The following is a 55976-nucleotide window of genomic DNA, read 5'->3' on the forward strand; positions in this document are numbered from 1 at the left end:
AGGTCGTTTAGCTCAGCTGGGAGAGCACCTCCCTTACAAGGAGGGGGTCACTGGTTCGATCCCAGTAACGACCACCATATTCGCAAGCGAGCCTGAGATATCAGCTGCGGTTGCAGAGAAAGTCCCCACTAAGATGGGGTTTTTTTTTGCCCTCAATTCAGTACTCCAGCTTCTTCTGTTGCCGTTGTGGCGAGCCGAACGCCACCTCTTATTGTGCCACTCTGCCACTCCGATCCTTCTTCATCCTGCTCTTCCGAGATTGTTCGACGGCCACTGACTTCACTCCTGTCCATCGTGATGCTGCTCATATGAACGCCTGTAATAAAGCAAACGCCAGCAATAAAAAGGGCAGGCCAAGGCCTGCCCGCACGGATTCGCAAAGCGTTACATGATCCCGCGGATCAGGATCCCGCTGATCAGCAGCGGCGCCACCACGCGCCAGCACCAGAGCAGCGCCAGACGCAGGGTGGGTGACAGGCCCGCAGGCAATATGGCATCACCCAGTCGCCAGCCCAGCAGCAGGGTCAGCACCAGACCAAACAGCGGCATCATCAGGTTGGAGGTGAGATAGTCGAGCAGCTCGAAGATGGTCTTGCCAAACAGGGTCAGATCACTCCAGGGGCCGAACGACAGACTCACCGGAATGCCGGAGGCCATGATGAGCAGGGTCAACACCCGGCAGGCGCCACGACGCGACCAGCCCCACTCCTCGGTGGTAAAGCGCACCAGATGCTCAAGCATGGAGATAGAGGAGGAGAGGGCAGCGACCAGCAGCAATAGGAAGAAGACCACCCCCAGCCCCTGACCGAACGGCAGATGACTGAACACGGCAGGCATGGTCATAAAGGTGAGCCCGGGCCCTGCGGTAGGGTCGATACCGGTGGAGGCCAGCGCCGGGAAGATCATCAGCCCTGCCAGTACCGAGATCAGGCTTGCCAGGGTGACGACCCAGACCCCGGAGCGCAGTACCCCTTCGCTATTGGGCAGGTAGGCGCCATAGGTCGTGTGTACCCCTAGCCCGATGGAGAGGGAGAAGAAGGCCAGTCCCAGCGCGTCCAGCACGCTCTGGCCGGTCAGCATGGAGAAGTCCGGCAGCAGCAGCTGGCGTACACCCGCCATGGAGCCCGGCATGGAGAGACCGACCCCAACCAGCAGCAACATCATGATGAAGAGCGCGGGCATCATCCAGCGCAGTGCCCGCTCAACCCCTTTCTGAATACCCCCCTGCACGAACCACCAGGTCAGGCCTGCGAAAATCAGATGGGTCAGCACCGGCCACCAGGGGTTGCTGACATAGCCGTTGAACAGGGCGGTGAGGGCACTCCCCTCGCTCAGGTTGAGCTTGCCAGCCATCGCCAGCGCGGCGTAACCCACGGTCCAGCCGCCCACCACGCTGTAGAAGCTGTAGATAAAGAAGCCGCAGGCGATCCCCATATACCCCATCCAGCGCCAGTTCGGCCCCACCAGTTTGCGAAAAGCGCCGAGCACCCCGCGCTGGCTATGGCTGCCGAGCAGGGTTTCGCCGACCTGTACCGCTACCCCCAGGGTGAAGCTAAACAGCAGAAACACCAGCAGGAAGGCGCCACCGCCATTGGTGGCGGTCACATAGGGAAACTTCCAGATGGCACCAAGGCCAATCGCTGTGCCTGCTGCGGCCAGCACATGACCGAGACGGGAAGACCACTGAACCTGGCTCATACAACCTCCGGGTAACACGACATCGAAGCAATACTCCTCTGTAGCAATAAACGACAGACCATAAAAAAGGCCGCCTGAGGCGACCTTTGCAATGAACATTCAGAAAAACTGTGCGTGCAAGGTCACCTCTCTTGCGAGCTAAAAAATCGACCAAACAGCACGAGGATGGCAGACATGAGGTGGCAACCTGGCTAATGAATGAGGGAACAGCCTAAACCATGGAAAGAATAATTGACACATAAAATCAAAAATTTTTTATGTGTGCCGCTGTCACCACTCTGACTGTACGTACAACTCAATGTGGGGAACCTCGCAGGGCAGCATCTTTTCTACCTTGTGGCTATTTACTGGGCGATAATCGACGTAGCTTCTTCTGGAACTAGTGACCGCGACATGGCACTGACGGGGACAACGATGATACAGGATGTCGTATGAGATGGATGATGCTGCCCTGGTTACTGATCAGCCTGAGTGTGTCGGCGCAGTCCGGATTAACCCTGCTGAGTCACGACTTACCCCCCTTTACCGAATACCGCGATGGCAAGCTTGATGGCTTCGCCATTCGTTTGATTGATGAGGTGCAGGAGGAGCTTGGCACCCGCTATCCGGTGCGGATTTACCCGCTCAAGCGGGCGCTGGCGCTGGCACGGGTCGAGCCCGGCTATGGACTGTTCGTGGTACAGCGGCTCCCGGAGCGGGAGTCCCATTTCAAATGGGTTGGCCCGCTCTTTATCAATCGGGTCTTTATCTATCAGGCGCCGGATAGTCGCCACCCGCTGACCTCGCTGGCACAGCTGCGGGATCTGCCCAGAGTGGGGGTCGTGCTGGGTAATGCCGATGACGTGCGGCTGACCCATGAGGGCTACACCAATCTGGTGCGCTACAAGACAGTCGGGGAGGCGATAGAGCGGCTGATGCTGGGCAAGATCGATGCCTTGCCGATGGCGGAGCTGGTGATGGAGGCCACCCTCGACAAGATGGGGTTATCCCGGCGCAGCATCGTCAGCAGTGGCGTGCTGCTCCATCAGGCCGGTCTCTATATCGTCTTTTCCAAGGGAACGGATGATGCCGAGATCACCCGCTGGCAGCATGCCCTGGATGCCGTCAGAGCCGCCCAGGGGCGGGCCGATGAGCCCACCCGCGAAGAGTAACCGTCACACCAGACCGCGAATCAAGATCCCGCCGATCAGCAAGGGGGCAATCCAGCGCCAGCAGTTCATCAGCAAGTGATGCCAGTGGCTGGCAATCCCCTGCGGCAGCGCCTTGCGTCCCAGCTTCCAACCCAGCAGCAGCGTCAGCATCAGGCCGAACAGCGGCATCATCAGGTTGGAGGTAACAAAGTCCAGCAACTCGAAGATGGTTTTGCCAAACAGGGTGGCGTGTTGCAGCGAACCAAACGACAGGCTGACCGGAACACTGCTAACCATGACGAATCCAGTGATGGCGCTGCAGGCCGTGCGGCGTGACCAGCCCCAGGTCTCGCACAGGAAGCACTGCAAATGCTCCAGCAGGGAGATGGCCGAGGAGAGCGCCGCAAAGACCAGCAGGGCGAAGAAGATCACCTCAAGCACCTGACCGAAGGGCAGCAGCTGAAACACAGCCGGCATGGTCATAAAGGTGAGACCGGGGCCGGAGGCCGGGTCGATACCGGTCGAGGCCAGCACCGGGAAAATCATCAGCCCCGCCAGTACCGCCACCATGCTGGCCAGCAGCACCACCCAGAGGCTGGAGCGACCAACCCCTTCGCTGGTCGGCAGATAGGCGCCGTAGGTGGTGTGAATGCCCAGACCGATGGAGAGGGAGAAGAAGGCCAGCCCCATGGCATCGAGCACGCCGGACATCCCCAGCTTGCTGAAGTCGGGCATCAGGAAGTGACGTACTCCCGCCATCGCATTGGGCAGGGTGAGGCCAAAGGCGACCAGCATCAGGATCATCAGGAACAGGGCCGGCATCATCCATCGCAGGGTGCGCTCCACCCCTTTCTGAATGCCGCCTTGCACCACCATCCAGGTGAGGGCGGCAAACAGCAGGTGAGTGAGGATTGGCCAGACGTCGCCGCTGACATAGTCATTGAAGCGGGCGGTGAGGGCCGCCGCATCCCCATGGTTGAGCTGACCTGAGATGGCCATACCGGTATAGCCCAGGGTCCAGCCGCCCACCACGCTGTAGAAGCAGTAGATGAGCAGGGTAGAGATCACCCCCATTACCCCAACCCAGCGCCACTGTTTGCCGAGCAGATCGGAGAAGGCTCCGACTACCCCGCGGCGACTCATGCTGCCGAGCAGGGTTTCCCCCATCAGTACCGCCACCCCCAGGGTGAAGCTGAACAGCAGAAAGACCAGCAGGAAGGCGCCGCCGCCGTTGACGGCGGTGACATAGGGGAATTTCCAGATTGCGCCGATACCGACCGCGGAACCCGCTGCGGCGAGGATGTAGCCGAGTCGGGATGACCATTGGGACTGCTTCATAAGAACTCCAATCGAGCGCCCCTGGGCAGGGGCAGAATGGCGCTCATGTTACGGAGGTCACGGCGCAATCACTACGACGGTTATCAGGTGTAAATGCGATTTATTGGCACGATTGACTAATTTAATTCTGTTTTTTGCCCAATCCTGCCACCAAATAAAAACCGGAGCGAGATTGCTCCGGTTTGGTCTCTGACAACGGCTCGTCGGTGGATTAGAGCACCCCGAGCTCCCGCAGCCGCTCCATCAGATAACTGTGAGCGGTATGGCGCTCGGAGAGCACCACATCCGGGCGCGGGTGGAGGAACAGCGGCAGGGAGATACGCGACTTGGCGGCACTGCCACCGGTCGGGTTGATGACGCGGTGAGTGGTGGAGGGGTAGTAGCCGCGAGAGGCTTCCTGCAGCATGTCGCCGATGTTGATGATGAGGGTGCCAAAGTCGCACGGCACATCCATCCATTCGCCATCGGAGCCCTTCACCTGCAGCCCCGGTTCGTTGGCGGCGGGGAGAATGGTGAGCAGGTTGATATCCTCGTGGGCGGCGGCGCGGATGGCGCCCGGCTCCTCGGTACCATTGAACGGCGGATAGTGCAGCACCCGCAGCAGGGTCTTCTGGCTCTCTTCGATCATCGAGGAGAGGGGGCAGCTGTAGTGAGCGGCGATATCGGCCGGGGTGTACTGCTCCACCCAGCCCAGCAGCTCGGCGGCCAGACCGTTGGCGAGGCGGTAGTACTCCATCGCCTGCACCTTCAGTTCTTGTGGCATCTGGCCCCAGGGGTAGATGTGGAAGTACTCCTTGATGTCTTTCTGGCTATGGCCCTTGGCCACCTCGGAGACCGAGGGGGGGAAGTAGCCATCTTGGGTCTCGCGGTTGAACAGGAAATCCTGCTTCTGCTCGCTCATGAAGAAGCGATACCAGTTGTCGTAGATGGACTGCACCAGCTCTTTCGGAATGGGGTGGTTGGTCAGCACGCCAAAGCCGGTGGTTCGCAGGGATTCGGTGAAGCGTTGGGCCGCATCGGGTGAGCGGTAATCGACGGTCAGGACTTTCATTGTTTTTGTTGCGCGCCAGTTAAAAGATGGCGCAGTTTACCTTGCACCTGATAACAAGGAAAGCGGGTTGGCCGCCCCCTCTGACGTGGTCGCGAATAGTGACAAAAACATCAAATAAACCGCACCAGACCGCACGGGAGCGCATCCCTTGTTATGGCCTTTTATCCTCTCTAGAATGCCGCTCACTATCTTTTCCGGAGTCTGTTCATGTCCCCCAAAATCCTGTTGCTGACCCTGCCGGTATTGCTGGCGGGATGCAGTGCCCTGTCAGAAGATGAGTGCCGCACCATGAGTTGGTACAACCTGGGTTATCAGGATGGATCGGAAGGCAAAACCCGTCAGGCGACCCGCGATTACGTTTCGTCTTGCAGCGAATATGGCCTCAAAGTGGATGAAGCCGAGTGGAAACGGGGCTACGACAAGGGGCTGGAGCTCTACTGCATTCCCGAGCTGGCTTACAGCAAGGGCAAGGAGGGGCAGGCTTATCTGGGGGTATGCCCCAATGACGCCAGCTTCCTCAAGCAGTATCAGCGTGGCTACGAAGAGTACAAACTGGCTGCCCGCCTGCGGGAGATCAGCGACGAGCTGGAGCGTACCGAGAGGGATATCGATACGCTGGAGCGCAGCATCCGCAACGAAACCAACACGGAACAGCGCGACTACTACCGCGCCAAGCGCGATCGGGCCATTCGCCACTACGAATCCCTGCGCCGGGAGTACAACCGTCTGCGTTATCCGGATCGGGTGATCCAGTTCTCCTTCGGCGGTTAATCCCTCTCTTCATGGCCAGCCCGCGTGCTGGCCGTGTTGCACCTTGTCAGATCAGGGCAGCACCCAGCGCTGTAGCGCCAGTGCGATACCATCTTCGTTGTGGTCGGCCGTGACCCGATGGGCATGGCTCTGGATCTGCGGGGCCGCATTGCCCATGGCCACCGCCAGCCCTACCTGCTCGAACATGCTGATGTCGTTGTTGTTGTCACCAAACGCCACCACCTGATCCATCGCAATCCCTTCGCTGGCGGCCCACTGGGCAAGCCGGTTGCCCTTGCTGCAACCGGGCTGTACCAGCTCCACCGCATAGGGGGCCGCCCAGTCGCGGGTAAAGGGCATCTGCTCGACCACCTCGCCCATAAAGGTGTGCAGGCGCGCCGGATCCTGATTGAACAGCTCCAGTTTCCAGACCGGGTTGTCGAGCCAGCCTGCCAGCTCCTCAACCGGATGGATGGCGATCTTGAGGTGATCCGGCTGATTGGCCGACCAGTGGCGGATGCGGGTGACATGCTCTTCACAGCCGATGTAGCCGATCCCCTCGCTCAGATGGAACAGGGCGCCCATCTGCTGTGCCTCGACCGCGGCCAGCAGCTCGGTAAGCGGGGCAGCCGCCAGCGGGTCGCCGCTGATGATCCGGTTCTGCACCGGATCATAGAGATAGGCGCCGTTGCTGCAGATGAGGGGGGTGTCGAGGGCCAGCTCGTGGTGGAAGGGACGCGCCGTCATGTAGTGGCGCCCCGTGACCAGCAGCACCTTGATGCCGTGGGCGCGGGCTTGCGCCAGGGCTGCCCGGGTGGCCGACGAGATCTTGTGATCCCGGGTCAGCAGGGTGCCATCCATATCGAGCGCGATGGCCTTGTACTCACTCATAGCTCCTCCAGCATCGAACAAATCCGCAAAGAGCCTTACCGTCCCAGACCCGGCGCCCCGATGCAAGTCTTGCCCGCAGCCGAAGCGCCGAACTGTGATCCCTTCGTGGCTCAGGTGCAGCTGGCCAGCTGTTGACGACGGTCGGCACGGCGGCGCAGCAGATAGAAACCGGCGGCACTGGCAAGGGAGCAGAGGGTGGCGAGATAGAAGGGCCACTCGGTACCGGCCAGCAGCACCAGACTGCCGAGCAGCACCGCCAGGATCTCGCTGCCTACGGCGAGGGCGCGGTAGAGCCCCATCGCCTGCCCCTGTTGCTCCGGGTGACTGCGGTTGGAGATCGCCACCGAGGTGGCCAGCTCCCCCAGACTCATGCCGATACCAGCGGGAACGAAGGTGAGTGCCAGCCCCCACCAGTGCACAGGCAGGATAAAGAGCAGCATGCCGCTCGCCATCACCAGATGGCCGACAATCCCGAGGGAGCTGCCGCGCCAGTGGCGGGCGATGCGGGAGCCGAGCCAGGAGCCCGCCATCATGGGCAGGCTCACCAGCACCGCCGCCTGCGCCAGCTGGGCCGGATCCCAGGCCAGCCGCTCTACCAGCCAGATGTTGAAGTAGGTGAAATAGAGCTGCACGGCGCCATAGCTGATCAGGGTGAGTGCGAAGTAGGGGAGCAGGGCCGGTTGCAGCAACAGCTGGCGGCTGGAGAGAGTCGCGGCCTGAAGGGTGGCCGCCACCGGCGGACGATAGGGGATCAGCCAGTAGACCAGTAGCAGGTTGAGCAGGGTCATCGCGACGGCCAGCCAGGCGGCCAGACTGTAATCCCCCGAGATCACCGCGGCGTAGCCCCCGATCATCGGCCCCACTACCCAGCCCAGATTCATGCCGATGTTGATCCAGGCGAAGCTGCGGGCCTTGTGCTCCTTGCCGGCGAGATCCGCTGCCATCGCTTGCACGATGGCGATGTTGCCGTTGCACAGCCCCTCTACAATCCGGCTGAGCAGCAGCAGGGGGAGGGAGCGCCAGGCGATACCGAGTGCCATCAGGGCATAGCCTGCCAGTACCCCCGCCAGCGAGAGCAACAGCAGTGGCTTGCGGCCATAGCGGTCGGAGAGGCGACCGAGCCAGGGGCTGCCCACCAGCTGGAACAGCGGATAGAGCCCCATGATGACCCCCAGCCACACCTTGCGGCTCCAGTCGGAGGCTTCCGGCGTCAGCATCCCCTGCGCCGGATCCAGCAGCAAAGGTGCCAACACCGGGGAGGGAAGACTGAAGCCTGCAACTGCCAGCGTGACCGTCATGACCAGCACCCAGAGGGGATTTTTGTGCTCGTGTTTCTCCATGCCGCACCCATTAAGTAAAGTTATTGGTTTATTTATGCTGGTTCATAGACGAGATTAAGTAAAGTGAATTATTGATTTAATAAAGGGCGCTCCCCATAATGAGATCATGAACGCAAGCACCGACAAGATCCTGTTTCTGCTCAAGAGCCATGGCCCGCAGAGCGCCGCCGCGCTGGGGGAGCAGTTGCAGATGACCTCCATGGGCGCCCGCCAGCACCTGCTCACGCTGGAGCAGGAGGGGTGGGTCACATTCAGCGACGAGGCGCGCGGGCGCGGTCGTCCCGTGCGGCTGTGGCAGCTCACCGAGCAGGCCTGGCAGCGCTTCCCCGATAGCCATAGCGACCTGACCGTGCAACTGATCGACAACGTGCGCGAGCTGTTTGGCGAGGAGGGGATGGAACGGCTGATCCAGCAGCGGGAGCAGCAGATGCTTGTTCGCTATCAGGAGGCGCTGGGGTCCCATGGCCTCTCTGGCCGGTTGGCGGCGCTCAAGGAGCTGCGTACTCGCGAGGGCTACATGGCGGAGACCCGCCGCGAAGAGGATGGCAGCTGGCTGCTGTGGGAGAGCCACTGTCCCATCTGTGCGGCGGCGCGCGCCTGCCGCGGTTTTTGTCGCAGCGAGCTGGCGCTGTTTCGCCAGCTGCTGGCGCCGGCGACGGTGGAGCGGGAGCAGTATCTGCTGGAGGGGGCGCACCGCTGCCTCTATCGCATCACGCCGCCCGCGTTCTGATTGCGCCAAACGCCCAAAAACAACAAAGCAGGCGCCGGGATGCCTGCTTTGTTGCCTTCGGGGAGGGGGTTCTCTCGTTCCAGCCCGTCATTTCCCGATAAAGTAAGACGGCTGATGGGGCTCTTGACCCGGTAAGGTCCTTCACCGCAGAGACCCGGTCAGGTATCTGCTTTGCCACCGGAAGATGTAACCATAGTATCCCTCCCGTGCCGGTGAGTGGTTGCAAAGTAACCACTTATTTCGGTTGTTTTTGCAATAGTTCACCCTTAATCTAGGAAAAGTGGATTAGTCATTGCAACGAGGAAGGGTAAATGCTGAAACTTGATCGCATAGACAGACATATTCTCGAGCTGATGCAGGAGAATGGCCGCATCAGCAATCTGGAACTGGCCGAGCTGGTCGGGCTCTCGCCGTCCCCCTGCTCCCGCCGGGTCAAGGCGCTGGAGGATGCCGGTCTCATCGACACCCACGTTACTCTGCTCAACGCCCGCCAGCTAGGCCTCACCCTCACCGCCTACATTCACATTTCCATGGACAGACATACGCCGGAGCGGTTCGAGAATTTCGATCGCGCCATCAGCGAACTGCCCGAAGTGCTGGAGTGTGACCTCATCACCGGTAACGATGCCGACTACCAGCTCAAGGTGGTGGTGCGCGACATGGAGCACTATCAGCACTTCCTGCTGGACAAGCTGACCCATATTCCGGGGGTGACCGGAGTGCGCTCCAGCTTCGTGCTGCGCCGCATCAAGCACAAGACGGCGCTGCCGCTCAACCATCTGGGTTGAGCCCGCGCAAACCGCTCAGATAAACAGAAAGAGGAGGCCACTGGCCTCCTCTTTTGCTATTCGCTCTTGGTTGTTCGGTAGTGGTTGTCGGGTCTGGATTCGCTGTCGCGGTGACGGGGCGACTGCCGCTGTCAGACGCTGACCTGGCTGATGTCTTCCACCTGCAGCAGCCAGCCGCTCTGCTCCTGCTGCGGTTCGCCGCTGACTCGCAGCCGCTCGCCGGTCGGCACCCACTGCCCCTCGGGCAGGGAGACCAGCAGGCTCTCGCTGCCGTTGTCGAACAGCCAGCGATCTTCGCCAAGCGATTCAATCAGATAACCTTCCATCTCCACTCTGGACTCGGCTTGCCAGGATGGCGCAACGGAATCACGGCTCTCGATGAAATCCCCCTGAACACCAAAACTGGCTAGCCCCCACAGAATGGAGAGCCCGACGATGGATGTTTGCATCTTGTCTCTCCTCTTTTGGAACTGTAGGGCCAGTATGGGAACAGAAAACTGAGCGCACCATGAACAAGGTGGCAAAGTGCTGGCGAGATCGCGAAAAAATCCGGCCAATTGGCCAGTAGAGTCATTTTATGGTGTCTGGATCACACTATTTGGCGGCTTCTTCTGCCATCCGTTCAGCTCTTGGCTTATTCGTCCACATGGCTACCCCGCGATGATCCCCACAGATCCCCTCTGCCACCACGGCGCGAACCCGGGTGCCATCTTTGCAAATGGCCTGCCAGGCGTCGGCATCATCGATGGCGAGCGAGTTGGGGGGCGGCGTGGTTTGGCAAGCCGTGAGCAGCAGAGCGCACAGGGGGAGCAATTTTTTCATGGCGGACTCCTCGGGGTGATGGGGGACCGAGAGGATTGGGATGACCTCTCCATCCGGGCTTCACTCCCCAGCATCAGTGATAACCGGTTAAGGGGCAAGGGGAGGGGCCACCGACAGGTGCAGGTACCGTGCAGCCGGGGCTTGCCCTGTGCCCTTCTTGGGCCTAAGGTGGGGCCGTTTTACTGCCTTATTGAAGGAGCGTTTTCATGTCCACTCTCTATCCCCGCGTCGGGGTCGGCGTCATCCTGACCAACGCCCAAGGCCAGGTGCTGCTTGGCAAACGCAAAGGGAGCCATGCCCCCTACTGGTCGATCCCGGGTGGTCATCTGGAATTGGGGGAGAGCTTCGAGTCGGCGGCGATCCGCGAGGTAGCCGAGGAGACCGGACTTGAGATCCAAGGGCCCGAGGTCGTGGCGGTGACCAACAATCTGGATACCTGGCGCGAGAGCGGGTTGCACTATATCTCGGTGACACTGTACGCCCGGGCCGATGGCGAACCGCAACTGCTGGAGCCGGAGAAGTGCGAAGGCTGGGTCTGGTGCGATCCGAGCGAGTTGCCCGAGCCCCATTTCGACGCCAGCCGCCAATCCATTGCCTGCTGGCTGGCGGGACGCTGCTATCTGCCGGGTGATGTGCCCATGGTGTCGGCCGAATCAGTCTGATTGTCATAAAACGATCATCGCGCTGTCATAATATCCCCTCTCCATCGGGAGAAGAGGGATGAGGGAGAAGAGCGTGGGACAGGTATTTATTCAGTTTTTATGGCTGGGATGCATCAGTTTTGGCGGCCCGGCCGCTCATATCGGCTATTTCCAGCGCACCTTCGTCCAGCGGCTCGGCTGGCTGACACAGGCCGAATTTGCCCGCCTGCTGGCGCTGTGCCAACTGCTGCCGGGGCCCGCCTCCAGCCAGCTTGGTTTCGCCATCGGTCGTCATCGCGCCGGTCTGGGCGGGGCGCTCTCAGCTTTTGTTGGCTTTACGCTGCCCTCATTTCTGCTGTTACTGGCGGCTGCGATCGGCATCGGCCAGCTGGGCAGCAATCTGTGGCTCGATGCGGCACTGCACGGCCTCAAGCTGCTGGCGCTCATCGTGGTGGCCGATGCGGTGCTCACCATGAGTCGTCAGTTCTGTGCCACGGGAATGACTCAAGGGATCATGGTGGTGACCGCTGCTGCACTCTGGTGGCAGCCCGGTCTGCTGACTCAACTGTTGATGCTGGCGGGAGCTGCGCTGATCTGCGCCCGCAGCCAGAGCGGGGCGGGTAGTGTGCCAGCCTCCGCCGAGCAGCCTTCTGCCGCCAGCAGTCAGCCTCATTGGCCGACCCTGCTGCTGTTTGGCATCCTTTTTATCGGTCTGCCGCTGCTCGGTAGCCCGATTGGCCAGCTGGTTGCCGACTTCTATCGCGCCGGTAGTCTGGTGTTTGGCGGTGGCCATGTGGTGCTGCCGCTGCTGCAAGAGAGCGTGGGCCACACTCTCAACGCGCAGCAGTTTCTGACCGGTTACAGCCTGGCCCAGTTGGTGCCGGGCCCCATGTTTACCCTTGCCACCTATCTTGGCGCCCAGTTGCAGCCCGAGATGCCGATGATCGGGGCCCTGTTGGCGACTCTGGCGCTCTTTGCACCCGGCTTTCTGCTGCTCTGGGCGGTGGGCCCCTGCTGGCAACAGTGGCTGGCCCGGCCCCGTCTGGCGGGGGCTGTCACCGGCATCAATGCTGCCGTAGTGGGCTTGTTGCTGGCGGCCCTCTATCAGCCGGTGTGGCAGAGTGCGGTGCTGGCGCCGACCGATCTGGCGCTGGCGGCCATCGGCTTTTATCTGCTGCGGGTGTTGAAGTTGCCGGTGCCGGCCATCGCGGCCCTGCTGGTGATGGCCGCCATCCTGCTGGCGTGAAGCCGGTGAAATCCCGATAAAAACGGCGCCTCCGTGATGGAGGCGCCGTTTTTATTGCAATGGGTAAGCCGTTCAGACCTCGGGATCGAAATCCAGACTCAGGCTGTTGACGCAGTAGCGCTGGCCTGTCTCGGTCGGTCCGTCGGGGAAGACGTGACCGAGGTGAGAGCCGCACTGGCGGCAGGTGATCTCCACCCGCTTCATGCCGTGGCTGTTGTCTTCGGTGTACTCCACCGTCCCCTCGATGGCCTTGTCGAACGAGGGCCAGCCGCAGCCGGAATCAAACTTGGCTCCTGAGTGAAACAGCACGCTCTTGCAGCAGACACAGAGGTAGTCGCCGCTCTTGCGATTGTGGAGCAGGGCGCCGCTGTAGGGGCGCTCGGTGCCCTTCTCCCAGCAAACGTGAAACTGCTCGGGGGTCAGTTTGCTGCGCCACTGTTCCGGATTGTTACTGCTCATACCGACTCCTTGCCATCCATACCGGAGCCCAGCATAGCGGCTCCGTAAAGCTGACTCCAGCATGCCTCTTATGCTTTGCCTGTATCTGTGATCGAGGTGGCAACCATCTCCTCACCGGATGCAGGGAGAATTTCCTGCTGCGGTGGCTGGGCATCCTCCGCCGTGCTGGCCAGCGCCACCCGCTCCAGCAGTTTGAGGGAGTGGGCCCGGCCGACCGCCACCTGCCGTTTGATGTCATCGGGCAGGAAGGGCAGCCCATCGTTAGTGGCGGTGTCGATGGTCTGGATCCACTCCAGCCCTTCCCCCGGCGGGGGCAGGCGGAACTGGATATCGTAGTCGCTGGCGTTGAACAGCACGTACCAGCGCTCGCCGACACAGTTGATCATGCCGATATCCATGGCGAACGCCTGCCCCATGGGGGCGTGCCAATCCTGATCGGTGAGCTGGTGGCCGTCCGGGTGATACCAGTTGACCTGATGGCAGCTGGACGGGGTGCCATTCCAGCTGTCGTCGCTCAGTTGCAGGTTGGAGAAGACGCACGACTCCGCCCGCAGCGCCATCATCTGCTGGGTGAAGGCGAACAGCCGTTCATCCTCCGGTCGCCACTGCCAGTTGACCCAGCTGATCTGGTTGTCCTGACAGTAGGCGTTGTTGTTGCCAAGCTGGCTGCGGCCCATCTCGTCCCCGGCGAGGAAGTGCGGGGTCCCTTGCGACAGCAGCAGGGTGGCAATCAGATTGCGCTTCTGCTGCTGGCGCAGGCTGTTGACCCGCGGATCCAGGGTTGGCCCCTCTACCCCGTGGTTATAGGAGAGGTTGTTGCCGTGACCATCCCGATTGTCTTCACCGTTGGCCTGATTGTGGCGCTGGTTGTAGGAGACCAGATCCTCCAGGGTGAAACCGTCGTGATAGCAGAGGTAGTTGACGCTGGTGTGGGGGGAGCGCCAGTTCTTCGGGAAAATATCCCGCGAGCCTACCAAGCGGGTGGCAAAGTCCCCCATCTTGCCCGCATCACCGCGCCAGAAGGCGCGCACCGTGTCGCGGTAGCGGTCGTTGATCTCCTGCCACTGGCTCGGGAATTGACCCAGCCGGTAGCCGAAGGGGCCGATATCCCAGGGTTCGGCGATGAGCTTGACCTGTGACAGCACAGGGTCGGCCATCACGGCCTTGAAGAAGGCGCCCATGGGCTCGAACTCCCCCGCTTCCCGCGCCAGCGTCACCGCCAGATCGAAACGGAAGCCATCCACCTGCATCTCGGTAACCCAGTAGCGCAGGGCATCGAGCACCAGTCGCAGGGTATTGGGGTGATCCAGATTGACGCTGTTGCCACAGCCGGTCACGTTGGCGTGACGGGTGTAGTCCGGGCCGTGGGGGCCCGCTTCGAAGGCGTAGTAACCGGCGTTGTCAAAGCCCTTGAACGAGAGGGTAGGGCCGTCGAAGCCCGAGGCGGCAGTGTGGTTGTAGACCACATCCAGGATCACCTCGAGCCCGGCCCGGTGCAGCTCGCGCACCATGGTCTTGAACTCGGTCACCGCCTCGTCTGCTCTGGTGCTGTAACGCGGCTCCGGGGCGAAGAAGGCGATGGGGTTGTAGCCCCAGTAGTTGGTGAGTCCCAGCTGCTCCAGTCGCGGTTCCGACATGAAGGCGGCCACCGGCATCAGCTGCACCGAGGTGATGCCGAGGCTCTTCATGTGCTCGATAACCAGCGGGTGACAGATGCCAAGGTAGGTGCCCTGCAGCGCTTTGGGGATCCCCGGGTGCTGCTTGGTAAAGCCCTTGACGTGGGTCTCGTAGATAATGGTGCGGGCCGGGCTGATCCCGGGTTTGCCAACCCCTTGCCAGTCAAAACTGTCATCCACTACCACCGACTTGGCAATCATCCCGGCACTGTCCCCCTGATAGAGGGCTTCATCCCAGTAGGTGGGACGACTGAGCGCCTTGGCGTAGGGGTCGATCAGCAGTTTTTGCGGATCGAACAGCATCCCCTCCTGCGGGGTACCATAGACCCGATAGCCGTAGCGCTGACCGGCCTTTACGCCGCGCACGTAGCCAAAGCGATACTGGCCACGGCGGCCGGGCAACTCCAGCCGCATCAGCTCCTGCTCCTGCTCGTCGTACAGGCAGATCTCCACCTTGTCCGACTGGGGGGCCCAGACGCAGAAGTGGCAACCGTTCTCGTCAAGGCGGGCCCCCAGCGGGTGGCCCACCCCTTTTTCCATTACAAGCATCAAGACTCCTGTTTGATAAACAAGGTCGCCAGCGGCGGCAGATCCAGCACTATGCTGTGCGCCATCCCCTGCCAGGGGGTCGGCTCGGCAGCGAACACCAGACCTACATCATAGTTACTGCCCCAGTAATACTCGCTGTCGGTGTTGAGCACCACCCGATAGTGGCCCGCCGCAGGGACGCCGATCCGATATTCGAGACGAGGCACCGGGGTGAAGTTGCAAGCCACCACAATAGCCTGCTTGCCCTCTTTGTCCGCCCGCAGCCAGGCAAAGATGCTGTTGTCGGCATCGTTATGATCCAGCCAGCGGAAGCCGGTCTGCTCATAATCGGCCTGATACAAGGCAGGCTCATGACGGTAGAGGTGGTTGAGATCGTGGATCAGCCGCTGCTGACCGGCATGCTTGGGATATTGCAGCAGATGCCACGGCAGTTGGGCGTCGTGGTTCCACTCGTTGCTCTGGGCGATTTCGGTGCCCATGAAGTTGAGCTTCTTGCCCGGGTGGGCGTACATGAAACCCATGTAGGCCCGCAGGTTGGCTGCTTGCTGCCACTCGTCGCCCGGCATCTTGTAGAGCATGGAGTGCTTGCCGTGCACCACCTCGTCGTGGGAGAGCGACAGGATGAAGTTCTCGTCATAGTGGTAAACCATGGAGAAGGTCATGTCGTTGTGGTGGTAGCGACGGTGGATCGGCTCTTTTTGCATATAGGTGAGGGTGTCGTGCATCCAGCCCATATTCCACTTGAAGCCAAAGCCGAGGCCGCCGAGGAAGGTGGGGCGGGAGACACCGGCAAAGGCGGTGGACTCTTCGGCTATGGTCATGGCGTGGGGATACTTGCCGTAGACCTCCTCGTTGGTCCACTTGAGCAGACTGATCGCCTCGTAGTTGTGGTTGCCGCCATCAACGTTCGGTACCCACTCACCGGCGTTGCGGGAGTAGTCCAGATAGAGCATGGAGGCGACCGCATCCACCCGCAGGCCGTCGATGTGGAACTTGTCGAGCCAGAACAGGGCGCTCGCCACCAGGAACTGGCGCACTGTGTCGCGGCCAAAGTCATAGATGTAGGAGTTCCAGTCCGGGTGCCAGCCACGGCGCGGATCCTCGTACTCGTAGAGCGGGGTGCCATCGAAGCGGGCCAGGCCGTGGGCATCGGACGGGAAGTGGGCGGGTACCCAGTCCAGAATGATGCCGATACCGGCCTGGTGGCACTGGTCGACGAAGTATTTGAAATCATCGGCGGTGCCGTAGCGGCTGGTGGGGGAGAACATACCCACCGGCTGGTAGCCCCAGGAGCCGCTGAAGGGGTGCTCGGAGACCGGCAGCAGCTCGATGTGGGTGTACTCCATCTCCTTGACGTAGGCGACCAACTCCACTGCCAGCTCGCGCCAGCTCAGGCTGTCGCCGTTGGGGTGGCGCTTCCAGGAGCCGACGTGCAGTTCATAGATGGAGAGCGGCTGCTCGCGTTTGTCGTTGTGCTGGCTGGCAATCCACTCGGCATCCTGCCACTGGTACTGGGCGTGGTCATAGACCACGGAGGCGAACGACGGATACTGCTCGCAGTAAAAGCCGACCGGATCGCTCTTGTGGGGCAGCCGGTTGCCCATGGGGTCCTTGAGCTCGAACTTGTAGCGATCCCCGGCCTTGAGGCCCGGCACAAACAGCACCCAGTGACCGCAGAGGCTGCGCTGCATCGGGTGGCGGCGGCCATCCCAGAAGTTGAAATCGCCGATGAGGCTCACTGCGGTGGCGCTTGGCGCATAGACCGCAAAACGCACCCCTTCCACCTGCTGGCCAAGATGCTCCACGGTGCGCAGCTGGGCGCCAAGGGTGTGGTAGAGGTTTTCCGGCTGGGCGGTCAGTTCGGCCAGGCCTGCCCAGGCGGCATCCTGAAACTGATAGGGGTCGATGACCTCGGTGGTGGCATCTTGGTAGCTGGCGAGCAGCTGATAGGGGAAGGAGTTTTTGCGGCGGGTGAAAACAGTTTCAAAAAGACCCGATTCATCGGTGGGCGCCAGGGTGGCAACGACTTTGCCCGACTTGAGATCCTTGACGCGAACTTCGAGGGCATCAGGCAACCAGGCGGTCAGTTTGAGGCCGGGCCCATCCGGATTGGCCTGCAGGCCTAAGTGAGAGAAGGGATCGGAACAGCGGGCAGCAACCAAACGTTCAACGAGCATCGAGATTTCCTTTCATGACAGAGCATCCACTCCGGCCGAAGCCGGAGTGGATTTAGGTGAGAGCGCTGTGGGAGACAGCGTCTCAACGACTGGCCTCATCACGGGCTTGGCTCATCTTGCCAGCCAGTGCCTTGAGTGCCTCATTGGCAAAAATATCTTCCAGATCAGCGGAAAGCTTGCGGCGCCAGTTGGGGTATTCGTAACTGGTGCCCGGTACGTTGACCGGCTTGTCCATCTCCAGCCAGTCTTCCAGCTGGGTACTGAACAGGGCACAGCTGCCGCGGGACATATGGATCTGCAGACCGTGGTTGAGTTCGGTGTTCATGCCGACCCAGTTCACATCATGACTGATGTTGTCAGAGATGACCTTGTGGGCATGCAAGCTGTCGAGGATCCGCTGTTTGGCCTGGTGACGATCAGCATACAGAGTCTTCAAAACATCTTCATCCGGATACAGACCCAGTTGACGGCCGAGCGCCAGATCATCGCAGTGCCAGAAGCCCTTGAGGGTCGGCATGTCGTGGGTGGTCAGGGCCGACATCGCCTGCTCGGTGTAGTGCGCCGGGGAGATAAAGCCGCCATCTTCCTTGGAGCGCTCGAAGAAGAACACCTTGTAGGAGTGGACGCCGTTCTCTTTCAGGGTCACGTCGATCCCCTCCGGCACGGTGCCCAGATCCTCGCCGATCAGCAGGCACTGATTACGGTGGGATTCGAGGGCCAGAATGCCCAGCAGATCGTTGACCGGATAGTAGATGTAGGCGCCCTTGGCGGCGGACGCTCCGGGCGGTACCCACCACAGGCGCAGCAAGGCCATCACGTGGTCGATACGCAGTGCGCCACAGGAGCGCATGTTGGCACGGAACAAGTCCACCATCGGCTGATAGGCCGCTTCAAACAGCTTGTTCGGGTTCATCGGGGGCAGGCCCCAGTTCTGACCAAGCGGGCCGAGAATATCGGGCGGCGCACCGACCGAGGCTTTCGGGCAGTAGAGATCCTGGTTGGCCCAGATCTCGGTGGAGCCTTCGGAGACACCCACTGCCAGATCCCGGTAGATCCCCATCACCATGCCGGCAGCCTTGGCACGGGCATCGGCTTGCGCCAGCTGCTCGTCGGCCAGGAACTGCAGATAGAGGTAGAAGTTGACATCTTGCGGGTGCGCGGCCATCCAGGCGGCAACGGCAGGATTGTGGTAATCGCGCAGCTCCTGCGGCCATACCGGCCAGCCCCAGGCATTTTCGCCTTTGGCATAGAAGTGGGCCTGCAGGGCATCAAATGCTGCCTGCTGTTGCAGGCTGTCGCCACCGGCGGCCACGAAGGCATCAAAGGCGGCCTGACGCTCGGCGCTCAGGGTGGCTTCATCGAACACCTGACGCAGCATGCCGAGTTTGGTCTGGATCACGCCGGTGTAATCGACGTTCTCTTTGGCGCGCAGATCGGCCAGATGTTGCTGGAAGGCAGGGCTCGCCACTTCCGCTTTCAGGCGATCGCTCTGCTGGAATTCGGGCACCGCTTCCACATTGATATAGGCCACGTTGAGCCAGCGACGGGAAGAGGGGCTGTAGGGACTGGCGCTCTCCGGATTGGCCGGATAGAGGGCGTGGATAGGGTTGAGACCGACGAAGTGGGCACCCCAGGCGGCAGCTTTCTCGACCAGCTGGCCCAGATCGCTGAAATCACCGATACCCCAGTTATGGCGGCTGCGCAGGCAGTAGAGCTGCACGCTCGGACCCCATACCTTGCGGCCATCGGCAATTGGAGCCTGCTTGTAGCAGGCCTTGGGGGCAACGATGAGGCGCATGGTGGCCAGCGGCTCGTCATTGCCCTCTTCCAGCAGCACCAGCTGGTGATAACCCAGCTCCGGGGCCATATCCAGAGTGACGCGATAGGCCTGGCACTCCATCTCTTCAAATTCGGCCACGCCGACCAGCTCACCCTCGATGGGGGTGAATTGACCGGACAGCACTGTACCCTGCTCCTGCTGGAGCTGCCAGGTGAGGGCGTCGTTGACGAATTCGATGGGGAGGCGAACCTCAAGGGTAACGGCGTCGCCGGTGCGAACCACCATCACAGGATCCAGCGCCCGCAGCCAGTGCTGGCGATGCTCCTCTTCCAGCTGCTGCACCAGTGCGGCCTCGTCATCGACGCGGTAGCCCATGGCGCCCAGCATGGCGGCCTTGCTCTCTTCGGATACCTGGGCCGGGTGGCCCCAGGCATCGACATACTCGCTGGCGATACCTTTTGCGGCAGCCAGCTGTTCAATCAGGGTGGTCATAGTTTGAGAATTCCCGCTGTGGATTCTATCTATACTATTTTGTTTGATTTTTATGGGGTGGTACTTGAACAGTGGCTCTTTGGCCATGCTAAACCGCGCACATTTTTACATATCTCTGTGAATGGTTGTGTGACCGAGTAGGCACTATTGTTGATATCTGCGCGATGCCACGATCTGGCACTTTTTTCGTCAAAACGTGGTAATCAGTTACATAAACAGAAAATTAATTTCACAGTTTTTCATGATATAGCGCAATTTCAGACAGAATGTTGGTTGACTCACCGGAGAGTTCTAGTAAATTTACAAGCGGAATTTTCTTTGACTACTGAACAGTTAGGTAACTAAATATGACTATCAAAGTAGGTATTAACGGTTTTGGCCGTATCGGTCGTTTCGTATTCCGTCTGGCTTGCGAGCGTGCAGACATCGAAGTTGTTGGTATCAACGACCTGATCGATGTTGACTACATGGCTTACATGCTGAAGTACGATTCAACTCACGGTCGTTTCAACGGTACCGTTGAAGTTAAAGACGGCAACCTGGTTGTAAACGGCAAAACCGTACGTGTTACCGCTGAGCGTGACCCGGCTAACCTGAAGTGGGGCGAAATCGGTGTTGACGTTGTTGCTGAAGCTACCGGTCTGTTCCTGACCGACGAGACTGCTCGTAAGCACATCGCTGCTGGTGCCAAGAAAGTTGTTCTGACTGGCCCGTCCAAAGACGCTACCCCGATGTTCGTAATGGGTGTTAACGACTCTACCTACGCTGGCCAGGACATCGTTTCCAACGCTTCCTGCACCACCAACTGCCTGGCACCGATCGCCAAGGTTCTGAACGATACCTTCGGTATCGAGTCTGGCCTGATGACCACCGTTCACGCTACCACTGCTACCCAGAAGACCGTTGATGGTCCGTCTGCCAAAGACTGGCGCGGTGGCCGCGGTGCGGCTCAGAACATCATCCCGTCCTCTACCGGTGCTGCCAAAGCTGTTGGCGTAGTTATCCCGGAACTGAAAGGCCTGCTGACCGGTATGGCTTTCCGTGTTCCGACTCCGGACGTGTCTGTTGTTGACCTGACCGTTAACCTGAAGAAAGCTGCCACCTACGCAGAAATCTGCGAAGCGATGAAAGCTGCTTCCGAAGGCGCTATGAAAGGCGTTCTGGGCTACACCGAAGACGAAGTTGTATCTACCGACTTCCTGGGTGAGCGTCAGACCTCCGTATTCGACGCCAAGGCTGGTATCCAGCTGAACGACAAATTCGTTAAAGTTGTATCCTGGTACGACAACGAAATGGGCTACTCCAGCAAAGTTCTGGACCTGATCGCTCACATCTCCAAGTAATTTGGGATGCGCAATCGCGTAGCTTGAAAAAGGCGGCCATTGGCCGCCTTTTTGTTTTTCGGTTTCCCCTGATGACAGGAGTCCACATGCAATCCATTCGTCCCCTGACAGCCAATTGCAAGCTTGCCAACAATGCGGCCGGTCTGCCGGTTCTCACCATCAACAACGACTATGCCAAGGCAGAAATCAGCCTGTTTGGCGCCCATGTGCTGAGCTATCAGCGTCATGGCGAGCCGGCCTCCATCTGGCTGAGCGACAAGGCGGTGCTGGATGGCAGCAAGCCTGTTCGCGGTGGTATCCCGATCTGCTGGCCCTGGTTTGGCCCGGCGCCCGCCCGCGTCGGTAGCGGCAAGCCCTCCCACGGTTTTGCCCGAACCACCCTCTGGATGCTGGACGGGGTCTCAGATCACGCTGACGGCACGCTTGTTCATCTTTCCCTGCGCGATAGCGATGCTACCCGCGCCCTGTGGGATCACCCCTTCGAGCTGGAACTGGACGTGCTGGTTGGCAAAGAGCTTTCGCTGGTGCTGACCACTCGCAATACAGGTGCTCAGCCGCTGACTTACAGCGGTGCGCTGCACACCTATTTGCAGATCAGCGCACCAGAGGCGGTGAGCGTGAGCGGTCTGGGTGAGCCCTATGCCGACAAGCTGATCGGACAGGATGCCAAGCAGCAGGGGGCATTGACCCTGAGCGGGCCGCTGGATCGGGTTTACTGGCAGCCAGAGGCGCTGGTGAGCGTGCAGGATGGTGAGCGCGAGATCCGGGTGGTCAGTGGCAACCACGACAGCGTGGTGGTCTGGACCCCCTGGCTGGAAGGGGCCACCGCCATGGCCGACATGAGCGACGATGGCTATCGCACCATGCTCTGCGTCGAAGCGGCCATCGCCGGTGATGCGGGAGTGACCGTTGCACCGGATGAAGAGCACAGTCTCTCCACCGTGATCATCTGAGCAGGATGAGGCTCAGATAAATAAAGAGGGCTCCCGCGGGAGCCCTCTTTGCATCTCGTGACGGTGGCAATCAGGCGTTGCCCTGGGTCTTGAGCTTGAGTTCGGCGGCGAAATTGAGCATCCGATCGAGGGGGATCAAGGCTTTGACCCGCAGATCTTCGTCGACATGGATCTCGTGGTGCTCGGCACCGTCGGTGAGCGCTTCCTTGATCGCCACCAGACCGTTCATCGCCATCCAGGGGCAGTGGGCGCAGCTGCGGCAGGTAGCGCCATCGCCACCGGTCGGTGCTTCCACCATCTCTTTCTCCGGACAAGCCTGCTGCATCTTGTAGAAGATGCCCCGATCGGTCGCCACAATCAGTTTTTGTTGGGGCAGCGCCTTGGCCGCCTTGATCAGCTGGCTGGTGGAGCCCACCGCATCGGCCAGCTCGATCACCGAGGCGGGGGATTCCGGATGAACCAGCACGGCGGCGTCCGGATTCTGCTCTTTCAGCTCGCGCAGGGCGCGGGCCTTGAACTCGTCGTGGACGATGCAGTGGCCTTGCCAGCGCAGCATCTGCGTCCCGGTCTTCTTCTCGATATAGGCACCCAGATGGCGATCCGGGCCCCAGATGATCTTGTGACCCAGACTGTCGAGGTGTTCAACGATCTCGAGTGCGATGCTGGAGGTCACCACCCAGTCAGCCCGTGCTTTAACGGCGGCCGAGGTATTGGCATAGACCACCACGGTGTGGTCGGGATTGGCATCGCAGAAGGCGGAGAACTGCTCGATGGGACAGCCCAGATCGAGGGAGCATTCGGCCTCCAGAGTCGGCATCAGCACCCGCTTGTGGGGGCTCAGGATCTTGGAGGTCTCCCCCATAAAGCGCACCCCGGCGACGATCAGGGTTTGCGCCTCGTGATCGCGGCCAAAGCGGGCCATCTCCAGCGAGTCACCGACGAAACCGCCGGTGGCTTCGGCTAGCGCCTGGATCTCGGGATCCGTGTAGTAGTGGGCGACCAGTACCGCTTTGCGCTCCTTGAGTAGCGCCTTGATTTCTGTGGTCAAGGTCGTTCTCTGCTCGGCACTCAGGGGAAGAGGTTTGGCCGGAAAGGGGTAGTCCATCGCGACTACCGGCGGGACACTGCTCAGTGCATTGCTCATTGCGACTGTTCCATCAACGCTCGGGAAGGCAAAAATTATAACCAGAAGCCTGCCACAAACCCATCAACAAATCGGGTGAAGCGCAAGTGGGCGAATATACTCAAGTAATTCGTTGTTATTCTGCCATAAGGAGTTGTCGCATGAAGCAACGTTCCCTCAAGTTCAAGTTGTTGTGCCTTACCATGGGGCTATTTCTGCTGACCGGGCTGGCCATGACCCTGTTGCAATCGGCCTCTTTCAGCTCCCTTCGCAACATGGTGATGACCCAGACCAGCGATGCACTGGAAGAGGAGGTCTCCCGCAGCTTGCAGTATCAGGCAGAGCGCTATGCCATCCAGATTGCCTCGCTGATGCAGAACTCCTATCAGATCCCCCTGACCGTGACCGCCCAGATTGAAGCCGGGATGGCCAAGCCGGAACTGCGGTTGTCGCGGCCCCAAGTGGAGTCTCTGCTCGGCAGCAGCCTGCAGCAAGCGAGTGGGATCAGCTCCATTTATGCCCAGTTTGAACCGGATGGCTATGATGGCGAGGATGGCAACTGGCTGGGCGGGGCCAGCCACTCGGTGGCAGGAAAGGGGAGTCTGGAGGTCTATTTCACCAAAGATCAGGGAGGCTCCGTCGCCCAGCAAGCGGTGGATGCCGCTGCCAGCGAGGCCAAGTTTGATACCTCCCTCAACGAGTTCGGTATTCGCAACAGCGAGTGGTATCTCTGTGGTCGCGATACCCGTCAGCCCTGCCTGATGGAGCCCTACCTCTACGAAATCAGCCCGGGCAACAAGATGCTGATGACCAGTCTGACGGTGCCCGTGCTGCGTGACGGCAAGTTTGTCGGGCTGGCCGGTGTGGATATGAACCTGCCCATTTTTCAGCAACTGGCTGAAAACCTTGGCAAGAGCCTCTATGACAACAAGGCGGATGTGACCCTGGTCAGCAAGATGGGGCTGATTGTGGGCAGCAACCGCTATGCCGACAAGTTGGGCCGTCCACTCAAGGAGGTGGGCCTGACCCTGCCTGACGGTCAGCCGGTCAGCAGCGACAGTGACTTTATTCTTCATCAGCCCATCCGGGTTGAAGCAGCCAATACCCAGTGGTGGTTGATGATCAAGGTGCCCAAGGCGCTGGCGCTCGGCAAGGCGCACGCCATCAGCAATGAACTGGGCACCCTGCTGGTGGATGCCCAGCGGCAGCAGATCATCGCCATGGGCGGGATTACCCTGTTGGTGCTGGGGCTGCTGGTCTGGTTTATCCAGACCATCACTGCGCCGCTTTCCCTTATCAGCCGCCATGTGGGCCATCTCTCCAGCAACGAGGGGGACCTGACCCAGCAGATGGAGATCGACACCCATCAGGAGCTGATCGATCTGGGTTCCCAGCTCAATGCCTTCCTCGGCAAGCTGCGGGGCATGGTGCAAATGAGCAAGGGGATTGGTCAGCAGGTCTACCAGCAGGCGCGGGAGATGAAACATACCGCTGACACCATGCGCAACAGTCTGGACGAGCAGAATCTGGAGCTGGAGAGCGTGGTGAGCGCCATGCACCAGATGAGCACCACGGCAGTCAGCGTGGCAGGTTATGCCGAGCAGGCGGCGCAGGAGTCGGAAGCGGCGACCCACCACATCAATACCGCCCAGCAGACCCTCAGCAATGCTCGCAACGAGATCCATACTCTGGTCGGCGATATGCATGAGGCGGATAAAGCGGTGGCGCTGGTAGCTCAGCGCAGCACCAATATCAGCCGGATCCTTGATGTGATCCGCGCCATTGCCGAGCAGACTAACCTGCTGGCTCTCAATGCCGCCATCGAAGCGGCGCGGGCAGGGGACATGGGCCGTGGCTTTGCGGTGGTGGCAGACGAGGTGCGGGCGCTGGCGACCAAGACCCGTGAATCGACCGACGAGATCGGCCAGCTGATTGGCAGCCTGCAGACCGAGGTGAGCAGCAGCCAGCGTCTGATGAATACCGGCATCGAGCGCTCCACCACCACGGTGCAGGGCACCGAGCAGGCGTTCGAGGCGCTCAATCGGGTGGTGGCCCAGATCCAGCAGATCCACGACCACATCAGTCAGGTGGCTACCGCCGCCGAGCAGCAGAGCGCCGTCAGTGACGATATCAACAAGAATTTGATGCGGATTGGTGATACCGCCAACGTGATCGGGCAGGAGGCCAGCTCCAGCCATCAACTGAGCGAGGCGCTGGAGCAAGCGGCCACGGCGCTCGCCAGTCAGCTCGATCGGCTGCGTACCTGAGTGGCAGCCAGAGAGACAAAAGCCCGCGAGCGATCGCGGGCTTTTTTATGACTCGACGGCAGAGTTGCGTCAGTTGCGGGGTTCAACCAGCAGGATGTGGGAGTCGGCCCCGACCACCCTGACTTTGCTGCCCGCAGGCAGCGACTCGTCACAGCGCACCGTCCAGACTGTATCGTCCAGATGCACCCGACTGGTACCTTGGGTGACGTCATCCAGCAGGGTCAGCTCGCGGCCCATATAGCTCTGCATCCGCTCGTTGATGGTGCTGGCGGCATCCTGACCCGAGTTGTCGCGCTGGTGCTGCCAGCGCCACCAGGCCCAGGTGGTGAGCAGGGATTGCACCGCAAACAGCAGCAACTGCGCCTGCCAGCCGAAGGGCCAGATCAGCAGCAGTAGCCCCACTTCCAGCGCAGCGATGCCGGTCCAGAGCAAAAAGCCCACAGAGCCGAGCACCTCGATGGCCAGCAGAATGAAGCCGAGTCCCAGCCAGTGCCAGTGGGTCAGCCCCTCTAACAGGGCTGTCATGACTTGCTGCCCTTGCCATCTTTGTTGAACAGCTCGGCCATGCCAGCCACAGAGCCAATCAGGCTGCCCGCTTCCAGCGGCATCATGATGATCTTGCTGTTGGGGCCTTCACCGATGCGGGCCAGTGCCTCGGTATATTTCTGGGCCACGAAGTAGTTGATGGCCTGCAGATCTCCGGCGGCGATGGCTTGGGAGACCATATGAGTCGCCTTGGCTTCCGCCTCGGCAGCCCGCTCCCGCGCTTCTGCGGCGAGGAAGGCGGCCTGACGCTCACCTTCGGCTTTGAGGATCTGGGACTGCTTCTCGCCTTCCGCTTTCAGGATTTTGGACTGGCGCACCCCTTCGGCTTCCAGTACCTCGGCCCGTTTTTGGCGCTCGGCCTTCATCTGGGCGTTCATCGCCTCGACCAGTGCCAGCGGTGGGCGCACATCTTTAATCTCGATGCGGGTCACCTTGATGCCCCAGGGGGCGGTGGCGGCATCCATGGTGCGCAGCAGTTTTTCGTTGATGGTGTCGCGCTGGGAGAGCATCTCGTCCAGCTCCATGGCGCCGAGCACAGTCCGCATATTGGTCATGGTGAGATTGCGGATGGCGCTGGTGAGATCGTTGACCTCGTAGCCCGCTTTGCGGGCATCCACCACCTGCACAAAGCTGATGGCGTCGATGGTGACGTTGGCGTTGTCGCGGGAGATCACCTCTTGTGCCGGGATATCCAGCACCTGCTCCATCATGATGATCTTGTGGCCGACCCGATCCACGTAGGGGATCAGCAGGTTGAGGCCTGGTGTCAGGGTGCGGGTGTAGCGGCCGAAGCGCTCCACCGTCCAGTTGTAGCCCTGGGGCACTATCTTGATGCCCGCGCTCAGGGTGGCGAGCACCAGGAACACGAAAATCCCTAGCACAATCAATGATTCATTCATCATTTAGCTCCTTATGAAACACAGTCCCTAGCCTATGGTCTGGCGTCAGGTACCACAAGTGACTTTGTACGCCTTTGTCATGAATTGGCTTTGCTAATTACCAAAACGCATTAAAAAGCATTTTTTATTATTTTGAGGGATAAGCTGCCCTGCCTATAGTCGCCCCATATTAGTCGTGTTCCGAGGGATGGGCCGAAATGGATTATTTACCTATGTTTGCCAAGTTGGAAGGCCGCCCGGTACTGCTGGTGGGCGGGGGCGAGGTTGCCCTGCGCAAGGCGCGCCTGCTGCTGGCGGCCGGTGCCCGGCTGACCCTGGTCTCCCCGGCGCTTGAACCGGAATTTTCGGAATTTGCCGGTCGTTTCACCCATCTGGCCGAGCGCTTCACCCCGGCCCATCTGGCAGGCCAGATCCTGGTCGTTGCCGCTACAGACAATCTCGAAGTCAACGCACTGGTTTATCAAAGTGCCAATCAGCTGGGCCTGTTCGTCAATGTGGTGGATGACCCCAAGCGCTCCAGCTTCATCTTCCCTTCCATCATCGATCGCAGCCCCATCATGGTGGCCGTCTCCAGCGGCGGCAAGGCCCCGGTGCTGGTGCGGCTGTTGCGCGAGCGGCTCGAGAGCCTGCTGCCGCGCCATCTCGGCGCTCTGGCCGAGCTCTCCGGCCGGGTGCGCGACCAGGCCAAGCGGGTGCTCTCCTCGATTTCCGATCGTCGTCGCTTCTGGGAGCGCGCCTTTGCCTCCAACACCCTAGCCGGTCTGATTGAGAAAGAGGATTGGCAGGGGGCCGAGCAGTGGCTGAACGATGGCCTCGACCATGCGACAAGCGAAGTGGGCGAGGTGGTGCTGGTGGGGGCGGGCCCCGGTGATCCGGGTCTGTTGACCCTCAAGGCGTTGCAACAGATTCAACAGGCCGAAGTGGTGCTCTATGACCAGCTGGTCTCGCCCGAGATCCTGGACCTGGTGCGCCGCGACGCCACCCTGGTGTCGGTCGGCAAGAAGGCCGGCGCCCACAGCGTGCCGCAGGAGGAGACCAATCGCCTGCTGGTGGAATACGCCAGGGCGGGCAACCGGGTGGTGCGGCTCAAGGGGGGCGATCCCTTTATGTTCGGTCGTGGCGGCGAAGAGCTGGAAGTGCTGGCCGACGAAGGCATCCCCTTCTCGGTGGTGCCCGGCATCACGGCCGCCGCCGGTGCCACCGCCTATGCCGGCATTCCGCTCACTCACCGCGACCATGCCCAGAGCGCCGTCTTTATTACCGGCCACTGTCAGATCGATGGCAAGGAGCCCGACTGGCAGCAGCTCGCCGCTACCAGCCAGACCCTGGTTATCTACATGGGGTTGATGCGCTCCGAGCATATCCGCCAGCAGCTGGTGAGCCATGGTCGCAGCAGCGCTACCCCCATCGCCATCATCGAGCGCGGCACCACCGCCCGCCAGCGGGTGCTGACCGGTACCTTGGCGGATCTGGCCGAACTGGCCCAGCAGGCGGTGAGCCCGTCACTTATCGTCATCGGCGAAGTGGTTGCCCTGCGCGAGCGGCTCGCCTGGTTTGGCGAGGCGCAACAGCAGGGCGCCTGCGACCTCAAGCTGGTGAACCTGGCCTGAGCGCCGGCGGCGACATCCATCGATTTGACGGTGCGGCCATGGCGGCACCGAACTGAACCAACACCGCGCCCCGAGCAGGTGCGATAGCAATGAACCGAGGACCCAGACATGGACCGTGAAAGATTGACGCACTTGCAGCAGCTGGAAGCCGAGAGCATCCATATCATCCGCGAGGTGGCTGCCGAATTTGAAAACCCGGTGATGATGTACTCCATCGGCAAGGACTCCTCCGTCATGCTGCATCTGGCCCGCAAGGCCTTCTATCCGGGCAAGATCCCGTTCCCCTTGCTCCACGTCGATACCGACTGGAAGTTCAAGGAGATGATCAAATTCCGCGACGAGACCGCCAAAAAATACGGGCTGGATCTGATCGTCCACAAGAACCCGGAAGGGCTCGCCATGGGCATCAACCCCTTTGTCCACGGCAGCGGCAAGCATACCGACATCATGAAGACCGAGGGGCTCAAGCAGGCGCTCAACAAATATGGCTTCGACGCCGCCTTCGGTGGCGCCCGCCGCGACGAGGAGAAGTCCCGCGCCAAGGAGCGGGTCTACTCCTTCCGTGACAAGTCTCACCGCTGGGATCCGAAAAACCAGCGCCCCGAGCTGTGGCGCGTCTACAACAGCCAGGTCAACAAGGGGGAGAGCATCCGGGTGTTCCCGCTCTCCAACTGGACCGAGCTGGATATCTGGCAATACATCTACCTCGAGAACATCGACATAGTGCCGCTCTACTTTGCGGCCCATCGTCCGGTGGTGGAGCGCAACGGCATCAAGATCATGGTGGATGACGAGCGCATGCCGCTCACCGCAGAGGATGAGGTGAAGCAGGAGCTGGTGCGCTTCCGCACCCTCGGCTGCTACCCGCTGACCGGGGCCATCGAATCCGCTGCCACCACCTTGCCGGAAATTATTGAAGAGATGCTGCTCACCACCTCGAGCGAGCGGCAAGGGCGGCTCATCGACCACGATCAGGCCGGCTCCATGGAGCAGAAGAAGCGTCAGGGATATTTCTAAGGAGTCGTCAGCATGAACAGCCATATTCAGACCGCCATCACCGAACAGGGCATCGAAGCCTATCTGCACGCCCAGCAGCACAAGAGTCTGCTGCGTTTTCTCACCTGCGGCAGCGTGGATGACGGCAAGAGCACCCTTATCGGTCGCCTGCTGCACGATTCCCAGCAGATTTATGAAGATCAGCTCAAAGCGCTGGAGTCCGACAGCCAGAAGCTTGGCACCACCGGCGAGAAGCTGGACTTGGCGCTCTTGGTAGACGGCCTGCAAGCGGAGCGTGAGCAGGGCATCACCATCGACGTGGCCTACCGCTATTTCTCCACCGCCAAGCGCAAATTTATCATCTCGGATACCCCGGGCCACGAGCAGTACACCCGCAACATGGCCACCGGCGCCTCCACCTGCGATCTGGCCATCATATTGATCGACGCCCGCAAGGGCGTGCTGGATCAGACCCGCCGCCACAGCTTTATTGCGAGCCTGCTCGGCATCAAGCAGTTCGTGGTGGCGGTCAACAAGATGGATCTGGTGGAGTTCAGTCAGGAGGTGTTCGAGCGCATCAGCGCCGATTACCGCGAGTTCGCCAAAAAGCTCAGCGTCGACACCATCCATATCGTGCCGGTTTCGGCGCTGGACGGTGACAACGTGGTCAATCCAAGCGATAAGCTGGCCTGGTATCAGGGCGAAACCCTGCTGGCTCTGCTGGAGTCGGCAGAAGTTGAGCGCGAGCTGGAACGCCATCCGGTGCGCCTGCCGGTGCAGTATGTGAACCGCCCCAACCTCGATTTTCGCGGCTTTGCGGGCACGCTCGCCTCCGGCATTCTGCGGGTGGGCGACAAGCTGGCGGTGCTGCCGTCCGGCAAGGAGAGCACAGTGACCCGCATCGTCACCTTCGACGGGGATCTGGAGTACGCCCTGCCGGGTCAGGCCATCACGGTCACCTTCGCCGACGAGATCGATATCAGCCGCGGCGACTTGCTGGTGGATGCCGCCAAGCAGCCGCAAGTGACCCAGAATGTGCTGGCCCATATCGTCTGGATGGGGGAGGAGTCCCTGCAACCGGGCCGGGTCTACGACGTCAAACTGGCCACCAAGAAGAGTCGCGGTCAGGTGGAGGCCATCCGTCACCGCATCGAGATCAACAAGCTGGACGAGTTGCCTGCAAGCGAGCTCAAGCTCAACGAGATCGGCTTGTGCGAGCTGAGCCTCACCGACCCGGTGGCGTTCGACCCGTATCAGGAGATCCGCGATACCGGCAGCTTTATCCTGATCGACCGGCTGACCAACGTCACCGTCGGCGCTGGCATGATAGTGGAAGGCTTGGCCGCCAAAGCGGTAAAAGGGCACTACAGCGAGTTTGAGATCGAGCTCAACGCCTTGGTGCGCAAGCACTTCCCGCACTGGCAAGCCCTTGCCATCGGTAACGACACAAACAAGGAGTAAGCCCATGACCTGGCAACAATTCCTGGTGCTGGGTCTGCTGGCTGCTCTCGTGGCCCTGCTGATCCAGGGCAAACTCCGCCCGGCGCTGCTCTTCTCGGGCGCCGTGCTCATCACCTACCTGAGCGGGCTGGCGGATATCAATGCCGTGGTGGCGGGCTACACCAACAGTGCCCTGCTGACGCTGGTGCTGTTGCTGCTGGTGTCGCTGGCGGTGGAGAAGACCCGCATCATGAGCTGGTTCGCCAATCTGGTGGGCACAGGTTCATTCAACAAGGTGCTGGTGAAGGTGTGGTTCTCCACCGCTTTCCTGTCGGCTTTCGTCAATAACACTGCCGTGGTGGCCTCCATGCTGGGAGCGGTCAAACGCAACCCCAACCATGCGCCGTCGCGGCTGCTGCTGCCCATGTGTTTCGCGGCCACCTTTGGCGGGGTGCTGACCCTGATCGGCACCTCCACCAACCTGATCGTCAACAGTTTCCTCATCAAGATGGGGGCGCCGCCGCTCGGCATGTTCGACTTCTTTATGGTGGGGGCGGGCACCTTGCTGACCGGTCTGGTGGCCGTGCTGCTGTTTGCGCGTCACCTGCCGGTGCAGGATACCGAGATGAGCCGCGAATCCGGCTACTTTCTCGAGGCCAAGGTGGGCGCCGGTTCGCCGCTGGCGGGGCGCAGCGTCAAGGAGAACGGCCTGCGCAGCCTGAAAAGTCTCTATCTGGCGGAAATCATTCGCGGCGATGAGGTGATCTGCCCGGTGCAGCCGGAACACGAGCTGCACGAAGGGGACGTACTGCTGTTTTGCGGCGATGTGGAGAGCGTCGGTGTGTTGCAGGAGATGAAGGGGCTGGATCTCTACGGCCAGCACCGCCTCAACGGCCAGCATCTGGTGGAGGTGATCGTCAGCCACAGCTCGCGGCTGGTGGGTCAGACCATCAAGGATGCCGAGTTTCGCACCCACTTCGATGCGGTGGTACTGGCGGTGCGCCGCGGTGAAACCCAGCTTACCGGTGGCCTCGGCCAGATTGAGCTGCATGCCGGTGATACCCTGCTGCTGGCCCCCGGCCCCCAGTTTGCCCGCAACAAATCGCTGGGACGGGAGTTTGTGGTGGTGAGCGGGCTGGAAGCCTCCACCCGTCTCGATGGCAAGCGTAGCGCCGCCGTGGTGCTGGGCTTTCTCGGGGTGTTGGCGCTCTCGGTATTCGATCTGGTGCCGCTGTTCAAGGGCTTGCTGCTGATGCTGGTGGCGCTGCTGCTCACCCGTATTCTGACCCTGGACGAGATCCGCCGCCGCTTTCCGCTGGATATCTGGCTGGTGGTGGGCGGGGCGCTGGCCATTGCCGATCAGCTGGAAAAGAGCGGGCTGGCCAAGCTTATCGCCGACTGGCTGATGGGGGAGTTCAACGGTGCCAGCCCCATCATCGCCTTTATCGGTATCTATGTGTTTACGTTGGTGCTGACTGAGCTGATGAGCAACAACGCGGCCGCCGCGCTGGCCTTCCCCATGGGTTACCAGCTGGCGCTCAGCATGGATGTCTCGACCATGCCGTTTATTCTGGCGGTGCTGTTCGGGGCCAGCTCCAGCTTTATCCTGCCTTACGGCTACCAGACCAACCTGATGGTCTATGCCGCGGGCAACTACAAGATGCCGGACTACCTCAAGCTGGCCCTGCCGGTCTCGCTGGCCTATAGCCTCGGGGTGATTGTGATGGTGCCCCTGCTGTTTCCGTTTTAAGGCGTAAGCGCCAAGCAAGGCGTGTTGGGATGAGTAATGTCATGGCACCAGCACGTTGTCGGCTGATAGTCTGAAGCGGCTCCCCGTGGTTCCGGACCGTTTAAGTTTTGAGGCGTGATCGCCAAGCAAGGAGTGTGGGATGAGCAATGCCATGGCACCAGCACGTTGTCGGCTGATAGTCTGAGGCGGCTCCCCGTGGTGCCGGACAGTTTAAGTTTTGAGGCGTGAGCGCCAATCAAGGAGTGTGGGATGAGCAATATCGTGTGGCACAAGCATGCCGTGGACAAACAGAGCCGGGCCGAGCTTAAAGGGCAAAAGCCGCTGGTGATCTGGTTTACCGGGCTGTCGGGGGCGGGCAAATCGACCCTGGCGGGGGCGCTGGAGCAGGCGCTGGCGGCACAAGGCAAGCACACCTATCTGCTGGATGGCGACAATGTGCGCCACGGCCTGTGTGGCGATCTCGGTTTCGATGATGCTGCGCGGCAGGAGAATATCCGCCGGGTGGGCGAGGTGGCAAAACTGATGGTGGATGCGGGCCTTATCGTGCTCACCGCCTTTATCTCGCCGTTCCGTGCCGAGCGGGAGCTGGTACGCAATCTCTTGGGCGAAGGTGAGTTTGTCGAAGTCTTTGTCGATGTGCCGCTCGCCGTCTGTGAAGAGCGCGACCCCAAAGGGCTCTACAAAAAAGCGCGGGCGGGGGAAATTCGCAATTTCACCGGTATCGACTCCGCCTATGAGGCACCGGAGCAGCCGGAAATTCATCTGCTTAATGCCGGTAAACCGGTGGAAGAGCTGGTGGATGAGTTGCTGGCTGCCTTGCGGCAGGGGAACTATCTGTAATTGGATCGGAAGAACCTAAAACAAGCGCCCGGCGACCGATCAGCGGGCCACCACGGGCGCTTATGGGCTGGCAGTAGCCACTATAAGTAAAAGTTGGGTCATTATCGGAAAACCAATAAATCCAGCTTATAGTGGCAACGACGAGCCTTGAGCCACTCCAAGGCAGCCGATAGCAACCCCGCAAGGGGATCTTCCGATCCCTGCTTATATCGCGGCGGGGTTATTCGCGATTGTCTGAATATGCTGCGCTATTCGAACCTACGGGCTGGCCAAATATGTCGTCGATATGGTTGAGGATCATTTCGTGGTTGAGCATGAGGTCTGTCGCTTGGTACTAGCCGGTCAATGCTGGCGATCATACCTCAGAAGCCGCGTCACGTTTGGCTTATATGGGGGCATGATTAAACGATAGCACTTAATTTAATTATTTTAAATCAAAACGTTTTGTCTACTCTTAAAGAAATCAGTCCTTTCCATTGCATATCTCGTAAAAAGTCAACTATATCATTTTTTAGTTGCATTTCGGGTGCATCATATAATGATGTAATTTCATTGAAAATATCTTTGACTTGACACTGCTTATTATTCATTAAAGTACTAAGCATGTCTTTGGCTGAATCATTGAAATAAGATAATTCAATGTTGTCACCCATAATAATAAGAAAGCCAGTGTCATTATCGTGACGAATTTTTCTAAAATGGGCGGAAATATATATTTCCGCCATCATATCATATACAGTTGTGTTAGGCACCGAGTAGTCCTTCTATAGGTTTTAGAGTGTTATTTTTCTGGCAATTATTAGGTTCAACACTCATCAATTTAGATGTCGCTACAGCCCCAACAGCAGCACCAGCTATGGCAGCTGCTGCCGTTGCTGCCGAAAAAAAAGCCAAGGGAGCAGCCATTAATGCAGGTGATGCCTTAAAGGTTGTCTGGGGTTTGATATATGATTTTTTTATTGTGTTCATTATGCAAATCCTTTTATGGTTAAGTGTGACGTACATGTTGATTTGAAATTATGATTTTTTTGTTGAGTATCAATTTTACCCACCATTCTTCCAACTGCAACTGAGGCGGCACCAACAGCTGCAGATACGGCACCAATAGCTAATACCGTAGGCAAACCAACTTTTCCAATATCAGCGAAAATAGTTGGTTTATTATAATATTTTTTCATTTTTTTACTCCTTCCTATTCATCCTAAATGATTGTGCTTTGAATTTTAAAATCTGGATCAAGATGATTGCGATGGTTAGGGTGATTACCATATTTATCGAGCTTCGATATGTAATCTTTTACCTGCTTGCTGTTCCAGCAACTAAGACCATTTTGTTTCCATATATCTTTGATACTGACCTCTTTGACATTGCCGATACAAAATGGCATTGTACAATCCATTCTGATATCACCATTTGGTCTAATAACAGCGGCAGAGTTTGGCATGGCTTGTTTTTTATAAATATCAGTTAAGTGTTCCGCGCTATTAAGAACCAGCATTCTTCCTGCATACTTTATTTGCATTTTTTCAACGATGTCGTAAATTTCATTTAAATAAGATTGATTGGTTGGGACTAAATTAGTGCTGCCGACAGCACGTCCGCTTGGCATTATCGCACCACAAACTATGGATGAAGCACCAAGTTGGTAAGAAAAGTCTATCATCATTTCTAGATCGTCAATGTTATCTGGTGTAATGGAGTGTGCGATTCGTAAAGGTAAACCAGCTCCAGAAAAAAGAAATGCAGCATCTACGGCTTTTTGCCAACTGCCAGTAACACCTCGGAATTCATCATGTTTATTTGCATGCAGATTGTCAATTGATACTTGGACCCAAAAATACTTATACTTCTTCAGTTTTTGTACAGTTGAATGACGAACTAACATGCCATTTGTTATCAAAATAAAAGCTGTGCCATCTGCATGTAAAATATCCATAAAATCAAAAAGATGGGAGCCAAGTAATAATGGCTCCCCACCAGATATAATTGCTTGGAAAATTCCACCATCAGTAACTATTTGATGGGCGAGATTATTCCAATCTTCAGGGGTCATCGAGTCTTTATAGTGATCAAGGCCAGAAGAGTTATAGCAATGTTTGCAGGTGAGATTGCATTTTGATGTGAGTTCAAATTGCAAGCCAATTGGATATTCAAAAGAGGTTGGATATGAGCCATTTGCTTGCCGAAACTTTATGTCGTTTATTTCATCAATCGCTTGCTGCTCTTGTTTTTGTTGTAGATGATGCATTTATTTTTTATCCTGAGTTTTAATTTCCATTATTTTATTGCATAGGTCTACTGATAGTCTGTGGTATTCTTGTGGTGAATATAGATCTTTAAACTCTCGATACAATTTTTTATAGTTACAGACATCAGGCCTAGCATCATATATTTCACATTTGTCATTTTTTAAATGGATGCAAATGCCATCACCTAGCTGAAGGTGTTGAAGTGATGGCACTAGATTTATATGTCGGCAACATTCGCCACATGCAACACATTTAAAATCAGGCAGAATGTTTTGTTCTAAATATTGATCCTCTTCATTATCACTCTGTGCATTCATATTTCCCTGCCTGCATCAAAAAATAAACATAATTACCAATTTAAAATTGGGGAAACCTGTCAATTTGACAGGGAAATTCGTGGAGTGTACCGCTAACAAATTATCTATTTCCTTAGACAAGGCTACCGCACCTGAATTACAGCCTCCAGTCTGCTGCTTTTTACCTGCGGTCTTGTTCTGGCCATAGCTCATGGCTGACTCCAGCGAGAGGTTGGCAAGCTGCTATGTTACCGAATGGGGCTGGGGAGAAAAGCGCAAGTGGGCGGTTTTCTGAGCAAGATCAATAAATTAATAAATAAATAACTGGCGGCGATATAACCGCTCAACAGCGGCCCCCATCAGCGCAGGGGAAAATCGAACGGTGAAGCGGGAGTATCGTCCTCTTGCTGGCGGGCATTAAAAAACCCTATGGGCCCAAAGGCCCATAGGGTTTTTCTGCGGTGATGGTTTGGGTAGCGGTTATCTGGCTTGGCGAACCGGCACGGCGCGGGTGGTGGCCACTTCGTAGCGGCTTTGGGTCGCCGGAGCCCCTTTCTGGAACTGGCGTACCAGCCGGTCGAGATCGCTTAACTGGTTTACCAGCTGGGTGATGCCGTGCACGGCGTGCTGGCTGCCGACGCTGGAGTCATCGGCCAGGGTCTTGATGCTGAGCACGTTGCGGTTGATCTCGGCGGTGACGTGGAACTGCTCCTGTACCGCCTGGGCAATCTGGCCGCTGCCGGAGGCCACCTGCTGCAGCATATCGTTGATCTGCTGGAGTATGGTGCCGGTCGCCGAGGCTTTTTGCTGGCAGCTTTCGGAGAGTTGGCAGCCCTTCTCCATCGCCTGTTCTGCATCCCCGGCGCTGGTTTGCAGTTCGGTGATCATCTTCTGGATCTCGCTGGTCGAGGATTGGGTCTTTATGGCGAGGGTGCGGATCTCATCGGCCACTACCGAGAAGCCGCGACCCGCTTCGCCAGCCCGGGCCGCTTCGATGGCGGCATTGAGGGCCAGCAGGTTGGTCTGGTTGGCGATGTTGTTGATCACATCGAGGATGCCGTCGATATCGCGGCAGTGGCCAACCAGCGCACTGATCACGCTCTTGGAGGTGGTCAGCTCGCTGTTCATGCCCGCCACGGCGGCCACGGTTTCGGCCACACTGTGGTTGCCGCTCTTGAACAGGTCGGCGGTCTCGTCCAGCAGGCTGGAGGATTCGCTGGAGCTCTGTGAAACCTCGCGAATGGACTCCGACATTTCGGTCACGGCGGTCGCTACCTGATTGGTTTCGGCCTGCTGCTGTTGCAGGTTGTCGGTGATGGATTCGGCGTTGCGCAGATCCCCCTCGGCGGCCTGCAGGATCTTGCTGCAAGTCTGCTGGGTGCGGGCCAGCACGGCGTTGAACTCGGCCTGATTCATCACCATCGAGAGTTCGATGGCGGCGATGTTGTCCACCTTGTTGGTGTAGAGCAGTTGCATCAGCGGGTTGTCAAAGCGGCTGCGGGCCATCTTGTTGAGCTTGCCGAGGCGGCGGGAGAGGGCATTCAGGGTGATGGCCGCTATCGCCAGCGGCAGGGCGACCAGCGCCAGTTGCCAGTTCATGTCGTGGTTGTAGCCCAGTGCAAACATGGCGAGCAGGCTCAGCAGCAGGCAGAGGTTGATGGTCAGGGTATGGGAGAAGGTGGGCAACTTGAGCGCCAGCGGCAGTTTGTTGTTGCGAAGGTCGGCATAGACCTTCTCGGCCCGCTGTTTGATCTCCTCGCTCGGGGCGGTGCGCACCGACTGATACTCCACCACCCGGCCACTGGCATCCTTGATGGGGGTGACAAAGGCGCTGACCCAGTAGTGATCGCCACTTTTGCTGCGGTTTTTCACCGGCCCCATCCAGCTCTTGCCTTCGCGAATATGGTTCCACAGATCGGCAAAGGCCTGTTTCGGCATGTCAGGATGACGCACCAGATTGTGGTGTTCCCCCACTAGCTCGTCGAGCTGGAAGCCTGCAATCTCGCAGAACTCCTCGTTGGCGTAGGTGATGCGGCTCTCCAGGTCCGTGGTGGAGATCAGGCTCTGGTGGTCTGGATAGAGACGTTCGCGTTGGGTAACCGGTTGATTGACTCTCATGGCCTTGCTCCCGAGCTGTGATGGTTGAATTTTGATCTGCATCAAGACATGTGCAAAGGGCGGGCCAGCTGGCAAAAGCTAATGATTGATGTGTTATTAGTGCCGTTTTGGCAGGAAAAGATCGTTGCTGTTTGCAATATGCAACGGATCTGACGGAGTGTGCCTCTGCGGCATCTGCAATTTGCAACCTATTCTGGACAAGCCAACAAGCTTGGAGCCAGCAGCTTGATGCGAAAGAACCACGAACCGACGGGGCATCAGCTGCCCCGCCAGAGCTCAGGGGAGAGGGTCGGGAGCGGGTGAGGAGGGGGCGCTGACGAGCTGCATCACTTCAATCTGGATACCCTGCACCAGCACAGTTTTCAGATCCTGCAGGTACTCCTCCAGCGGCGACTCTTGCAGCAGCTGGGCAAGCTCGTTGCCCACCGGGGTGAGGCGGTAGTAGAGCAGGGTGATGTTGTTCTGCTTGCACTGCAGCCGCCAGCGCTGGTTGCCGAACTCCAGCTCGACCCCATCGGCGGGTAGTGGGCCGGACTCCAGCTCCGCGCGATGCAGCAGCCCGAGCTCAAACAGTTGCAGCAGGGCGTTGTAGGGCAGTCGGTATTTGCCAAGGCCAAGGCGCGTTGCCTTGGCGCGACTCAGCAGGGTCGCTCCCTTGTGCAGCCCCAGCAGCAGTCGCTGCTCGTCGCTGCCGGTGTAGTGGCAGGTCAGTGAACAGATGCGCTGGAACAGCTGGGCCTCGCGCTGGGTCATCTCTTTGAGGGTGGCGAGCGCCCGGATGGAGAAGCGGCCCGGCGTGGCGACTTCCAGCGCGAAGATCCGCCCCCACAGCTGCTGCATCGGCACCATGCTGATATCTTCCGCCAGTTGCAGGAAGCGGGTCAGCCAGTCGCTGTCCATCTCGCCGCCGGCCGCCGTTTCTTCGCAGTGGCGGGAGGCCATCACCATGATGGCTTCCAGATTGCGCTGGCGGGCGGCCTGATCCGCTAGATGGCGAAAGGTGGCGCGCTGTTCGAAGGTGCTGTCGGTGTTGCGGGTGAGCATGCCGTCGATGCCGCGACTGCGGGCCAGACGCAGGGTCTGCTCCTGGCTGCTCAGGATCGAACTCTCTTTTTTCGGGGGGGGGAGGTCTGCCATGCTGACTCCATTCGCACAGGTTCTGGAGCTGAATGTTACTCCAACCGGGATGCCAAGATAACAAAGCGGCCTCCGTGGAGGCCGCTTTTTTTTGCAACGGGAGGATTACTCCTCGTAGACGCTCACCTCGACCGCTTCCATCGAATAGGAGGCGGTGGCCATCTCGTGGCTGGAGCTGACCGTGCGCATCTTGCCCTTCACCCAGATGGCATCCCACAGATCATCCACCGGCGCACCCTTGGGGTAGCTCACATAGATCACCTGATTGGTGGGGGGCGGCGGCACATGGATGCAGGCGCCGAAGTAGGGCACCAGCAGGAAGGCGGTGATCTTCTTGGCATCCCCCTCCAGTGGCACCACGAAGCCCGGAATGCGCACATCCTGGTTGTCCAGCTTCTTGTTTACCCCCCCCACCGGTTGCGGCACCGACATGGGATCTTCGTGATTGACCTGGGGAGGTGGCAGCAGTTTCTCCCCTTCCGGGATGAGCACATCCCAGTCGATGGTCTTGTAATCGGCGGCCAGGGCGGGCAGTACCAGCAGGCTGGCGAGCAGCGCCACAATTTTCCACTTCATCATCTGTCCTTCTGTTTCTATTTTTGGGCGTCTCGCTAGACGCGAATGCTCATGCCATCGCTCAGGCTGTAGCGGTAAGCGCGGGCGGCAGGGAGCAGGCCAATCACCATGCCTGCCAGCCAGACTACCCCCAGCAACTGCCACTCATAGGCGCTCGGCATCCCCAGACTCAGTTGCAGGCCATAGTGGCTGAGCAGCCAGGGCGAGGCAAGCCCCTGCCCCAGATAGAGCACGGCGACCCCGAGAGCGATGCCGACCGTGGTCAGCGCCATGGCCTCCAGCGCCAGCAGCAGGAACAGGTGGGCAGGGCCCGCGCCGAGGGATCGCAAGATGGCGAGCTCCCGGCGTCGTTCGTTAAGCCCTGCCAGCAGGGTAGTCAGCATGCCGATCAGGCCCGCCACCACCACGAAACCGGCGATGACCGAGAGGGCGGTTTCCGCCACGCTCATCAGGCTCCACAGCTCCTGCAGGGCGGCCCCCGGCAGGATCGCCATCAGCGGCTCTTTGGGATAGGTGTTGACGCTGCGCTGCAGCTGGAACGCCAGAATGCGGTTGCTCAGCCCCACCATAAAGGCGGTGATGGTTTTCGGGGTGAGATCCTGCGCCAGCGCCTGCTCCGGTGTCACGTTCTTGCTGTGGCGGCCGGTGTCCCAACCGAGATGGATCGCCTCGATCCCCGCCAGCGGCACATGGATGGTGCGATCGATGGGCGTACCGGTCGGCGCCAGAATACCCACCACCTTGAACGGCAGATTGTCGTGCTGGCTGAACGAGGTGTTGCCAGCGCCGTGGGCGATGACGATGGATTGGTCGAGGTGATAGCCGAGCTTCTCGGCCACCTGAGCGCCGAGCACAGCTTCAAACGGCGTGTCGAATGGCCGCCCCTCGCGCAGTTGCAGCGACTGTTGCTGACCGTACTTCAGGTGGGTGAAGTAGTCGCCATTGGTGCCGAGCACCCGAAATCCTTTGTGGGAGTCACCAAGGGAGAGCGGGATGGTCCAGGCGACGCCGGGTTTCTGTTTGATGGCCTGATAGGAGTCCCACCCCACGTTATTGGTGGGGTTGCCGATGCGAAACACCGAGTAGAGCAGCAGGTTCACCTGACCGGAGCGGGCGCCAACGATGAGATCGGTCCCCGAGACGGTGTTGGAGAAGCTTTCGCGGGCCTGGGTGCGCACCCGCTCCACCCCGAGCAGCAGGGTGACGCTGATGGCGACGGCCAGCAGGGTGAGCCCGGCGGTAAGGCGGCGGGCCCAGAGACTTTGCAGGGCTAGCTTTAGCATGATGCCCTCCGGTTGAGCTGTTGCAGGTTTTCGACCCGCGGGAACAGGGGTTCGAGATAAGGGTCGTGGCTGACGAAGATCAGGGTCGAGCCCTGCTTGTCGCACTCCTCGAACAACAGCTTGATAAAGGCTGCCCGGTTGTCGGTGTCGAGGGCCGAGGTGGGCTCGTCGGCAATCACCAGCGGTGGCGAGCCGATCAGCGCCCGTGCGGCGGCAACCCGTTGCTGCTGGCCGATGCTGAGGGCATGGACGGGGCGATGCAGCGCCTCATCCGGCAGTTGCAGCTCCGCCAGCAGACGGCGCGCCTCCTGCTCCGGGCTCCCTTGCAGGCGGGCCCGTTTGGCGGGCGAAAAGGTGAGGGCAGCTGTCACGTTGTCCTGCACCGAGAGAAAGGGCAGCAGATTGAACTGCTGGAAGATATAACCCAGATTGGCTGCCCGGAAGTGGTCACGGGCACGGCCAGAGAGCCGGGCCAATGGTTGGCCCAGCACCTCCAGGGTGCCGTGGTTGGCGGTCTGGATCCCGGCCAGCAACCCGAGCAGGGTCGACTTGCCAGAGCCCGACGGGCCCTTGATAAAGACCCGCTCACCCTCGCGGATGGTGAGGGCGGGCAGATCGAGTACAGCGTCGCCACCTGGCCAGGCAAAGGCCAGATCGCGGATCTCAACCACGGCTTTTTTCATGGCGTTACCAGCTCAGCTTGTTGGCGGACGGGGTCAGCTCGCCAGCGGTCTGGCCAGTGGGCAGGATCCCCTGCACGCTCAGCTTCTCAAGGCTCGGATAGACGCTGAACAGGGTCGCCTCAAGGCCGGTCAGTTTGGCCGGGGTGGCGCAGGTGTAGGTGTACATGGCGCCCATATCGGCGTGACCCGCTTCGTCATGATCATGGTGGTCTTCATGTTTGTCGCTGGCAGCCTTGTCATGGTCATGGTCATGGTCATGGTCATGGTCATGGTCGTGATCATGCTCTTCTTTGGCAGCTTGCATCTCTTGCTGGGTCAGTTTGCAGCCAGCTGCCGGGTCGAAGCGAAACAGGGCGTCAGGCTGCTGGAGGCGGGCGACCGCTTTGGCATACTGCGCCTTCTCTTCATCGCTCTTGGCAGCGTGCTCGAAGCCCACCAGATCGGCTGCGGGTGCCTGCAGTTCGATCATCAATTGGTCGCCATCGACCACCAGATTGAGGTGGCCGTGGCCATGCTCGTGGGCGCCGTGGCTGTGGCTCTCGTGTTCGTCGTGATTGGCGTGTGCGCCAAAGGCCGCTGCGGCCAGCAACAGAGTAACTGCTTTCATCTTTAATCCTTTTTCAAAACAAATAGCGAAATTAAACAAAGGGATAGAGAAAAGCAGAGGCGGGCGGCGCACGGATGGCATAGCTGTGAAGCGTGGCGGTATTTGCCGAGCGTTGCATGATTGCAACAGCGGGCAAAACAGAGGTCGAACTGGGGAAACAATAGGGGGTAGCGGTGATGACCTGCTTGCCATCCAGATGGAGGGCGCAGACCAGACAGTGATGGTCGTCGTGGCCGGGCAGGACGGATTCAAACTGGTGCCGGGCAAGGGCAGGCTGCAGCCATAACCAGCCCAGCAGCAAGAGCCAGATTTTCAGTTTGATACGACCCATAGACCCTTATGGAAAGGGCGCCATCAGCGCCCTTTCTCTCTGACTTAGAGATGGGACTTGATGAGCCCCATCACGGTAGCAATGTTGTTGGCATCGAGCTGGCCATCTTTGGCAAACAGCACCTTGCCCTCTTTATCCAGCAGGATGATGGCCGAGCTTTCCGGCGTCAGATCCCAGGCGTTGCGCGCCATGCCCTTGGCATCCAGCACCATGGCGGACCAGGGGAACTCTTTCTTGCTGTCCTCGGCACTGCTCTTCACGAAGCCGGAGGTGCCCCAGATAGCGTCATTGCTGTTGATGACGGTAACGGTCTGGTACTTGTCTTGCGGCAATTTGGCGGCCTTGATCGCCTCGATCATCGGGGCGTTCAGCTCCTTGGCACTGGAGCGACCGGCAATATGCTGGATCAGGAACACCTTGCCGGTGAGTGAGGTGCTCTGCCACGGCTGGTAGCCGATCTCCTTGCCATTCAGTACCAGCTCGCCTTTGTCACTGACATTGACCAGCGGCACCGGGTTGCCATCCTTGAAATTGTGAGCAAAGACCAGAGATGGCAGCAGCGCCAAAGTAAGTACGAGATGTTTCATCCTGATGACACTCCATTTGTTATGTTATAACGAGTTTCGGATTGAGGGAATGGGCGAGCTTCATCCTAAACTGATCGGATCTGTTTAAAAAGTGTTAAATAAGATCGCAATTCAGAAGCGTCGGCGCCCCGCCAGTCAGGTGGTTGGCTGGCAAGGGCAGCTAGGATGGCATGACATCGATAAAAATCAATGAATTGGCTGCTGGTCTGAGCTGTCTGCGTCAGTAGAGCGACTCGCTGATGAGGGGGATCTTGGCCATGGTCATCTGCTGGGCCAGCAGGGACGAGCCGGTCAGCAGCACATGGCGCTGATTGTTGATCACCACCACATCTCCGGGTACGCCACTGTCTGCCGTAATGGCCAGCCAGGCAGGGGAGACGCTGCCGATGCTGATATCCGGATAGATGATGCTGAGCACATATTGCGGGGCCAGCTCCGCCAGCAGACTGGCCATCAGCAGCGCCTTCTCGTCGCTGTCGGCCTTGTTATCCTGCAACGCCTGCAGCGGCGGCGCGAAGTGATCCAACTGCTCCGGTTGGGTGGGGATGGCGTTCAGCCACTCCTGCAGCAGGCTGACGCTGGTGGCGAGATCCTTGGCCGCAAACTGCTGCGCCAGTGGCTTGAGGTGCCCTTTGAAGTGGTAGAAGAGCTGGGAGTAATCGGGTCGCACGCAAGGCAGTTTGCGATTGGCCGGATGGACGCAGGGGATCACCCTCATCTGGTAGAAGGCATCCTCCTGATACTGCTGGTAGGCTTGCCAGAACAGCAGCGACTCCATGCTGTCGTCCCGCAGGGTGAAGGCCTGCTCCAGATTGCGAAACTTGGTAGCGGTCTCGGGGCTGCTCTGGTTGATCAGGTTGATGCTGTTGTAGAGCCGCGGGCTGATGTAGGCGTAAAGGGTCTCCAGCGGATTGGTGAGAGAGGCCTTCAGCAGGCTCATCTCGTGGCGACTGGCGGCCATCACCTGATCGTCGGTGGTCAGCTGGAAGTGCTTGCGCTGGCCATCGGTGGATTGCCACTGCCAGCTCATGTTGATCTCGCTGGCGTTGCTTGTGGCGCCAAGGGTGGTGCTGAGAGTGAGGCTGAGCAACAGCGCGGGGGTCAGCTTCATGGTGGTGCTTCCTGCCGTGGACGATAATTAACAACTAGGTGAGCCGGCACCACTTTGGTGATGTTTCGTTTTGTGATCTGGATAACAGATTGATGTGACTTTTAATTTAATTGTGAAATTAAGTCACTCTGGAGGGGTTATGAAGCCTTGGATCATAGTGCTGTTTGGGCTGCTCAGCCTGCCAGCCATGGCGGGTCAGGTGATCGTCAACAAGGGGATGTCCATTGCGGATACCTTTGCCCTGCGCGATCAGTTGGCGCGCGAACACGAATGGCAGGAGTGGCTGCGCTACCAGCAGGCTATCAAGTGGCTGGAGGTATTGCCGGTCAACTGCGAGCTGATGAGCCAGCCGGGCGGTGGCTATCGCTGTGGCGGTGATTACTATCGTCCCTACCAGAAAGATGGTCGTGAAATATACATTCAGGGCAATCCTGCCGGAGATGCGGCAGGTCAGCTGCCGCAAACACCGACAAAAAAGGCGCCATAAGGCGCCTTTTTTATTCCGGGTGACGCTTACTTGGCAGCGTAACGCTCGGCAGAGGTCTTGATCTCGGCTTCGGCAGCAGCCTTGTCGCCCCAACCTTCCACCTTGACCCATTTGCCCGCTTCCAGCTCTTTGTAGCGCTCGAAGAAGTGCTGGATCTGGGCTTTCAGCAGTTCCGGCAGATCGTTCACATCCTGGATGTGGTCGTACTGCTTGGTCAGCTTGGAGTGCGGTACGGCAACGATCTTGGCATCTTCGCCAGATTCGTCGGTCATCTTCAGCACGCCAACCGGACGGCAGCGAATGACGGAACCGGCCAGCAGCGGGTAGGGGGTCGGAACCAGTACGTCGACGGGGTCACCATCCAGAGAGAGAGTCGCGTTCACGTAGCCGTAGTTGCACGGATAGAACATCGGGGTAGACATGAAGCGATCGACGAAAATAGCACCGCTGTCCTTGTCGACTTCGTATTTGATCGGGTCGGCATTCTGCGGGATTTCGATGATGACATAGATATCGTCGGGCAGGCTCTTGCCGGCCGGTACCAGGTTCAGGCTCATGATAATTCCTTCGTTGTTAGTATCAGGTTTGCAGGCCGATATTATAGCGATGTGATGTTAAATGACCATATTTCAGCGGGCATCGCTAACAAAGAAGGGGGATGTTTCCGCTTTACGGCGCGTTGATGTGTGCGGGGTGCAACAAAACGGCTGTTTTGATGCCCTGCAGCTGACCTTGGTCACCGGCAGGGCATGTGGAGTTGCGAGCAAAGAGGGTCAGAGCGAGTAGGGGAGTCTCGATTCGTTGACCAGTCGCGACAGGGCTGTTACGACATGAGAGTCAAACTGGGTACCGGAGCGGGACTGGATATACTCCATGGTCTGCGCCAGCGTCCAGGGCTCCTTGTAGGGGCGCTTGCTGAGCAGGGCATCGAATACATCGACCACCGCCACTATCCTCGCCGACAGCGGGATCTGCTGGCCAGCCAGCTGCAGCGGATAGCCCTTGCCATCGAAGTGCTCGTGGTGGCCCCGGGCGATTTCGGCGCCGAGAGAGAGGTAACTGGTTCCCTCCACCATTTCGCCCGCCTTGTGCAGGATATTGGCGCCGATGCCGGCGTGCTGCTCCATGATGGCCCGCTCTTCCGGGTCGAAACGGCCGGGCTTGTGCAGGATATGGTCCGGGGTGCCCACCTTGCCCACATCGTGCAGGATGGAAGCCATACCGATCATTTCGACAAACTCCGGAGTCAGTTGCTCCGGGTAGACCGCCATCTGCTTCAATTCGGCCACGATGGCATCCGAGAGCTTCTGCACCCGCAAGACATGCTCGCCGGTATCGGAATCACGAAACTCCGCCAGCGCCGCCAGCGCCACCACGGTGGCCTCCTGGGCACGAAGCAGCTGGTTGTAGAGATAGAGATTGTCGTAGGCCGCCGAGATGCGCTGGCAGAAGACATCCAGCAGGTCGCACTCGAGAGGATCCAGAGGCTGGGTCGGGGTGAAGCTCAACACGAACTCGCGGCCATTCTGGGCTGCAATATAGAGAGAGTCCTGCGGGTGTTCAAAGCGGTTGCAGCGCTCGTTTAACGCCTTCATGACCGACTCTTTCAGGGCAGAAAATTCATCAAGGCTCTTCTCCTCCAGCAGCGCCTCGTAGTCTCCGGTTGCCGCCAGGATCTCAAGCCCATGTTCGCCTGGACGGCGTTCGGCACAGATGGCCCCTTCGGTGCCCACATCGAGAATGGCGCTGATCTGTTTGAGCACGCCGGAAGCAAACTCCTTGAGTGAATGGAGATGGTAGAGATCGCCCGCGCCCTCCAGAATTTTGCCGAGTCCCTGTCGGCTCTTGTCGATGGCGCTGAGGGTTTCGTAGGAGCGAAGGGAGGCGATGACGGTGGTGAAGAGTTTTTGTACCGTCAACTCGGTCTTGGTCTTGTAGTCGTTGATGTCGTAATCGAGGATCACCCTTTGTTCCGGTGCCTGACCGGGTTGGCCGGTACGCAGCACGATCCGCACCAGCGAGTTGCGCATCTCGTTGCGGATCCGGTGCACCAGCCGCAAACCGGCATCTTCGGTCTCCATCACCACATCCAGCAGGATCAGGGCAATCCTGGGATTGGCCTCCAGCATGGTGGCGGCTTCTGCACCACTATAGGCGTTGAGCAGCTCGAGCGGGCGAGATTTGTATTGAATATTGGAGAGGGCAAGCCGGGTGGCGTGATGAATATCCGGCTCATCATCCACGATCAGCACTTGCCAGGGATTGAGTGCCTTGGGGACCACGACCTCTTCATCATCGAGTTCGATGATGTCGTCATCCAGCCAGATATCGTCCTTGTCTTGGGCACTGCTCATATCGGTTACGCCTCCGGCGCTCAATGAGTATGTGAAGAGTATGCACGATCACCTCTGTCAGGATCATCAGGATAAGCAGATATCGTGAGCTGGCACCGCCTCTTTCATCTTTACTCGAAAGGCTCAAGATAACTCTGGATCGATTTTTTCAACCAGGCCAATACTTTGCCGTGATAGGCATTTTCTGCCAGATAGACGCCATAGTCTCGCCACTGCAGGCTGAACTTGTGCTTCAGGGTCAGCAGGGTGCCTTGTCGCAGCTGGCTCTGGATAAGTGGCGAGGGGAGAACTGCCCAGCCCAGCCCATCGAGGACCGCGTTGCGCATCAACTCGAAGCTGGAGAGACCTATATGCTGGCCTCCCACAGGTAGCAGGCTTTTTACAGAAAATTCATCTACATACGAGAGAGTGACCTGGGTGTGATCGGTCAGATCCTGCTGTTTGACCCGCTTCAGTCCGGCCAGCGGATGGCTGGGCGCCACCACCATCAGGGTGCGGATCGGGTTGAGCAGATCGATGTTGAGGCCGCTGCGCTCCTGATCCTCGGTAATAAGGCCAAATGCGGCATCGACGAACCCCTCTTCAACCAGCGCTGGCAGTTCAGGCGGAGAGGCAAGCACCAGCGAGATACTGGTGCCGGGAAATTGGTTGTGCAGGCTGGCCAGCATCTCGCGCCACACTTGCTCGGGGATGGCGTCATCGCGGGCAACCCGCAGCGCCACTTCGGCACCCGAGGCGTAATGTTTGCACTTCTGCTGCAAGCTGTTGGCCGCCTGTAGCAGGCGAGTGCAATCATCAAGTACCAGCTCGCCGATCTCGGTCAGGCGACTCTGATTGGCTCCTCGTTCGAAAAGTTCGACGCCAAGCTCAACTTCCAGTGCTGCGATGGAGGTGCTGACAGCGCTGCGGCTTTTGCCGAGACGACGGGCGGTGTTGGCAATAGAGCCGCTATTGGCTGACTCTACAAAGAGCTCTATCTGATATAACTTCATGTTTTACAGACCATGACGGAGTTTTTCACCATCACCTTAGCGTGCCGAACCAAGGCAAGGCAAACCTGTGGCGTCGGAATAATCGACGCTGAGCGATTGTCGCGAGTTGCTTCTCCCCGTTTACCATCTCTCCCGTCGAAGCAACAAAGGCATCTTATATGTTATTAAGTCGTATGTTTCTGGCCCGGCTATTTTTGACCGGCGCCATCGTGACCGAGGTCGCCGGTACCTCCAGCATGGCCATGATCCCCGAGCAGGGAGCTGGCTGGATGAATTACATCCCGATGTGGCTGTTGATCGGTTTCTCGTACTGGTTGCTGGCGAAAGCCGCCAAAACAATCTCCATTGGTATTGCGTTTGCGCTCTGGGAGGGGCTCGGGATCACCCTGATCACCATAGTGTCGGTCATGTTCCTTGGTTACGATGTGACCGTTCAGGAGCTGATTGGCCTGGCTCTCGCGATAGTGGGGATTGTTATGGTGACCATGGGGGAGACCCATGATGAGCCTGCAGACAAGTCAGTAGAAGCGGAGGCCACAGCATGAGTCCGTTTGTGATTGTATTGGGTGCCGCACTGATCGATATCGGCGCCAACATGGCCATCAACCGCTCCAAGGGTTTTCGTTACAAGGGGTGGGGCTTCCTGGGGATCATGCTGGTACTCGGCGCCTTTACCCTGCTCTCGGAAGCGGTAAGTGGTGGCCAGATTGACCTGGCTGTTGCCTACGCCACCTGGGGGGCTATCGGCATCGTCGGTACGGCGCTGGGCGGTTTGCTCTTCTTCGGTGAGCGGCTCAAGCCCATCGGCTGGGCTGGCATGATGGTGATGGCGCTGGCTGTCGTTATGCTGACTACCGCCTGATAACCTGAAGCAATAAGAAAAGCCGCCCGGTTGCAACCGAGCGGCTTTTTGTTTGGCCGACTGTTTGACCGACTCAGGCTCAGCGCGGCGCTTCGTAGAGCTCCAGCGGCAGGCCGTCGGGGTCGGCGAAGAAGGTAAAGCGCTTGCCGGTCAGCTCGTCCACCCGCACTGGCTCTACCTCGACCCGATGGGCCAGCAGATGGGCGATGACCCGGTCAAGATCGCTGACCCGAAAGGCGAGATGGCGCAGGCCGCACGCCTCGGGGCGGGAGGGGCGCTCGGGAGGCGAGGGGAAGCTGAACAGCTCCAGCTGGCCGCCGTCCGGCAGGGCCAGATCCAGTTTCCACGACTGGCGCGCCTCGCGCAGGGTCTCGGCGATGATGGGCAGCCCCAGCACCTCGTGGTAGAAGTGGCGCGAGCGTGGGTAATCGCTGGCGATGATGGCCACATGGTGGATGGCGTCAAACAGCGGAAAGGTCATGGTGTTTCCTTGTCAGCAGCATAGTGAACGGGCAGCCTGCGCTGCCCGTGTCGTTGATCTAGTTAAAGAAACCGCCGAACCAGTCATCCAGCGCACTGCGTGGTGTCGCATTGCTGGCGCAACCGGCCGGGGAGCCCATGGTGGAGGCTTTGGCCGGCACCTGCAGGCTGCCCGGGCAGTCGCTGGTGACGCGGGTGCCGCTGGCGCGGGAGAAGTTGGCCCAGGTGACCCCTTCCGGCATCTTCAATCCCAGACTGTTGACGCCGCGCTGGCTCATGTAGCCGCTAAAGAGCTGCAGGGCACCGCTGGCACCGGTCAAGCCCGCCGGGGTGTTGTCGTCGCGACCGACCCAGATACTGACCAGTTCGTTGTTGTCCATCCCGGCAAACCAGGAGTCGCGCAGCTCGTTGGTGGTGCCTGTCTTGGCCGCCATGGTGGCGCCCGGGAACTTGGCACTGAGGGCGCGGGCCGTGCCCTGACTCACCGTCTTGGTCATGGCGAACAGGGTCAGCCAGCTTGCTTGCTGGTCGGTGACCCGCTTGGCGGTCTGATCATGCTGATAGAGCAGGCTGCCATCCCCGTTCACCACGGCGCGAATGGCCGACAGCGGCTGGGTCAGTCCCTGATTGGCGATGGGCAGATACATCTGGTTCACCTCCAGCGGGGAGAGGGCCACCGCCCCCAGCACCAGCGACGGATAGGGCTGGATCTCCTGCTGGACTCCCAGCTTGTGCAGGGTGTCGACTACCTTCTCCAGCCCCACCTGCAGACCCAGATTGACGGTCGGCACGTTGAGGGAGCTGGCCAACGCATCCATCAGCGGCACGCTCTGGCGGAACTTGCGATCGTAGTTCTGCGGCGTCCAGACCTGACCATCCTGACCGCGAATACGGATCGGCTGATCTTTGAGCGGGGTCGCCAGGGTCAGGCCGTTGGAGAGGCCGGTCAGGTAGACCGCCGGTTTCACCAGCGAGCCGATCTGGCGGCGGGCATCCAGCGCCCGGTTGAACCCGGCGTAGCGGGGATCCCGGCCACCCACCAGCGCGACTACTTCGCCCTTGTGCCAGTCGGAGACCACCATGGCCGCCTCCAGCTTCTTCTTGCCGCGCAGCTTCTCGATATCGGCGAGGCCCGATTCGACCGCCCGCTCGGCCGCGTGCTGGGCGATGGGGTCGAGGCTGGTGAAGATCTTGAGGCCGGACTGCTTGAGCAGATCGGCACCGAACCGGCTCTGGATCTCACGCTTGAGCAGTCCCATAAAGGCCGGGGTGCGGCCATAGCTCATCTGGCCGCGGGCGATGATGCCGAGGGGCTGACGGCTGGCCAGCTCATATTCGGCCTGAGTCAGGCTGCCGTGATCCATCAGCAGCTTCAGCACCAGATCACGGCGGGTTTTGGCCCGCTCCGGGAAGCGCCATGGGTCGTAATAGGAGGGGCCCTTCACCAGACCGACCAGCAGGGCGACCTGATCGATATCCAGCTCGTTGACCGGAATGCCGAAGTAGAAGTAGGAGGCGAGGCCAAAACCGTAGACCCCTTGCGAGAAGTTTTGTCCCAGATAGACCTCGTTGAGGTAGGACTCGAGGATCTCGTCCTTGCTGTAGCGATAGTCGATCAGCACAGCCATATAGGCTTCCTGCAGTTTTCGCCACAGGCTGCGCTCACGGGTCAGGAAGAAGTTTTTGGCCAGCTGCTGGGTGAGGGTACTGCCCCCCTGCACGGTGCGACCCGCGATCAGGTTGGCAAACATGGCGCGCATGATGGCCACCGGCGAGACGCCGCCATGCTGGTAGAAGTCGCGATCTTCGGTGGTGAGCAGGGTCACCAGCAGGCTGTCGGGCACCTCGGCGATGCGCACCAGCAGGCGATCTTCCCGATCCTCGGTATTGAGGCGATCGAGCAGCACCGGGTCCATCTGGGCGTAACCGAGCTGGCGCTGGTTCTCCAGCGACTGGATCCCCTCAAGGCGCGGACCGTTGAAGGTGAGGCGCAGGCCGCGGGCACCATCGGCGCCGTCATAGAACTCGAACGGACGGCGAATCAGCTCGATGCGGTTGCCGTTGATGGTGTATTCACCCGGCGTGTGAGGCTGGCGCACCTGCTTGTAGCTCAGCATGTTGAGCTCGCGCAGCATCTGGTCCCGCGACAGGCGCTGGCTGGGGTAGAGCTCCAGCGGACGGCTGTAGACCATCACCGGCAGCTGCCACTTCTCGCCATCGAAGCGCTCGCGCACCTTGGTATCGAGGTAGATGCCAAACACCACCATAAAGGCCGCCACCACCAGAGAGAGCTTGAAGCCAAGCCAGAACAGCTTGCGCCAGATGGTGCGTTTGGGCGCTGCCTTCTTGGGGGCACGCTTGCGTCGTTGGGTTGCCATAAATCCTCTTTGCTTTCCTTTCTACTTGTTATGTCGCATTCGCGAACGTCCGAGCGGGATTAACCCGTCGAACCTAGATGCCCATCTTCTTCTTGGTGAACTTGGTCGGCATCGCTTCCAGCGGATTGTCAGGCCAGTAGTGGCGGGGATAGCGCCCCTTCATCTCTTTCTTCACCTGCTCGTAAGAGCCAGTCCAGAAGGCGGCCAGATCGGCGGTGATCTGTAGCGGCCGCTGGGCGGGGGAGAGCAGCTCCACCACCAGCGGCACCCTGCCATCGGCCACGCAGGGGGTCGAACCTTGCCCGAACATCTCCTGAATGCGTACCGGGATCACCGGTGCTTGCCCTGGCTGATAGCGGATCCGCACCCGGCTGCCGGTGGGCGCTGCAAAGTGGCTCGGCAGCGCCTCGTCCAGCCGTTTGGGCAACGGCCAGGGCAGGGATTGGCGCAGGATGTCGCTCATATTGAGCCTCTTCAGCTGCTCCAGCCGTGTCATACCGCTCACCGCTGGCAGCAGCCACTGTTCCAGCGTGGCCAGCAGGCTGTCGTCATCCATGGCGGGCCACCCCTCATCGGGCAGCCAGTCGCGGGCGCACCGCAGGCGGGCCAGCAGCCCTTCGCCGCTCTCGTCCCACGGCAGCACATGCAGCCCCTTGCGGCGAATGCCTTGCAGCAGGCAGCGTCCTTTCTGCTCGTCAGAGAGTTCGGTCAGCGGTCGCTGGCTCAGCACCAGCTCGCCGATCACCTGCTGGCGTTCGGCGCGCACCCGCTCTTCCCGTTCATCCCAGTCGAACCACTGCCGTTCGCTTACCAGTTCCGGCAGCAGGCGTACCAGCTCGTCCAGATCGACCGGTTCGGCGATAAAGATGCGGCTGCCGCGATCGTTCTGCCCCATCTCGATGGCGATAAGGGCGGCTTGCCCCTGACAGGGATGACCTTCTACCAGATCGCAGCTCACCCCACCACTGAGTTGATAGCGACAGCCACTACGCAGTTTGCCGATGCGATCCGGCCAGGCGAGGGCACAGAGTAGCCCCAGCCACTGACCCTGCGCATTGGCAGGGCGCACGCCAAGCCGCTCAAACCAGCGGGCCGCCCCCTGACGCAGGGCACTTTGACGGCGGTGGAACAGCACAGAGAGGCGCTCCGATCCTCGCAGATCTTCTTCCTGCAACGCCACCAGATATGCGGCATCGGCGACAATCCCTGTCAGACCCTCGGACTCCAGCTCGCGGGCGCGCAGCAGCATGCGGGCGAGGCGAGGGTGGGTACCGAAGGCGGCCATGGCGCGGCCAGCGGCAGTGAGTTGTTGCTCACCCTCCGGCTTCATGGCGCCAAGGGCCACCAGCAGCCACTGGGCGCTGGCCACCGCAGCGGCGGGGGGCATGTCCAGCAGCGGCAGATCTTCTACCTTTGCTCCCCACTGGGCGGCGTCCAGCAGCAGGCCGGTCAGCTCCTGAGTGAGAATATCTGGCGGGCTCTGCTCGGCGAGCCGCTCCTGCACCTCGCTGCTCCAGAGCCGGTAGCAGACGCCGGGGCCGAGACGACCGGCGCGACCGGCCCGCTGGGTGGCGGAGGATTTGGCTATCTGGCGAGTCTCCAGTCGGGTGACACCGCTTTTCAGATCATAGGAGGCCCGTCTTTCCAGCCCGCTGTCGATAACGACAGAGACGCCTTCGATGGTGAGCGAGGTCTCCGCCACATTGGTGGTAAGCACCAGCTTACGGCGGCCGGCAGGCGCCGGTTCGATGGCCGCTTGCTGTGCCGCCATGTCGAGGCGGCCGTAGAGGGGGGCGAGGGTCACGTCGTCCGGCAGTTTGTCTGCCAACCACTGCGCCAACCGCTCGATCTCACCCTGTCCCGGCAGAAAGACCAGCAGGCTGCCATCTTGAGCGGCCAGCGCTTCGAGTACCACGGCGCCGACCTGCGGCTCCAGCCACTGCTGGCGATTGGCGGGGCGGTAGTGGTAGTCGATGGGAAAGCCGCGCCCCTCGGAGCGAACCACAGGGGCATCCGGCAGCAAGGTCTCGAGTGCCATGCCATCCAGGGTAGCGGACATCACCAGGAGCTTGAGGTCATCGCGCAATCCCTGCTGGCTCTCGATGGCGAAGGCCAGCGCGGTATCGGCGTGCAGACTGCGTTCGTGGAACTCATCGAAGATCACCAGCGAAACGCCAGTCAGCTCCGGGTCTTGCTGCAACATCCGGGTCAGTACCCCTTCGGTGACGATCTCGAGCCGGGTTGCTGCGCTGGTGCGGCTCTCGCCACGCACTCGCAGGCCGATGCGCTCGCCCACCTTCTCCCCCAGTTGGCGCGCCAGAAAAGTGGCGATATTGCGCGCCGCAAGGCGCCTTGGTTCCAGCATGATGATGCGGCCGGGTAGCCGGTTCTGACGCACCAGCTCCAGCGGCAGCATGGTCGATTTGCCCGCGCCGGGTGGCGCCTGCAGGATCACGCTGGTGTGGCTGTCGAGGGCGGCAAAGAGTTCGGGCAATACCGAAACGATGGGGAGCTGGGACAAAGCGATGAGCACCTTCTGTGGCAACCGGTAAAACGGCGCCTATTCTGCCACAGCCGCCCGTGCCACCGTGAGTGGATGTGCGGATATGGCCACTCGGGCGGGAGGCTGGCGAGACATGGCCGGATAGCTGCCATAGAATGGGCCCATCCAATGAGCGTGAAAAAGGCATTATCACCACATGGCCAAACTCTTCTTTGCCCTGCCCGTCAAGGAGCTCGCCCCCGAGCTCATCGCCTGGCGCGATCAGCTGCCCTGGCCCGGTCAGCCGGTGCCGCAAGCCAACCTCCACCTGACCCTGGCATTTCTGGGTGAGGCTGACGAGTTGACCACCCGCCGCCTGATCGCCGCCGTGGAGCGTCAGCACTGTCCGCCGCTCTCCATCAGGCTGGATGAGACCGGCTGGTTCAGCCGGGCCAAGGCTGCCTGGATTGGCCCGAAGGAGTGGCCCAACGAGCTGACCGTGCTGGCAAAGGCGCTGCGCCGTCACGGCGAGAAGTTGCGCCTTGGCAATGGCGAGCAGGGTTATCGCCCCCATGTCACCCTGTCGCGCAAGGCGGGTGAGGCTCCGGCCATCCTGCCTGCCCCAAATTTTCTGCTGCAGGCCGATGAGTTCTGCCTCTATCAATCCATCTCGACTCCGGACGGGGTACGCTACGAGCCGCTTGCCTGCTGGCCGCTGCGCGCCCGGGTAAAAGAAGACGCGCGGAGGGCTAACCCGTGATCTTTGATCCCCCCCTGCAATCGGGCCAGCTGGTGGCCCGCTACAAGCGCTTTCTGACCGATGTGCAACTCGATAACGGCGAGGTCATTACCATCCATTGCGCCAATACCGGTGCCATGACCGGTTGTGCCGATCCGGGTACTCGGGTCTGGTACTCCACCTCCGATAACCCCAAGCGCAAGCTGCCCAACAGCTGGGAGATCGCCGAGAGCCCGGCGGGCCACTTTATCTGCGTCAACACGGCGCGCGCCAACCAGATTGCCCGGGAGCTGATCGAGCAGGAGGCCATCGCTCCGCTGGCGGGGTACTGCCGGTTGCGCACCGAGGTGAAGTATGGCGAAGAGAATAGTCGCATCGATCTGTTGCTGGAAGATGACGAGAAGGGCAATTGTTACATCGAGGTAAAATCGGTCACCCTGCTCGACGAACGTGAAGATCCGGGTATGGGCTACTTCCCCGATGCGGTCACCGCCCGTGGTGCCAAGCATTTGCGCGAGTTGATGGCGATGAAAGCAGCGGGCCACAGGGCCGTGCTGCTATTTATGGTGTTGCACTCCGGAATAAGCCGGATGCGCCCTGCAACCCATATAGATCCGCACTATAGTCTGCTAATTGAGCAGGCAATCGCGGCGGGGGTTGAAATTTTATGCTATCGGCCCCATGTTGGGGTGCAAGGCATGGTGGCTCAAGGGTTTATCCCGTTTGAATCTGGTCACCTGTTACCCGAGGGGAGTGCATAAATATTGGAGTGGGTAACATTATTGGTACGGCTCGTTTGCTTACCCGTTACCCTTCTGCTATAGATGTCGCCCTCAATTTATGGATGGCACGGGTAGCGTGCTGAATTAGGAGACAGGGCATGCCAACAGGCGAAAACA

At 59.7% G+C, this 55976-nt stretch carries 55 protein-coding genes and 1 tRNA gene (1 of these 56 running past the window's edge); 21 read left to right on the forward strand and 35 right to left on the reverse strand.

Annotated elements, in window-relative coordinates; all coding sequences use genetic code 11:
* Window position 1: 1 nt before the first annotated feature.
* Window positions 2–77 (forward strand) — tRNA-Val (locus G5221_RS14955).
* 307 nt (window positions 78–384) lie between these two features.
* Here G5221_RS14955 and G5221_RS14960 read toward each other — a convergent pair.
* Window positions 385–1698: a sodium-dependent transporter gene (locus tag G5221_RS14960; protein WP_201907564.1), complete on the reverse strand. Its 1314-nt coding sequence runs from the start codon at window positions 1696–1698 to the stop codon at window positions 385–387.
* 431 nt (window positions 1699–2129) lie between these two features.
* On the opposite strand from G5221_RS14960, the gene G5221_RS14965 reads away from it, so the two are divergent.
* The gene (locus G5221_RS14965; protein ID WP_421263510.1) at window positions 2130–2849 is read left to right on the forward strand and encodes a substrate-binding periplasmic protein; all 720 of its coding nucleotides are present in this window, start codon (window positions 2130–2132) and stop codon (window positions 2847–2849) included.
* Between the two features lie 3 nt (window positions 2850–2852).
* Here G5221_RS14965 and G5221_RS14970 read toward each other — a convergent pair whose 3' ends face one another.
* Together G5221_RS14970 and G5221_RS14975 are read right to left on the reverse strand one after the other, a co-directional pair.
* On the reverse strand, window positions 2853–4166 hold the full coding sequence (locus tag G5221_RS14970) for a sodium-dependent transporter (RefSeq protein WP_421263511.1): 1314 nt from the start codon (window positions 4164–4166) through the stop codon (window positions 2853–2855).
* Between the two features lie 211 nt (window positions 4167–4377).
* Window positions 4378–5217, reverse strand: a complete 840-nt coding sequence (locus G5221_RS14975; protein ID WP_421258308.1) for an isopenicillin N synthase family dioxygenase — start codon at window positions 5215–5217, stop codon at window positions 4378–4380.
* 207 nt (window positions 5218–5424) lie between these two features.
* On the opposite strand from G5221_RS14975, the gene G5221_RS14980 reads away from it, so the two are divergent.
* Window positions 5425–5988, forward strand: coding sequence for a DUF2799 domain-containing protein (locus G5221_RS14980; RefSeq protein ID WP_005362971.1), 564 nt, complete (start codon window positions 5425–5427; stop codon window positions 5986–5988).
* 51 nt (window positions 5989–6039) lie between these two features.
* Here the strand turns inward: G5221_RS14980 and G5221_RS14985 are convergent, their stop codons facing one another.
* Window positions 6040–6858 (reverse strand): Cof-type HAD-IIB family hydrolase, encoded by an 819-nt coding sequence (locus tag G5221_RS14985; RefSeq protein WP_421263512.1) that lies wholly within the window; start codon window positions 6856–6858, stop codon window positions 6040–6042.
* 110 nt (window positions 6859–6968) lie between these two features.
* On the reverse strand, window positions 6969–8198 hold the full coding sequence (locus G5221_RS14990; protein ID WP_421263513.1) for an MFS transporter: 1230 nt from the start codon (window positions 8196–8198) through the stop codon (window positions 6969–6971).
* Window positions 8199–8304: 106 nt separating this feature from the next.
* Here G5221_RS14990 and G5221_RS14995 point away from each other — a divergent pair, with 106 nt between their 5' ends.
* Entirely contained in the window at window positions 8305–8928 is a 624-nt protein-coding gene (locus G5221_RS14995; protein WP_421263514.1) for a helix-turn-helix transcriptional regulator, read from the forward strand.
* A 311-nt stretch (window positions 8929–9239) separates the two neighbouring features.
* Window positions 9240–9716 (forward strand): Lrp/AsnC family transcriptional regulator, encoded by a 477-nt coding sequence (locus tag G5221_RS15000; RefSeq protein ID WP_005304871.1) that lies wholly within the window; start codon window positions 9240–9242, stop codon window positions 9714–9716.
* A 131-nt stretch (window positions 9717–9847) separates the two neighbouring features.
* On the opposite strand, the gene G5221_RS15005 is transcribed toward G5221_RS15000, so the two are convergent.
* Window positions 9848–10165: a hypothetical protein gene (locus G5221_RS15005; protein WP_005343224.1), complete on the reverse strand. Its 318-nt coding sequence runs from the start codon at window positions 10163–10165 to the stop codon at window positions 9848–9850.
* A gap of 145 nt (window positions 10166–10310) precedes the next feature.
* Window positions 10311–10538 carry a hypothetical protein gene (locus tag G5221_RS15010; protein ID WP_005335715.1) on the reverse strand — a complete coding sequence of 76 codons (228 nt, stop codon included), beginning with the start codon at window positions 10536–10538 and terminating at the stop codon, window positions 10311–10313.
* Between the two features lie 206 nt (window positions 10539–10744).
* On the opposite strand from G5221_RS15010, the gene G5221_RS15015 reads away from it, so the two are divergent.
* Together G5221_RS15015 and chrA are read left to right on the forward strand one after the other, a co-directional pair.
* Window positions 10745–11200, forward strand: a complete 456-nt coding sequence (locus G5221_RS15015; protein ID WP_100645116.1) for a nucleotide triphosphate diphosphatase NUDT15 — start codon at window positions 10745–10747, stop codon at window positions 11198–11200.
* A 73-nt stretch (window positions 11201–11273) separates the two neighbouring features.
* Window positions 11274–12425 (forward strand): chromate efflux transporter, encoded by a 1152-nt coding sequence (chrA, locus tag G5221_RS15020; RefSeq protein ID WP_139406775.1) that lies wholly within the window; start codon window positions 11274–11276, stop codon window positions 12423–12425.
* 72 nt (window positions 12426–12497) lie between these two features.
* On the opposite strand, the gene msrB is transcribed toward chrA, so the two are convergent.
* The 4 genes from msrB to malQ all read right to left on the reverse strand — a co-directional run bounded on the left by msrB (window position 12498) and on the right by malQ (window position 19558).
* Window positions 12498–12884, reverse strand: coding sequence for a peptide-methionine (R)-S-oxide reductase MsrB (gene msrB, locus G5221_RS15025; protein ID WP_005362957.1), 387 nt, complete (start codon window positions 12882–12884; stop codon window positions 12498–12500).
* A 68-nt stretch (window positions 12885–12952) separates the two neighbouring features.
* Window positions 12953–15109 carry a glycogen debranching protein GlgX gene (glgX, locus tag G5221_RS15030; RefSeq protein ID WP_219296176.1) on the reverse strand — a complete coding sequence of 719 codons (2157 nt, stop codon included), beginning with the start codon at window positions 15107–15109 and terminating at the stop codon, window positions 12953–12955.
* Window positions 15109–17286, reverse strand: a complete 2178-nt coding sequence (gene glgB / locus G5221_RS15035) for a 1,4-alpha-glucan branching protein GlgB (protein ID WP_069529707.1) — start codon at window positions 17284–17286, stop codon at window positions 15109–15111. Before glgB ends, glgX begins: the two co-directional genes overlap by 1 nt.
* Window positions 17287–17368: 82 nt before the next feature.
* Window positions 17369–19558, reverse strand: a complete 2190-nt coding sequence (gene malQ, locus G5221_RS15040; protein WP_421263515.1) for a 4-alpha-glucanotransferase — start codon at window positions 19556–19558, stop codon at window positions 17369–17371.
* A gap of 347 nt (window positions 19559–19905) precedes the next feature.
* Here malQ and gap point away from each other — a divergent pair, with 347 nt between their 5' ends.
* Together gap and G5221_RS15050 are read left to right on the forward strand one after the other, a co-directional pair.
* Window positions 19906–20901 (forward strand): type I glyceraldehyde-3-phosphate dehydrogenase, encoded by a 996-nt coding sequence (gap, locus tag G5221_RS15045; RefSeq protein ID WP_005335708.1) that lies wholly within the window; start codon window positions 19906–19908, stop codon window positions 20899–20901.
* Window positions 20902–20987: 86 nt separating this feature from the next.
* A complete protein-coding gene (locus tag G5221_RS15050; protein ID WP_421263516.1) occupies window positions 20988–21854 on the forward strand; it encodes a D-hexose-6-phosphate mutarotase in 867 nt (288 codons plus the stop codon).
* Window positions 21855–21924: 70 nt separating this feature from the next.
* Here G5221_RS15050 and nadA read toward each other — a convergent pair whose 3' ends face one another.
* A complete protein-coding gene (nadA, locus tag G5221_RS15055) occupies window positions 21925–22998 on the reverse strand; it encodes a quinolinate synthase NadA (protein ID WP_421263517.1) in 1074 nt (357 codons plus the stop codon).
* A 140-nt stretch (window positions 22999–23138) separates the two neighbouring features.
* On the opposite strand from nadA, the gene G5221_RS15060 reads away from it, so the two are divergent.
* On the forward strand, window positions 23139–25244 hold the full coding sequence (locus G5221_RS15060; RefSeq protein WP_421263518.1) for a methyl-accepting chemotaxis protein: 2106 nt from the start codon (window positions 23139–23141) through the stop codon (window positions 25242–25244).
* Window positions 25245–25313: 69 nt separating this feature from the next.
* Here the strand turns inward: G5221_RS15060 and G5221_RS15065 are convergent, their stop codons facing one another.
* Both G5221_RS15065 and G5221_RS15070 read right to left on the reverse strand, forming a co-directional pair.
* On the reverse strand, window positions 25314–25769 hold the full coding sequence (locus tag G5221_RS15065; RefSeq protein ID WP_005335704.1) for an NfeD family protein: 456 nt from the start codon (window positions 25767–25769) through the stop codon (window positions 25314–25316).
* The gene (locus G5221_RS15070; RefSeq protein ID WP_159164778.1) at window positions 25766–26689 is read right to left on the reverse strand and encodes an SPFH domain-containing protein; all 924 of its coding nucleotides are present in this window, start codon (window positions 26687–26689) and stop codon (window positions 25766–25768) included. Before G5221_RS15070 ends, G5221_RS15065 begins: the two co-directional genes overlap by 4 nt.
* Window positions 26690–26886: 197 nt before the next feature.
* On the opposite strand from G5221_RS15070, the gene cysG reads away from it, so the two are divergent.
* From cysG to cysC, 5 genes are all read left to right on the forward strand, one after another.
* Complete coding sequence (gene cysG, locus G5221_RS15075; RefSeq protein WP_421263519.1) at window positions 26887–28299, forward strand: siroheme synthase CysG; 1413 nt, start codon at window positions 26887–26889, stop codon at window positions 28297–28299.
* A 108-nt stretch (window positions 28300–28407) separates the two neighbouring features.
* The gene (cysD, locus tag G5221_RS15080) at window positions 28408–29316 is read left to right on the forward strand and encodes a sulfate adenylyltransferase subunit CysD (RefSeq protein WP_033113233.1); all 909 of its coding nucleotides are present in this window, start codon (window positions 28408–28410) and stop codon (window positions 29314–29316) included.
* A gap of 12 nt (window positions 29317–29328) precedes the next feature.
* Window positions 29329–30756, forward strand: a complete 1428-nt coding sequence (gene cysN / locus G5221_RS15085) for a sulfate adenylyltransferase subunit CysN (protein WP_421263520.1) — start codon at window positions 29329–29331, stop codon at window positions 30754–30756.
* 4 nt (window positions 30757–30760) lie between these two features.
* Window positions 30761–32485: an SLC13 family permease gene (locus G5221_RS15090; protein ID WP_120415425.1), complete on the forward strand. Its 1725-nt coding sequence runs from the start codon at window positions 30761–30763 to the stop codon at window positions 32483–32485.
* A gap of 249 nt (window positions 32486–32734) precedes the next feature.
* A complete protein-coding gene (gene cysC / locus G5221_RS15095) occupies window positions 32735–33325 on the forward strand; it encodes an adenylyl-sulfate kinase (protein ID WP_421263521.1) in 591 nt (196 codons plus the stop codon).
* 434 nt (window positions 33326–33759) lie between these two features.
* Here the strand turns inward: cysC and G5221_RS15100 are convergent, their stop codons facing one another.
* The 15 genes from G5221_RS15100 to G5221_RS15170 all read right to left on the reverse strand — a co-directional run bounded on the left by G5221_RS15100 (window position 33760) and on the right by G5221_RS15170 (window position 44303).
* On the reverse strand, window positions 33760–34077 hold the full coding sequence (locus tag G5221_RS15100) for a PqqD family protein (RefSeq protein WP_257696577.1): 318 nt from the start codon (window positions 34075–34077) through the stop codon (window positions 33760–33762).
* Window positions 34070–34294, reverse strand: a complete 225-nt coding sequence (locus tag G5221_RS15105) for a hypothetical protein (RefSeq protein WP_146037045.1) — start codon at window positions 34292–34294, stop codon at window positions 34070–34072. The genes G5221_RS15100 and G5221_RS15105 overlap by 8 nt, the downstream gene beginning before the upstream one ends.
* Window positions 34294–34503, reverse strand: coding sequence for a hypothetical protein (locus G5221_RS15110; protein WP_257696578.1), 210 nt, complete (start codon window positions 34501–34503; stop codon window positions 34294–34296). Before G5221_RS15110 ends, G5221_RS15105 begins: the two co-directional genes overlap by 1 nt.
* Before the next feature lie 23 nt (window positions 34504–34526).
* Complete coding sequence (locus G5221_RS15115; RefSeq protein WP_257696579.1) at window positions 34527–35573, reverse strand: radical SAM protein; 1047 nt, start codon at window positions 35571–35573, stop codon at window positions 34527–34529.
* Window positions 35574–35891 (reverse strand): YkgJ family cysteine cluster protein, encoded by a 318-nt coding sequence (locus G5221_RS15120; RefSeq protein WP_146037047.1) that lies wholly within the window; start codon window positions 35889–35891, stop codon window positions 35574–35576.
* A gap of 15 nt (window positions 35892–35906) precedes the next feature.
* The gene (locus tag G5221_RS15125) at window positions 35907–36083 is read right to left on the reverse strand and encodes a hypothetical protein (RefSeq protein WP_257696581.1); all 177 of its coding nucleotides are present in this window, start codon (window positions 36081–36083) and stop codon (window positions 35907–35909) included.
* A 267-nt stretch (window positions 36084–36350) separates the two neighbouring features.
* On the reverse strand, window positions 36351–37988 hold the full coding sequence (locus G5221_RS15130; protein ID WP_421263522.1) for a PAS domain-containing methyl-accepting chemotaxis protein: 1638 nt from the start codon (window positions 37986–37988) through the stop codon (window positions 36351–36353).
* A 276-nt stretch (window positions 37989–38264) separates the two neighbouring features.
* Window positions 38265–39125, reverse strand: coding sequence for a TIGR03899 family protein (locus tag G5221_RS15135; protein ID WP_047439578.1), 861 nt, complete (start codon window positions 39123–39125; stop codon window positions 38265–38267).
* A 105-nt stretch (window positions 39126–39230) separates the two neighbouring features.
* Complete coding sequence (locus G5221_RS15140; protein ID WP_026034852.1) at window positions 39231–39704, reverse strand: DUF3299 domain-containing protein; 474 nt, start codon at window positions 39702–39704, stop codon at window positions 39231–39233.
* Window positions 39705–39736: 32 nt separating this feature from the next.
* Entirely contained in the window at window positions 39737–40984 is a 1248-nt protein-coding gene (locus G5221_RS15145; RefSeq protein ID WP_421263523.1) for an ABC transporter permease, read from the reverse strand.
* Window positions 40978–41667 (reverse strand): ABC transporter ATP-binding protein, encoded by a 690-nt coding sequence (locus tag G5221_RS15150; protein ID WP_005362918.1) that lies wholly within the window; start codon window positions 41665–41667, stop codon window positions 40978–40980. The genes G5221_RS15145 and G5221_RS15150 overlap by 7 nt, the downstream gene beginning before the upstream one ends.
* Before the next feature lie 4 nt (window positions 41668–41671).
* Window positions 41672–42274, reverse strand: a complete 603-nt coding sequence (locus tag G5221_RS15155; protein WP_421263524.1) for a DUF2796 domain-containing protein — start codon at window positions 42272–42274, stop codon at window positions 41672–41674.
* A gap of 31 nt (window positions 42275–42305) precedes the next feature.
* Entirely contained in the window at window positions 42306–42605 is a 300-nt protein-coding gene (locus tag G5221_RS15160; protein WP_421263525.1) for a hypothetical protein, read from the reverse strand.
* 44 nt (window positions 42606–42649) lie between these two features.
* The gene (locus G5221_RS15165; RefSeq protein ID WP_005335681.1) at window positions 42650–43192 is read right to left on the reverse strand and encodes a YtfJ family protein; all 543 of its coding nucleotides are present in this window, start codon (window positions 43190–43192) and stop codon (window positions 42650–42652) included.
* Between the two features lie 220 nt (window positions 43193–43412).
* Window positions 43413–44303, reverse strand: a complete 891-nt coding sequence (locus G5221_RS15170; protein WP_005354684.1) for a hypothetical protein — start codon at window positions 44301–44303, stop codon at window positions 43413–43415.
* 139 nt (window positions 44304–44442) lie between these two features.
* Between G5221_RS15170 and G5221_RS15175 the strand changes: the two genes are divergently transcribed.
* Complete coding sequence (locus tag G5221_RS15175) at window positions 44443–44790, forward strand: hypothetical protein (RefSeq protein WP_076492509.1); 348 nt, start codon at window positions 44443–44445, stop codon at window positions 44788–44790.
* Window positions 44791–44816: 26 nt separating this feature from the next.
* Here G5221_RS15175 and ppa read toward each other — a convergent pair whose 3' ends face one another.
* From ppa to G5221_RS15190, 3 genes are all read right to left on the reverse strand, one after another.
* Complete coding sequence (gene ppa / locus G5221_RS15180; RefSeq protein ID WP_005335667.1) at window positions 44817–45347, reverse strand: inorganic diphosphatase; 531 nt, start codon at window positions 45345–45347, stop codon at window positions 44817–44819.
* 216 nt (window positions 45348–45563) lie between these two features.
* On the reverse strand, window positions 45564–47144 hold the full coding sequence (locus G5221_RS15185; RefSeq protein WP_421223911.1) for a DUF3369 domain-containing protein: 1581 nt from the start codon (window positions 47142–47144) through the stop codon (window positions 45564–45566).
* Between the two features lie 110 nt (window positions 47145–47254).
* The gene (locus tag G5221_RS15190; protein WP_216979467.1) at window positions 47255–48136 is read right to left on the reverse strand and encodes a LysR family transcriptional regulator; all 882 of its coding nucleotides are present in this window, start codon (window positions 48134–48136) and stop codon (window positions 47255–47257) included.
* Between the two features lie 158 nt (window positions 48137–48294).
* Here G5221_RS15190 and G5221_RS15195 point away from each other — a divergent pair, with 158 nt between their 5' ends.
* Both G5221_RS15195 and G5221_RS15200 read left to right on the forward strand, forming a co-directional pair.
* The gene (locus G5221_RS15195) at window positions 48295–48681 is read left to right on the forward strand and encodes a DMT family transporter (RefSeq protein ID WP_005335660.1); all 387 of its coding nucleotides are present in this window, start codon (window positions 48295–48297) and stop codon (window positions 48679–48681) included.
* Window positions 48678–48998, forward strand: a complete 321-nt coding sequence (locus G5221_RS15200; RefSeq protein WP_005335659.1) for an SMR family transporter — start codon at window positions 48678–48680, stop codon at window positions 48996–48998. The genes G5221_RS15195 and G5221_RS15200 overlap by 4 nt, the downstream gene beginning before the upstream one ends.
* Before the next feature lie 79 nt (window positions 48999–49077).
* Here the strand turns inward: G5221_RS15200 and G5221_RS15205 are convergent, their stop codons facing one another.
* From G5221_RS15205 to hrpB, 3 genes are all read right to left on the reverse strand, one after another.
* Window positions 49078–49479: a VOC family protein gene (locus tag G5221_RS15205; protein WP_421263526.1), complete on the reverse strand. Its 402-nt coding sequence runs from the start codon at window positions 49477–49479 to the stop codon at window positions 49078–49080.
* A 58-nt stretch (window positions 49480–49537) separates the two neighbouring features.
* Window positions 49538–51856, reverse strand: a complete 2319-nt coding sequence (mrcB, locus tag G5221_RS15210; protein WP_115521739.1) for a penicillin-binding protein 1B — start codon at window positions 51854–51856, stop codon at window positions 49538–49540.
* Between the two features lie 73 nt (window positions 51857–51929).
* Window positions 51930–54377, reverse strand: a complete 2448-nt coding sequence (hrpB, locus tag G5221_RS15215; protein ID WP_421263527.1) for an ATP-dependent helicase HrpB — start codon at window positions 54375–54377, stop codon at window positions 51930–51932.
* A 178-nt stretch (window positions 54378–54555) separates the two neighbouring features.
* Between hrpB and thpR the strand changes: the two genes are divergently transcribed.
* The 3 genes from thpR to dksA all read left to right on the forward strand — a co-directional run.
* Window positions 54556–55098, forward strand: a complete 543-nt coding sequence (thpR, locus tag G5221_RS15220; RefSeq protein WP_064335479.1) for an RNA 2',3'-cyclic phosphodiesterase — start codon at window positions 54556–54558, stop codon at window positions 55096–55098.
* Complete coding sequence (gene sfsA / locus G5221_RS15225; RefSeq protein ID WP_421263528.1) at window positions 55095–55838, forward strand: DNA/RNA nuclease SfsA; 744 nt, start codon at window positions 55095–55097, stop codon at window positions 55836–55838. Before thpR ends, sfsA begins: the two co-directional genes overlap by 4 nt.
* 119 nt (window positions 55839–55957) lie before the next feature.
* Window positions 55958–55976, forward strand: partial view of an RNA polymerase-binding protein DksA gene (gene dksA / locus G5221_RS15230; protein ID WP_005335644.1) — the 5' end (the start) only. It continues 431 nt past the right edge of the window; the window shows 19 of its 450 coding nt (coding positions 1–19); its start codon is at window positions 55958–55960; its stop codon lies beyond the right edge, outside the window.

This window comes from Aeromonas sp. 602200 (assembly GCF_049173895.1).
Lineage (GTDB): Bacteria > Pseudomonadota > Gammaproteobacteria > Enterobacterales > Aeromonadaceae > Aeromonas > Aeromonas veronii_A.

Excerpts from the sequence above, each read along its gene's own strand:
- G5221_RS14960 (WP_201907564.1), bottom strand. The coding sequence starts at position 1,698 with ATGAGCCAGGTTCAGTGGTCTTCCCGTCTCGGTCATGTGCTGGCCGCA.
- G5221_RS14965 (WP_421263510.1), top strand. The coding sequence starts at position 2,130 with ATGAGATGGATGATGCTGCCCTGGTTACTGATCAGCCTGAGTGTGTCG.
- G5221_RS14970 (WP_421263511.1), bottom strand. The coding sequence starts at position 4,166 with ATGAAGCAGTCCCAATGGTCATCCCGACTCGGCTACATCCTCGCCGCA.
- G5221_RS14975 (WP_421258308.1), bottom strand. The coding sequence starts at position 5,217 with ATGAAAGTCCTGACCGTCGATTACCGCTCACCCGATGCGGCCCAACGC.
- G5221_RS14980 (WP_005362971.1), top strand. The coding sequence starts at position 5,425 with ATGTCCCCCAAAATCCTGTTGCTGACCCTGCCGGTATTGCTGGCGGGA.
- G5221_RS14985 (WP_421263512.1), bottom strand. The coding sequence starts at position 6,858 with ATGAGTGAGTACAAGGCCATCGCGCTCGATATGGATGGCACCCTGCTG.
- G5221_RS14990 (WP_421263513.1), bottom strand. The coding sequence starts at position 8,198 with ATGGAGAAACACGAGCACAAAAATCCCCTCTGGGTGCTGGTCATGACG.
- G5221_RS14995 (WP_421263514.1), top strand. The coding sequence starts at position 8,305 with ATGAACGCAAGCACCGACAAGATCCTGTTTCTGCTCAAGAGCCATGGC.
- G5221_RS15000 (WP_005304871.1), top strand. The coding sequence starts at position 9,240 with ATGCTGAAACTTGATCGCATAGACAGACATATTCTCGAGCTGATGCAG.
- G5221_RS15005 (WP_005343224.1), bottom strand. The coding sequence starts at position 10,165 with ATGCAAACATCCATCGTCGGGCTCTCCATTCTGTGGGGGCTAGCCAGT.
- G5221_RS15010 (WP_005335715.1), bottom strand. The coding sequence starts at position 10,538 with ATGAAAAAATTGCTCCCCCTGTGCGCTCTGCTGCTCACGGCTTGCCAA.
- G5221_RS15015 (WP_100645116.1), top strand. The coding sequence starts at position 10,745 with ATGTCCACTCTCTATCCCCGCGTCGGGGTCGGCGTCATCCTGACCAAC.
- msrB (WP_005362957.1), bottom strand. The coding sequence starts at position 12,884 with ATGAGCAGTAACAATCCGGAACAGTGGCGCAGCAAACTGACCCCCGAG.
- glgX (WP_219296176.1), bottom strand. The coding sequence starts at position 15,109 with ATGCTTGTAATGGAAAAAGGGGTGGGCCACCCGCTGGGGGCCCGCCTT.
- glgB (WP_069529707.1), bottom strand. The coding sequence starts at position 17,286 with ATGCTCGTTGAACGTTTGGTTGCTGCCCGCTGTTCCGATCCCTTCTCT.
- malQ (WP_421263515.1), bottom strand. The coding sequence starts at position 19,558 with ATGACCACCCTGATTGAACAGCTGGCTGCCGCAAAAGGTATCGCCAGC.
- gap (WP_005335708.1), top strand. The coding sequence starts at position 19,906 with ATGACTATCAAAGTAGGTATTAACGGTTTTGGCCGTATCGGTCGTTTC.
- G5221_RS15050 (WP_421263516.1), top strand. The coding sequence starts at position 20,988 with ATGCAATCCATTCGTCCCCTGACAGCCAATTGCAAGCTTGCCAACAAT.
- nadA (WP_421263517.1), bottom strand. The coding sequence starts at position 22,998 with ATGAGCAATGCACTGAGCAGTGTCCCGCCGGTAGTCGCGATGGACTAC.
- G5221_RS15060 (WP_421263518.1), top strand. The coding sequence starts at position 23,139 with ATGAAGCAACGTTCCCTCAAGTTCAAGTTGTTGTGCCTTACCATGGGG.
- G5221_RS15065 (WP_005335704.1), bottom strand. The coding sequence starts at position 25,769 with ATGACAGCCCTGTTAGAGGGGCTGACCCACTGGCACTGGCTGGGACTC.
- G5221_RS15070 (WP_159164778.1), bottom strand. The coding sequence starts at position 26,689 with ATGAATGAATCATTGATTGTGCTAGGGATTTTCGTGTTCCTGGTGCTC.
- cysG (WP_421263519.1), top strand. The coding sequence starts at position 26,887 with ATGGATTATTTACCTATGTTTGCCAAGTTGGAAGGCCGCCCGGTACTG.
- cysD (WP_033113233.1), top strand. The coding sequence starts at position 28,408 with ATGGACCGTGAAAGATTGACGCACTTGCAGCAGCTGGAAGCCGAGAGC.
- cysN (WP_421263520.1), top strand. The coding sequence starts at position 29,329 with ATGAACAGCCATATTCAGACCGCCATCACCGAACAGGGCATCGAAGCC.
- G5221_RS15090 (WP_120415425.1), top strand. The coding sequence starts at position 30,761 with ATGACCTGGCAACAATTCCTGGTGCTGGGTCTGCTGGCTGCTCTCGTG.
- cysC (WP_421263521.1), top strand. The coding sequence starts at position 32,735 with ATGAGCAATATCGTGTGGCACAAGCATGCCGTGGACAAACAGAGCCGG.
- G5221_RS15105 (WP_146037045.1), bottom strand. The coding sequence starts at position 34,294 with ATGAACACAATAAAAAAATCATATATCAAACCCCAGACAACCTTTAAG.
- G5221_RS15110 (WP_257696578.1), bottom strand. The coding sequence starts at position 34,503 with ATGAAAAAATATTATAATAAACCAACTATTTTCGCTGATATTGGAAAA.
- G5221_RS15115 (WP_257696579.1), bottom strand. The coding sequence starts at position 35,573 with ATGCATCATCTACAACAAAAACAAGAGCAGCAAGCGATTGATGAAATA.
- G5221_RS15120 (WP_146037047.1), bottom strand. The coding sequence starts at position 35,891 with ATGAATGCACAGAGTGATAATGAAGAGGATCAATATTTAGAACAAAAC.
- G5221_RS15125 (WP_257696581.1), bottom strand. The coding sequence starts at position 36,083 with ATGAGCTATGGCCAGAACAAGACCGCAGGTAAAAAGCAGCAGACTGGA.
- G5221_RS15130 (WP_421263522.1), bottom strand. The coding sequence starts at position 37,988 with ATGAGAGTCAATCAACCGGTTACCCAACGCGAACGTCTCTATCCAGAC.
- G5221_RS15135 (WP_047439578.1), bottom strand. The coding sequence starts at position 39,125 with ATGGCAGACCTCCCCCCCCCGAAAAAAGAGAGTTCGATCCTGAGCAGC.
- G5221_RS15140 (WP_026034852.1), bottom strand. The coding sequence starts at position 39,704 with ATGATGAAGTGGAAAATTGTGGCGCTGCTCGCCAGCCTGCTGGTACTG.
- G5221_RS15145 (WP_421263523.1), bottom strand. The coding sequence starts at position 40,984 with ATGCTAAAGCTAGCCCTGCAAAGTCTCTGGGCCCGCCGCCTTACCGCC.
- G5221_RS15150 (WP_005362918.1), bottom strand. The coding sequence starts at position 41,667 with ATGAAAAAAGCCGTGGTTGAGATCCGCGATCTGGCCTTTGCCTGGCCA.
- G5221_RS15155 (WP_421263524.1), bottom strand. The coding sequence starts at position 42,274 with ATGAAAGCAGTTACTCTGTTGCTGGCCGCAGCGGCCTTTGGCGCACAC.
- G5221_RS15160 (WP_421263525.1), bottom strand. The coding sequence starts at position 42,605 with ATGGGTCGTATCAAACTGAAAATCTGGCTCTTGCTGCTGGGCTGGTTA.
- G5221_RS15165 (WP_005335681.1), bottom strand. The coding sequence starts at position 43,192 with ATGAAACATCTCGTACTTACTTTGGCGCTGCTGCCATCTCTGGTCTTT.
- G5221_RS15170 (WP_005354684.1), bottom strand. The coding sequence starts at position 44,303 with ATGAAGCTGACCCCCGCGCTGTTGCTCAGCCTCACTCTCAGCACCACC.
- G5221_RS15175 (WP_076492509.1), top strand. The coding sequence starts at position 44,443 with ATGAAGCCTTGGATCATAGTGCTGTTTGGGCTGCTCAGCCTGCCAGCC.
- ppa (WP_005335667.1), bottom strand. The coding sequence starts at position 45,347 with ATGAGCCTGAACCTGGTACCGGCCGGCAAGAGCCTGCCCGACGATATC.
- G5221_RS15185 (WP_421223911.1), bottom strand. The coding sequence starts at position 47,144 with ATGAGCAGTGCCCAAGACAAGGACGATATCTGGCTGGATGACGACATC.
- G5221_RS15190 (WP_216979467.1), bottom strand. The coding sequence starts at position 48,136 with ATGAAGTTATATCAGATAGAGCTCTTTGTAGAGTCAGCCAATAGCGGC.
- G5221_RS15195 (WP_005335660.1), top strand. The coding sequence starts at position 48,295 with ATGTTATTAAGTCGTATGTTTCTGGCCCGGCTATTTTTGACCGGCGCC.
- G5221_RS15200 (WP_005335659.1), top strand. The coding sequence starts at position 48,678 with ATGAGTCCGTTTGTGATTGTATTGGGTGCCGCACTGATCGATATCGGC.
- G5221_RS15205 (WP_421263526.1), bottom strand. The coding sequence starts at position 49,479 with ATGACCTTTCCGCTGTTTGACGCCATCCACCATGTGGCCATCATCGCC.
- mrcB (WP_115521739.1), bottom strand. The coding sequence starts at position 51,856 with ATGGCAACCCAACGACGCAAGCGTGCCCCCAAGAAGGCAGCGCCCAAA.
- thpR (WP_064335479.1), top strand. The coding sequence starts at position 54,556 with ATGGCCAAACTCTTCTTTGCCCTGCCCGTCAAGGAGCTCGCCCCCGAG.